Here is a 57,671-nt window from a genome sequence, read left to right as displayed (position 1 = left end):
GAAGCTCGTCTGCTGGGAGCGGATGCGGTGCTGTTGATTGCCGCTATCCTGGAACCGCGTGTATTAGGGTCCTTTTTACAGATCGCCAAGGACCTCGGGCTGGACGCATTGGTAGAGGTGCATGACAGCGAGGAGCTTAAAGCGGTGCTGGAGCTGGGGACAGCAACCTTGATTGGTGTAAATAACCGAAATCTGCGGACATTCGAGACTCGTCTCCAGACGACAGAGGAGCTGATCTCACTAATTCCTAAAGGGATTACGTTCATCAGTGAGAGCGGAATTGCGGGACCGGAAGATGTTAAGTATCTGCATTCGGTAGGTGCACACGGTATCCTGGTGGGGGAGCATCTGATGCGCAAGGAAGATGTAGGACAGGCTGTAGCCGAATTGATGGACGGGGTTAAAGCATGAACAAAACGGGCATAAAAATTTGTGGACTTCAAAGCGTTGAAGTGCTAAAATCTATGGTAAACTTACCGGTCGATTATATAGGTTTTGTGTTTGCCAACAGCAAGCGCCGGATTGACGGCGTACAGGCTGGAGTGCTGCTTCGCGTATTGGATGAATGGACCTCAGGCAGCAGACCGCGCAGCGTGGGTGTATTTGTGAACCCTGGTGATGCACTGTTAAATGATGTGATGGAGAAAGCACCCTTGGATGTCATACAGCTGCATGGGCAGGAAAGTCCGCAGCGCTGTCGGGAGATCAGGGAGCGTTTTGGTATACAGGTATTCAAGGCATGGTCTGTGGACAGTCAAGGGCAGCTAGAACGCTCGGCGGACGAATTGGATGCCTATGTCGGGACAATTGACGCTTTACTGCTGGATACATACGATCCCCTGTATGGTGGCGGCTCCGGAAAAACGTTTGCGTGGGATCGAATTCCTGCCTATCAGGCTTGGACTCATCAACATGGAATTCCTTTGTTTGTAGCCGGCGGGCTGACTGCCGATAATGCGGAAAAGCTAGTTCATGAGTATCATCCCGATGGGCTGGATGTATCCAGCGGTGTAGAGACGAACGGAGTCAAGGACATTGCAAAAATCACAGCATTCGTAGAAAGGGTGAAGCAGGCATGACACAATTACCTGATAACAACGGACGTTTTGGAACATTTGGAGGACGTTTTGTACCGGAAACGTTGATGAACGCACTGATTGAATTGGAGGAATCCTACCGTAAGTACGCGGATGATCCCGAGTTTAAAGCAGAGTTGAACGGGCTCCTAAAGGACTATTCTGGTCGGGAAACGCCACTTTATCATGCGGAGCGTCTGAGTCAGCATTTGGGCGGGGCTAAAATTTACTTGAAGCGCGAAGATTTAAATCATACCGGTGCCCACAAAATCAATAATGCATTAGCTCAGGGTTTGTTGGCGAAGCGTATGGGTAAACAGAAGGTCATTGCTGAGACAGGCGCAGGACAGCATGGTGTCGCGACAGCGACTGTGGCTGCGTTGCTCGGATTGGAATGCAAGGTGTTTATGGGCGAAGAGGATACTGTGCGCCAGCAGCTGAACGTCTTTCGGATGCAGCTTTTGGGTGCAGAGGTCATTCCGGTGACATCGGGTACACGTACACTTAAGGATGCCGGGAATGAAGCTTTGCGTTACTGGGTCAGCCATGTCCATGATACGTTCTATATTTTGGGTTCAGCTGTCGGCCCGCATCCGTATCCGATGATGGTGCGGGACTTCCAACGTGTGATTGGTGATGAAACACGTCGCCAGATCCTAGAGAAGGAAGGCAGACTTCCGGATGTCATCGTGGCAGCGATCGGTGGCGGAAGCAATGCCATCGGCATGTTTTATCCTTTTATTGAGGATCAGGGAGTCGCTTTGATTGGCGTGGAGGCCGCTGGAAAAGGTGTCGAAACGGAATTTCATGCAGCTACGATGACCAAGGGAACACAAGGGGTCTTCCAAGGCTCTATGAGTTATCTGCTTCAGGATGAGTACGGACAAGTGCAGCCTGCACATTCCATCTCGGCTGGACTGGATTATCCAGGTGTTGGACCGGAGCATTCATACCTGAAAGATATTGAGCGGGCCAAGTATGTTCCGATTACCGATCAGGAAGCGCTGGATGCGCTTCAGCTTCTCTGCCGTACCGAAGGAATACTTCCTGCATTAGAGTCGGCACATGCAGTTGCACAGGTCGTCAAGCTGGCACCTACGTTGTCGGCAGATGATATTATCGTTATTTGTTTGTCTGGACGCGGGGATAAAGATGTGGACTCCATTATCAAGTATTTGGGAGGAAATCCGTCATGAATTTAATTGATCAGGCGTTTGGTCGCCTTAAAAATGAAGGCAAAACGGCATTAATTCCTTTTCTGACGGTAGGCGACCCGGATGTGGATACTACAATAGAGATCATTCGGCAGTTAGAGTCGGCCGGAGCTGACATATTGGAACTGGGTGTACCCTATTCCGACCCGCTGGCTGACGGTCCTGTAATTCAGCGCGCGTCTGAGCGTGCACTGAAACGGCAAATTTCCATCCGCACGTGCATGGAGACAGCTTCTCTGGCTAGGGCGGCAGGTTCAAGCCTGCCTTTTATTCTGTTCACGTATTATAACCCTGTATTACAGATGGGTATGGATGCTTTCTTCGCAGGCTTGCAGGAGCACGGTATCAGTGGTCTGATTATTCCGGACCTTCCGCTTGAGGAAGCGGAGGAGCTGGGAGGACGGGCAGCAGAGGTGGGTGTGCATCTGATTCCTCTGGTGGCTCCAACTTCTGAACAGCGGATCGAGCGAATTGTCCGTCAGGCCCGAGGATTTGTATACTGTGTATCCTCGCTGGGTGTAACCGGGGAAAGAGCTTCCTTTTTTGAAGGTATAGAGGGCTTTATCGCGCAGGTCAAACGGCATACGAATATTCCGGTAGCGGTCGGCTTTGGGATCTCTACTCAAGAGCAGGTAGCCCGGTTTTCAAACATTTGCGATGGAGTTGTGGTCGGCAGTGCTATTGTACGTCAGGTGGAAGAAGCCATTCCATTGCTGAATGATTCTGCGCGCAGGCAAGAAGGTCTTTTGCAAATTCATAATTTTGTGGCACAATTAAAGCAGTAATGGCTGTCAAAATAGAAAGTAATAAATATGTTCTGATTGGATAGAGGAGGTAGGGGCATGCAACCTAAACCGCATATTGTACATTTGCCAGTATATCAGCCCGGTAAACCGATTGAAGACGTAAAACGTGAGCTGGGACTCGATGAAGTCATCAAGCTCGCCTCGAACGAGAATCCGTATGGTAGCTCTCCCAAAGTGTTGCAGGCCATTCAGCAGGAGTTTGCTAACATTAGTGTATATCCTGACGGAAGTGCCGTAGCTTTGACACAGGCACTAGCTAAACGGACGGGTTTAAAAGAGGAACAGTTTATCTATGGCTGCGGATCTGACGAAATAATTGCGTTGATTACGCGTGCTTTTCTCCTTCCCGGGGAAGAAAGCATTATGGCCGATCAGACATTTTCCGTATACAAAAGTAACGTGGAAATTGAGGGAGCGGTTGCAGTTGAGGTGCCTTTGCGTGACGGTGTACATGATCTGGATGCTATGCTGTCCCACATCAATGACCGTACGAAAATTATTTGGATCTGTAATCCAAATAACCCGACGGGCACGATTGTACCCGAAGCAGAGCTGATTGCGTTTTTGGACCAAGTACCAAAGCATATCATGGTTGTACTGGATGAAGCCTACGCCGAGTTTGTGACGGATCGCTCGTATCCCGACGGCATTCGTTTGTTGCCAGCGTCTGAAAACCTGGTTGTACTACGCACCTTCTCCAAAATCTATGGGCTTGCTTCGCTGCGCATTGGTTATGGTATGGGAGCTGAGTCAATCATTCGCTTGATAAATCAGGTTCGTGAACCGTTTAATACATCACGGGTAGCACAGGCTGCGGCCATTGCTGCCTTGGAAGATCAGGAATTTGTTCAAGAATGCCGGGATCGTAATGCAGAGGGCAGAGCTTATTTGCAAAATGAGCTGAAGCGTCTGGGACTGGAGTCTTTCCCGGCACATGGTAATTTTATTATGCTGGATGTACGTCGTCCATCCGGTGAAGTATTCCAGGAGTTGCTTCGTAAAGGTGTGATTATTCGCGCAGGTCATCACAAATATCCGACATATATTAGGGTGTCGGTTGGATCACAACCGCAAAATGAGTTGTTTATTCGTGCGCTGGAACAGGTCCTGGGGGCGGAAGCGGCGAAAGTACGCCTATAATTTCCGCAGATGGGATTTGATAATTGATGAAGATTGCCATTTTCGGCGTGGGACTGATTGGTGGGTCCCTCGCACTTTGTTTTAAAGGGAAGCCGAATATTACTGTTGTCGGCCATGCTCATCTCCCTGAACTGATGGAACCGATGTTAAGCCGTGGTGTCGTGGACACCGCGACTCTCTCGGTTGAAGAAGCGGCAGCGGATGCCGATTTTATTTTTTTATGCGTACCTGTGGGCTTACTGGAGCATTATCTCGAACTGTTAAGCAAGTTACCGCTTAAAGCGGGTTGTATTATCACTGATGTAGGCAGCACGAAATCGGCAATTGCCAAGAAAGCATCAGAAATTTCTTTGCGCAACGCTTACTTTATCGGTGGTCATCCGATGGCCGGTTCAGAGCGTTCCGGTGTAAAGGCTGCTTCCGCGTTGCTGTTTGAAAACGCATATTATGTGCTTTCCCCGGCAGAGGGTGTGCCAGAGGAAGCATACAGTTCACTGGAACGATTGTTAAAATATACTAGTGCTCATGTTGTGCGTGTCCAACCTGATATGCACGATGACATTGTCGGCGCGATTAGCCATCTTCCGCACATTATTGCAGCGGCGCTGGTGAATCAGGTGCGAAAGCACAATGATGAAAATCCGTTGTACCGTACATTGGCTGCCGGTGGGTTCCGTGATATTACACGGATAGCCTCTAGTGATCCGGTTGTGTGGCGGGACATCTTACTGAGCAATCGTGAAGTTTTACTAGGTCTGTTGGAAGAATGGAACGGACAGATTGAGCGTTTTACCCATTTACTGAGAATACAAGACGGTGAGGGAATAGCTGACGAGTTTTTGAGAGCTGGGCACTTCCGCAGTGAACTGCCAGAGCGTCGCAAAGGAGTCATCGTCTCCACGTTTGATCTGTATATTGATGTACCGGATACCCCAGGGATTATCGGGCGAATTGCTATGGAACTCGGTAATCACAGCATTAATCTGAGCAATATGCAAATCATTGAAAGCCGGGAGGATGTCCCAGGCATCATGCGGCTTTCCTTCCGTCAAGAGCAGGATTGGGAGCGTGCTAAGACTCTGCTGGATTCGATGGGCTATAAAGTGGTGGTATAGGAAGGAAAGTGAGATGTTCGTTAAGGAGGCCGCTTCGCGATTCATTTGATCTTACGATCGCTGTTGCCGCCGGATTTTTTTCGATCAGATTCTTTAATGGGAAAATCCGGCGGCAAAGGCGAACGCTCCGCTTCTCCAGATTCAAATGAACCTCTGCGCTACTGACCGCCTATAAAGCAACACACACTTTCTGGGAGTGAAGTAGTAGAAAAGATCTAGAGCGGACGAAGGTTTCTTCGTCCGCTTTTTTTAAAGCTCTTTTTTTTGAATAAAAAAAAGACCACCCGGGTAAAGCCCCGGGTGGTAGCTACTTTTAGTGAAGTAGCTGAGTAGGATAGGAGTGGAGAGAAACCATACTGTACTTTTATTATATGTATACGTTTTCATTTTGTCAATATTTTTTTAAAGCGTTTTCTTTTTGTGTATTTATCCTTATTGGTGCATTTGAATAGAACACTTTCAATCGGTTAGTCATTTAATCTTGAAAAAATTTAAAATCCATTGAAAAGCTGTATAAATGAATTAGTTGCCAGCGTTAGGGAGGCATTGATGGAAATCGTGGGGATTTTGGACTTTTTTACTGGCGGTCATTTTGTGGTACAATGGGTAAGTCCATTTTGGATGTTGAATATTGTTGGGGATAGCACCGTTAATGTTGGCACTACATAGGGTAAGAAAATAACAAATGTTCCATGATGCTGTTTCATCCATTTGCGCAGAGGGCGCAACTTTTTTTGACCTGTTCGGTATATATAGACAGAATCGAACGGGAAAACAGCACATGTATGGGCGAGGAGGGTCTCACTCGGATGATGACAGATTCCCAGATGATTCAGGAAATCAAACAAGGTAATGTTGAGGTTTATTCAGAATTAATGAGGCGGCACCAACGTAAAATTTTAGCTTTTGTTTATCATATGCTGAAAAGTTCGAACCTGGAAATGATTGCTGAGGACTTATGCTCAGAGACGTTTTATAAAGCGTATCGGAGCCTGCACTCTTTTCGCGAGGTAGACGCATCGTTCTCCACTTGGTTATATACAATTGCACGCAATACGGTGCTAAGTGAGCTTCGCAAGCACCGTAGCGGTCAGGTTCCATTGGAGGAGAGCGGTTATGTACCGGTAGCTCCATCGGATGTAATTCCGGAGCAGGCCGTCCTTCGCGGTGAGAAGGTAGAGATGGTTCGTGAAGCGATCAATAGATTGCCTGAGAAGCAGCGATCTGCGCTGATTTTGCGTGAATATGAGCAATTAGATTATCAGGAGATTGCGACTATTTTAGGACAGACGGTCAGTGCGGTGAAGTCATTGCTTTTCCGGGCAAGAACCAGTGTGAAGACGCAGTTGGAGCCTTATTTTTTTGAGCCTCTCTATGAGGAAAACGAAGGGATGAGCAGCCAATGAAATCCAGGGACACTGAGGATTTGTTCGCTACAGGCAAAAATGTATCGAAACAAGACTCGGAGCGCAGACGGGCCAAAAGCTCGTCTGCTGGGTGGGAGCATGGTTCGGAAGAAAAAGAGTGGGATTTGTCAAAAGAAAATCGATCCGCCATTCGTGATATTTCCTTTGAAATAACAGATGATAAGCTAGAGGCAATGAATCGCAGGGTCATGGATCGAATTTATGAAGAATCACCGTGGCTTGTTCCGGGCGAGCATCGACGTGCGCGTGTGAACCCAGCAGCCCGTAAGTATATGTCTGTATGGATCGCCGGCTTCTTGGCCGTATTTTTATGCAGCTTTTTGTTTTTGAACTGGAATGGAAGCTCCTCTCAGGAAAATCCCCCTCAAGCAGCTCCTGTCATGGACACTGGTATTTTACCGACAGGCCTGTTGGAAACTACAAGTACATCTCCACAATATCAATACCACATTAAAGATGTGAATAGTGGCATTATGGACCCGCTGGTTGCTAGCATTGTTCCTACTTATCCGCAATACTGGATGCTGTTGTCTGTATTGGCACTTGCGCTTGCTTTATTTTCTCTGGGCTGGATCCATCGGGCGAGAAGGGTCAGAAATTAGCAGGACAGCTGGTCCAATATGAATTCATAATAATGACTGAATAACAAAACAGCGGAGGAAACGACACGATGCTTATTGGCTTGATCAGACATGGATTGACGGATTGGAACGCGGTAGGGAAAATCCAGGGCCACAGTGATATTCCGTTGAATGAGGAAGGGCGCAGACAGGCACGCCTGCTAACAGAACGATTAAAGGAAGAGCCTTATCATTGGGACGGGCTTATTACAAGTAGTCTCTCCAGAGCGAAAGAGACTGGGGAGATTATTGCTTCTGCTCTGCATCTCCCGTTGTTAGAGCCTGATGATCGACTAAGAGAACGTGCTTATGGTCAGGTCGAGGGCATGACACAGGCCGAGCGTGAAGAGAAGTGGGGAGTCGACTGGCATCTGCTGGATCTAGGGCAGGAAAGCGATGCGGATCTTCAGCTTCGTGGGCTAGCTTTTATGGAGGCCATTTGGACGGGAAATCGGGACAAGAATCTGCTGGTCGTTTCCCACGGCGGTTTTTTGGCTAATTTGTATAAGGCTCTGTATCAGGAAAAATTCACGGAACGAATCGGCAATTTGTCACTTAGTGTACTCCAGCGTGAGGATATGGATTGGGCACCACTTTTGTATAACTGCACGAAGCATTTGCAAGAGAAAAGTGACTGTAACTCAAAAAGTTAGTAAAAGACCATGGCTTCTACTCATTGTAGGAGTCGTGGTCTTTTTTATTTTTTAATTATAGCTTTGCAAAAAAAGAGGTTTAGAGTCTGAACAATCCGTCAAAGCTGTGGGTACAACAGGTAAGAATCAATTCCGGATGACAGTCCAGTGACGAGGCGATGGAACAATGAATCTGGCGGATATGCTGACATTTGCGGATATTGTGCATTTGAACAGAATCGCGGTGTATTACGATTGTGACTGTAAACCTAATTCCAAGCATGAGTTGATCCAGGGGATTTTGACGAAGCTCGGCAGCAGTAGTTTTTTTGAGACGCAGGTCAAGGAGCTGAGGTTGTCAGAGGTAAGGTTTTTGAACGCGCTGCTGTTCGATGACCGACCGTATTTCAGCATGGAGGAATTGGTTGCAATAGCCAAACAGTCTGTTGAGGAGGACGAAAGTCCTGGTGAGCGGCCAAGGGATATTGTGACCCGTCTGCGTTCTAGTGGCTGGTTGTTCAATGGTTCGACGCACAATACGAGGTATTTGTTCCAAATTCCGTTGGATATGAAGGAGCGCTTTCGACGTGTTATGGTACATGACTTCCAAAGCGGAATGACACGGGTGAGCGAACCGTCGTCGTACCGGGATGAAGGGCATCTGCTGGCAGAGGATTTACGGCTTTTCCTTCAATACATGGGGCAGCATGAGGTTCCGCTAAATCCCGAGGGAGCTTGGTATCGTCGCAATCAGCAGCAGCTGATGGAGCATTTGCACATTGCGGAGCCGCTTTTGGGTAAGGGAGGATGGCGTTTCGGGTATGGCTCCTCTTTTAAGTTTTATCCAGACCGAATGGCACTACTGTATGATTATGCCCGTCACTCCAAGTACATTGAGGAGAAAGGGGACCAAGTTGTGCTGACGGCAAAGGGAGAAGCGCATCAGGAGCATACAATTGAGCAGGAAATGATACAGCTATTCAGGTTTTGGTTAAGATTGTATAAAGGAGCCGTTCCTAATTTGCTCTCTCTAGTCTACTGGATTGGAGAATGTGCCAGGCCTTGGACGTCCTCAGAGTCGCTTTTTGTACATATCGGCCCACTGATTCGACCGTTTTACTATGATACGCCCCGTTCGGTCTTTGATCAGAGGATTATACGAATGATGCTTCACTTGGGTATGCTTCGTCAGGGTGAACATTCGACAGGACCATCTGTACAGATGACGGCCTGGGGGCTGAAGTTGGCGGGAGAGTGCCGCATTGGGCGGAACGACTCGGGTATACGGCTCCATTGACAAGCAGCACACATGTTGATAGAATTTCACCCAAAATGAGAGGGTGAAGTTGATGCTGATTCACTATAACGGAAACATGCCACAGCTCCATTCATCTGTCTATGTGGCAGAAGGAGCAAAAATTGTCGGAAAAGTAACGATCGGTCAAGATTCCTCTGTATGGTTTAATGCCGTACTGCGCGGAGATATGGCGCCTATCATCATCGGTGAACGCTGCAATATTCAGGACGGTGTCGTGGGACATGTGAACACGGATCAGCCCCTGTTGCTGGCGGATGACATTTCGGTAGGTCATGCTGCAATAATCCACGGTTGTACGGTAGGCAAAGGCACTTTAATCGGTATGGGGGCCATTGTACTCAACGGAGCGGAGCTTGGTGAATATGCTTTAATAGGAGCAGGGTCGGTCGTTACGGAAAATACCAAAATACCACCCTATACTCTTTCTCTCGGTACACCTGCCAAAGTGGTGCGCGAATTGACAGATGCAGATTTGCAGCGGATGTCACGAACGGCACTCAGCTATGTGGCGAAAGGAAAAGAATATAGGATCTCTTAAACTCATGTTGGAGGTGCATCCTATGGATAAAATGAAGGTTACTTATGAAGTAATGTTGGGCCTGTCTGCTGAGATGGTTTTGGACGAGGCATTACGTAAACACCGGAGTGAAAAACTCTACAAGGATATTGATGAGGCGCTAGCCTCCGGAGATGAAGTAGCTTTTCGTCATCTTACGGATGAGCTGAAAGCAATGAGTTAGAACAATTTTAGGAACCCTAAGTTGGATTTCAGACAAATCGTTAGTTCGAGATTATAATCATCAAACCTGACTGTAGCGGCGGTCAGGTTTTTTTGATACGCTTGGATATGATATAGTCTTTGTAGGATGGAGCCTGTACAAGGTAACTGTCGTATGAACGGAGGATGAAGGACGTGTCGTTATCTTATTTGTGGAGCCGGTCGTTCTTGACGAGCCGGCCTTTTTTGTGGCTGCTGTTCTGGTGTAATTTTGTGGGAACAGTGTATGGGTACATATGGTATGGGGGGCAGTTGGAATATACACTAAATTATCACCCGTTGTGGCAGATTGTATTTGTGCCTGATAGTCCGACGGCGAGTCTGTTTTTTACGATCTCTATAGCATTTTTGCTCTATTCTCCGCATCTCAAGAGCTTAAAGGTCATTCGCCAGATCATGGAGGCGTTGGCTGTTGTCACGAGTGTAAAATATGGCATCTGGGCTTCGGCTATTATTTTTTGGGGAGTCGCGCAGGGGGGACACATGATATGGCAGGATTGGATGCTGGTGGCATCTCACACGGCAATGGCGGTCGAAGTGTTACTGTTCGTGCGTTTTTTCACCTGCAAATGGACTGCTTTATGCCTAGCTGCACTCTGGACATTGTTAAATGATACGATGGATTATACATTTGGCATATATCCGTATCTTCCGAAGACGCTAACGGATGATGTACCGCAAGTGCGTGCTTTTACCTATATGCTGACCCTTGTCAGTATCATAGCGACATGGCTTGCCATGTTTGGGCGCAATCGAAAGGGAGTAGAAGTGGAGAAATAGAGATGAATATTGTTATAAACCAAAAAGAATATATATTTAAAAAAGGAATCCGTGATGATCTTAAAATAAGAAAGAGCTTTAATCAATTAGCCAAACAAAGCTTTGGTTTTGATTTTGAGGCTTGGTATCAATTGGGCTTTTGGAATGATAAATATATCCCTTACGTACTTTTAGATGGGGAGGTTGTTGTGGCTAATGTATCTATAAGTCTGATGGATTTTTGTTTGTCGAGTGAAATGAGAAAGTGTATCCAAATCGGAACTGTAATGACGGATACCAACTATAGAAATCAAGGGTTGAGCCGGTTTTTAATAGAACGTGTATTAGAAGATTGGCAGGGCAACTGTGATGCTATGTATTTGTTCGCAAATGATAGTGTGAAGAATTTTTACCCTAAATTCGGGTTTGTTTCGGTACAAGAATATCAATTAAACCGGAAAGTAACCGCAAACAACGTAGACATTAAAGTTGAGAAATTGAACATGGAAGAGCAGTCGGATTTAAATTTACTCAAAAATAAAAGTGCTAGATTAAATCCGTATTCACTTTTTGCTGCGAAAAGTAGTGAATGGCTGGTCTTATTCTATGCCATCTCGTTTTTTAAAGATAAATTTTGGTATATACCTCAATACGATACGATTGTGGTTGCAGATTTTGAAGGGGATACGATGAATTGTTACGATATTTATGGAACGGGCGAAATTCCTATGGATATCATACTGTCAGCGGTAACGAAACAAGAAACGAAGAAGGTTGTTTTTGGCTTTACACCAAGAGAACAGGAAGGCTGCAATATTTCTCTGTTGAAACAGGAAGATACGACGCTATTTTATAAAACTAAAGATCAAAACACATGTAAAGAAAACCAACGAATGTTTCCTATTTTGTCCCGGGCATAACCCGGCTTCAAACGATTCGTCCTAAAGCAAGTTCTAGTCCCGGTAACCTTGCCATACAGTAAGGTGAGGAGGGATGTCCCATGTTTAGGGGTCAGGCGTTTCAAATTATGATACGTATTGTTTCGAGTGTTGTTTTATCTATGGTCCTGCTGCTGTCTGTCTGCGTCCCTCCAGGTGTGGCAGAAGCGCGTGATCAGTCAAAACCCATAGGAAATACAAAAGAAATTGAGGAACTAGATCATGCAGCTGCGATACTGTACCGGGATGTCATGGACGGGAACATTGAAAAAGCGCGCGCGGATGTAGCCGAGGTGAGTCGATGGTTTGGCACCGGACAGGTGCAGGCAGCGTTATCTGTAGAGGCCATTCATGCTTTGTCCGGCAGCATCCTTGAGGTGCAGCAAGCTACACAGTCCGTCCAAGCATCACCGGATGAGTGGGTGAAGGCTGCGGCCAATTTACGACTTGCGACCGATGCGCTTGCACATCCGCGTCAGCCTTTATGGCAGCAGTATTATAAGATTTTAAAAGAAGATGTTAGTGGCTTGAACAGCCAGTTTGCTAAAGGTAACATGAAGGGTTTCAAAGCTGGAGCCGCAGTGCTGGAGGACCACTATGAGACGATCCGTACAGCAGCATTGATTCATGGCAGAACAAGTGAAGTTGTCCGGGCTGACTCATGGATTTCCTACGTCAAAGGTTTGGGGGATCAGCAAAATGCAGATGCCTCAGCGATTAGAGGGGCGTTGGATCAGGGGAATCCGACGTTTAATGCCTTGTTTGGACGTGAAAAAGACGCCACTGCCCTGGCGCCATTTATCCCGCGTGAAAGTGAGCGCCGGGCAGAATTGGCAATCGGCATGATTGTTCTGCTGGCGCTGGTCTATGCAGGTTATCGTAAATATCGAGCTGGTCTCTCTGGATAACGATGCAAAATTCAAACATTCGCGTCGTTGGCTGCTGAGCCATCCATATAGGTTAGCCCATCGCCCGGATTTCCGGGCTATTCCTCTTTGAACCCCTCTCCATGTACATCATGCACATCCTGTATGATAATAAACGCCCGTGGATCAACCGATTTAACAATTTGGTGCAAACGTCGTATTTCCTGACGAGGCACGACACAATAGGCAACATGCTTGGCCTGCTTGGAAAATGCACCTACAGCCGGAATAATAGTAACTCCGCGATCCATGTCCCTAATAATAATATCCGCAATGTCCATCGTGTGGTCGCTGATAATCATAAAGGCTCTGGCGGAATAGGCCCCTTCTTGTATAAAATCAATAATCTTGGACGCGATGAACACGGCGACTAATGTATATAGAATTTTTTCTTTTGGTATGTAAAGTAGTGAAGCACCGATAATGACAATATCAATGACCAGCAGAATCCTTCCCATACTCCAGCCAAACTTCCGGTTTAGAATACGAGCGATAATATCCGAGCCGCCCGTGGTGCCGCCAAAGCGGAACACAATACCTAACCCGGCCCCAAGCGTAACCCCTGCATATAATGAAGAAAGTATAAAATCGTGTTCAGTCTGAAACGTTCCCATCCATCCGAAATGAATCATTTTTTCAAATAACCACAGAAAAAAAGTGAGCGACCCGATACCTACCCCTGTATATAGAATTTGCTTGCCCCCAAGCATTTTCCAACCAATTAAAAATAAAGGAATGTTCAGAAGTAATGTGGAGAGAGAGGGTGAAATCGAAAAAGCATAATTAAGCAGCAGGGTGATCCCTGTAATACCTCCTTCCATCAGTTTACTGGGTATAATAAAATAAAGCAGACCGAATGCATAAATGGCGGTCCCGAGCACAATGGATAAAATCATTTTAAGCTGTTCCATGGACTTGGATATCTTCATATAATCCCTCGCAGTAGCAGTTTAAGGAAGAACGACTTCATGCTGATTTTGCTAAATCGCAGCTCCTTATATGTAGTATACCTTTTTACGGTAGCTTTAAAAGACTGATGACTGTAAGTTGGGATCATAAGTACACAATTAAAAAAAATTTGTTTTAAAATGTGCTTTACGATAACATATGAATAAACCTGCACATGGGGGGATTGCGTGTTTCATGGAAAAATCATTAGATGAAATTCAACGTGAGGTAGACCAGTATATATCTCAATTTAAGGAAGGGTATTTTAGCCCTTTGGCGATGTTGGCCCGGATGTCTGAGGAAGTCGGGGAACTGGCGAGGGAAGTTAATCACTCCTTTGGCGAGAAACCGAAAAAAACGGATGAGGCGGACAATTCCATTGAGCTGGAGCTGGGGGACATTTTGTTCATCACAGTTTGCTTTGCGAACTCACTAGGTATAAATTTGACCGAGGCTCATGATAAGGTCATGCAAAAATTTAACACGCGTGACGCGAATCGCTGGACTAAAAAGGACACCGATTAGGCGTTTTGTACATATGCTGTACCAAACCGGTTACCCGGAGGTGCAGTGTCATGAAGGCGGAGGAATACGTTCAGAAAGCTTATCAGTGCATTTTGCAGAACGATTTTGAGCAGGCCGTGGAATGGTTTGAAAAAGCAATTTCAGCCCAGCCTGATCATGCGGAGCATTATTTCCGGTGCTCGGTTACCTATGCTCGCAGTGGTCGTTTGGAGCAGGCTCTTGCATATGCAGAGCATGCGGTTCGTCTCGCTCCACAGCAGGATGAATATATTCTCCATCTGCATGCGCAGGAAGCCAGGCAGCATACGGAGAAGGCCAGAAAAATGCTGGATGTTGACAGAGCTACGCCACAGGTGCGTCAGGATGCGATTTTACTACTGGAACGAGCAATAGCCCTCGATCCGTTATGTGGGGATGCTTTTTTGCTGCTCGCATTGATTTATGACGAATTGAATGAGTATAAGCTGGCTGTGCAGGCTGCTCGTGAGGCGGCTGCACTGTTTCCTCACAATGTGCAGCTTGCCAACCTCATGAAGAAGTTATGCCAGCAGATGAATGAACAGATCTAACACAAATGGATGCATAAGGAGTTGTAGGGATATGTCAGAACCAATAAAAGTGGCTGTTGTAGGAGCAGCAGGGCGTATGGGCCGTGAAGTTATCAAATTGGTTCTTCAGGATGAGGAACTACAGCTTGTGGCCGCAGTGAACAGAACACATGCCGGCAGTGATGCCGGCCTTCTCGTCGGACTACCGGAAGCGGGTATCGCTATTGTGGAGGATGTGGAGCAGGCTTTACTGGAGAGTCGTGCGGATGTCATGGTCGATTTTACGGGGCCGCGTTTTGCGTACGCACATACAGCGCTTGCTATCAAGCATGGAGTTCGTCCGGTTATCGGAACGACAGGGTTTACCCCCGAACAGATTGATGAACTGGACAAGCAGTGTCGTGAGCAGCAGATTGGCGGTCTGATCGCGCCAAACTTTTCGATTGGAGTCATTTTGATGATGCGGTTTGCGGCTCAGGCAGCGAAATACTTCCCACATCTGGAAATCATCGAATATCATGGTGACCAAAAATTGGACGCGCCATCGGGCACAGCCATTAAGACCGCAGAACTGATCGCCGAACAGCGTGAAGAGTTACGACAGGGTAACCCGGAAGAGGAAGAAACGTTAGAAGGATCACGGGGGGGTTACTATCAAGGGTTCCGTGTTCACAGTGTCCGTCTTCCCGGTGTGTTCGCACAGCAAGAAGTTATATTCGGAGGGTTTGGACAATCTCTGAAAATTCGTCAGGATTCTTATGAACGGGCGGGCTATATGCCTGGTGTTAAAATCGGTATTCAGAAGGTCATGGAGCAGCCAGGGCTTGTATATGGATTTGAGCATTACATCGATTAAGAATACGCGAATGATTTGACGAATGAAATTATAGAATGAGGCAGGAGGAACTTTGAATGTTAAAGATTGCATTTATAGCGCATGACCGAAAAAAGGATGAAATGGTCAATTTCATAACGGCCTATGAGCATGTTTTTACAGATCACCAATTATTTTCAACAGGTACAACAGGTCTGCGCATTATGGAGCAAACCAAGCTTCAAATTCACCGTTTCATGTCCGGGCCGCTTGGAGGAGATCAGCAGATCGGGGCTATGGTTGCGCAAAATGACATGGACTTGATTATATTCTTGCGTGATCCGCTCATGGCACAACCGCATGAGCCGGACATTAGCGCCTTGTTACGTTTGTGTGACGTGCAGGGGATCCCTTTGGCAACTAACGTTGCAACTGCTGAAATACTGGTCAAAGCACTAGACCGTGGCGATTTTGCTTGGCGTGAGCTGGTACATAAATATAAACCGGGCATTGACCAGCAGGGTGATGTAAAATGACGCTGGACATCCTGATTTTCGGAGCCCATGCCGACGATGCAGAAATAGGAATGGGTGGCACGATTGCCAAGCATACAGCCGCTGGTTTAAAGGTGGGCGTGTGCGATTTGACGCGGGCTGAAATGTCATCCAATGGTGATGTGGATACTCGTATGTCAGAAGCTGAACATGCTTCGAAAGTGCTCGGGCTTGCTGTGCGTACGAATTTGGGTCTGCCTGATCGTGGATTAAATGTCACTCCTGAACATGTAGCTGCAGTTACAGCAGAAATTCGACGCCATGCACCGAAAGTTGTATTCGCTCCTTATTGGGAGGATCGGCATCCAGACCATGTCATGTGCAGCAAGTTGGTGGAGGAAGCTGTATTTAACGCCAAGTTGCGACGTTTTATGCCAGAAAATCCTGCGGTACAGGTAGAGCAATTATATTTTTATTTTATTAATGATATTGGCAGAACGGATTTGATTGTGGATATTACCGAGCATTATGAAGCCAAGGAACAGTCGTTGTTGAGTTATGCTTCGCAATTTCAGGCAGCGCCTGGAAAGGATACGGTATCCACACCATTAAATCAGGGATATATGGAACGCGTAAAAGCTCGTGACTCGTTGTTGGGTCAGCGCAAACTGATTTCGTATGCAGAAGGCTTTGCGTCCAAAACGCCATACCTGGTTAAGCTATTCACATAAGGATTTTGCAAAAATCCAATAAGCGACTTCCAATGATAAGATATAGATCGAAATGGTTTAGTTTGTCTATATCTTGTACTTCGGAGCGATTGGAATCGAATTTTGCAAAATCCTGACATAAGAATTCTATACTTGAGCATTTTGCAGAATGTTAAAATAAATCGGTAGAAAAGTTATCACTGATGGGCGGAAGGAGGCAGCTTAGCTTGAATGACAAACTGAAAATTGGAATTACCTGTTATCCGTCGCTGGGTGGCTCCGGCGTAGTGGCTACTGAGTTGGGTAAGTTGCTGGCAGAAAAAGGGCACGAGGTCCATTTTATTGCCAATAGCATTCCGTTCAGATTAGGCGGGGCGTTCCAGAAAAATATTTTTTATCATGAGGTTGAAGTTAACGATTATTACGTGTTTAGATATCCGCCATATGATTTGTCACTGGCGACCAAAATGGCCCAAGTCGCACAAATGAAGAATTTGGACGTACTCCATGTTCATTATGCGGTACCACATGCAGTATGCGCTTACTTGGCGAAGGAAATGGTGGGTGATCATCTGAAGGTGGTAACCACCTTGCACGGTACGGACATTACCGTGTTGGCACAGGATGAGTCGTTGAAGGACCTGATTCGGCTGGCTATTAACAAAAGTGACGCTGTGACAGCGGTTTCCAAGGATTTGATTCGGGAGACGATAGATGCGTTGGAAATTACACGGCCTATTGATTTAACCTACAATTTTGTAGATAAACGGGTATATTATCCACGAGATGCCGCTGCGCTTAGAAGTGATTTTGCCCAACCGCATGAAAAAATAATGATGCATATTTCCAATTTCCGTCCTGTCAAAAGGGTGGGAGATGTGTTGGATATATTTGAAAGAGTGCAACGTAAAGTACCTGCGAAGCTTCTGTTGGTGGGGGAAGGACCGGATCTTCCAAAAATCCGTTGCAAAATCGAGACTTTAGGTCTGCAAGACAAGGTCTTCTTTTTAGGTAAGCAGGATCAGATCGCAGAAGTGATTTCTATGGCAGATGTACTGCTGCTTCCCTCGGAAAAAGAAAGTTTTGGTCTGGTTGCGCTGGAAGCAATGGCCTGTGGAGTGCCGACTATCGGTTCTCAGGCAGGGGGAGTACCTGAACTCGTTGTGCATGGAACTACAGGGTATCTTGCTGAAATCGGTAATACGGAGGCAATGGCTGATTATGCAGTAGAGCTGTTGTCCGATGAAGCGATGGCGGAACGTTTCCGTGAAGCGTGTCTGACACGCGCCCGTACAGTTTTCTGTGATAAGCTGATTACCCGTCAATATGAAGAGATATATTACCGTGTGTTGGGACGCGAGGTGCCGGATCTTAAACCGATCAGCGTTTAAGGGGGCGGACTCGCGTCCGTTTTTTATATTGAATACTTGCAAAGGGGGAAACCCTGTGAATACAAATACTTGGCAATATGCTGACCAAGAGATGGCTCTTCATGGTAGAGAGGTCATACATACACTAACAGCAGCAGGACACGAAGCTTACTGGGTCGGTGGTTGTGTGCGGGATGAGCTATTAGGACGAGCTATTCATGATATGGATTTGACCACTTCGGCTGAGCCTGAACAGGTCATAGCGCTATTCCCTCACGTCATTCCGACAGGGATTCAGCATGGGACGGTTACGGTCATGCAGGGTGGTCATGCGTTCGAGGTGACCACTTTTCGTACGGAAAGCGGTTATGCCGATCACCGCCGTCCAACGGAAGTTGCCTTCGTGAAGGATATCCGTGAGGATCTGATGCGACGGGATTTTACTATGAATGCGATTGCGATGGCAGAACACGGAGAGCGGGTGGACCCGTTTGGGGGAGAAGCCGATTTACGATCTGCTCTCGTTCGTTGTGTAGGCCGAGCCGAGGAACGCTTTGAGGAGGACGGGTTGCGGATGCTGCGTTGCATCCGTTTTGCCTCTGTATTTCGGTTCCGCGTTGCATTCAATACCTGGAAAGGTATGATTCGGCGCAGAGAGGGACTTCGTTACATAGCCATGGAACGTGTGCGGGTCGAGCTGGAAAAGATGCTGGCGGGCCCTGACCCTTTACGTGGGTTGGAGATGCTGGGGCGTAGCGGATTGCTCGGCTGTACAAAGGTTCCGGTTCCCTGGGAGCAATGTGAAGCACAAGCGCTCAAGGGGATCGTTCAACTGCAAGAAGAACTGCGGTGGGGCCTGCTCTTAATGTCTTGTAGACTTACCTCAGAGGTAGCGGACGAGCTACTAAGAGCTTGGACCTTCTCCAATGCGGTACGGCTTCGGCTGGTTCATTTGCTGGAATGGGAGACCGAATTAATCTACAGTACTGGTGTCATAGCTGGCGACTCCGTTACGGAGGAGTCTGACATCATCAACGATGAGGCACTGCGTCGTAGCTGGATTCGACTGCTAATTAGACTGGGAAAGAATACAGCTTCAGACTGGCTTGATCTTTACAAGACACTGCCTGCTTCATTCCGCGGATTACCGCCATGGGTAGAAAAGCATGTGGCGAAAACAGCCAAACTGGCAAGCTTGTGGACAAAGCAGGCTGTAGTCGTTCGTATCAAAGATTTAAATATTACAGGAAATGAACTGGTTCAGGCGATGAATCGACCAGGCGGACCTTGGCTGGGTCAGATGATGGAACAGCTTTTACAAGCTGTTGCCTGTGGAGATATTCCGAATGAAACAGAAACATTGCTTCAGGAAGCGAAACGGGTGATGAGTAGTGAATAATCATGAAAGATTGTTAGGCATACTGGAGGAAGGTACATCCGATTACGTATCAGGGGAGGAAATCAGCCGACGGCTCTCGGTTAGCCGAACAGCAGTATGGAAGCAGATCAACAAACTGCGTGAGTTGGGCTACAATATTGATGCCTCCTCGCGTCGGGGCTATCGGTTGATATCCCGACCGGATCGGCTAGAAGTCTCCAAATTGGCCGATATATTAAATACCCAATCGTTTGGCCAGCGTATCGTTGTACTGGATTCGACGGTATCCACTCAGCAGGATGCCATGCGTTTGGCAGAAGAGGGCGCGCCAGAGGGGACAGTAGTGCTTGCAGAGGAACAAACGGCAGGTCGGGGACGTCTGGGGCGGAAGTGGTATTCACCTCGTGGCAAAGGAGTCTGGTTGAGCATTGTGTTGCGCCCTACCCAGCCTTTGGCTTTTACCCCCCAGCTAACGCTACTTACAGGTGTAGCAGTGTGTAGAGCCATTCGTCGGCTGACGGGTGTGGAGGCTGGTATCAAATGGCCAAACGATCTGCTGATTCATGGTCGCAAAGTATCCGGTATTCTGATGGAATCTGCAACAGAGGATCAACGGGTTCGCTATTGTATTGCAGGGATCGGCATTGACGTAAATTTGAATAAAGAAGATTACCCGGAAGAGTTATCGCAGGTGGGAACGTCATTGAAAATAGAAGCAGGGCGTGAAATTGACCGTACTGTGCTGATTGCCTCAGTGCTGGAAGAGATGGAACAGCTAAGTAAGTTGTATGCCGAGCAGGGGTTCCAGCCTATAGCCATGCTGTGGGAGGCTTTGTCCGTGACTATGAACCGTAGTGTACGGGCACATACCGGACAAGGGATAACTGTAGAAGGTACAGCTGTTGGCTTGGACCCTTCCGGGGCACTCGTGATAGAAACGGATCAGGGAGAGCGAATTCAGGTCATTTCAGGGGATATACAATTATAGAAGCGACCTTAGCTATGAAAACGACCGAAATCGTTCTATTCTCTGTGCAAAACTTCACGTGAAAAAGCTGATGTTTTTTGTTATACTGTGCAGGAGGCGGCATCGGACGGTCCGAGCTGCACTCCAGGGGCACATGCTCTACTTTAGCAAGTTTGTAAGACCATCATAACTTCATTTGAAGGTTACGTTGGATTCTGCTCTGAGCCGAACAGGACCGAGACAGAAGGGACGATCTCAAAATGAGTGTCTTTTTTGGCTGTTCGGACCTTTTGATGACGCAGATGTACAGGCGTTCATAAAAGGTTATTTTTTGTGCCAAAAAAAGATGGAAGGGAGCCATTCGCAATGGCAGGAAAACAAGCACTGAATATTGTGAAAATGAAAAAAATGAAGCAAGAGGGCATTCCGCTCAGTATGCTGACCGCCTATGATTATCCATCAGCTAAAATAGCCGAGGAGGCGGGAATTGACATGATTCTCGTAGGTGACTCGCTGGGTAACGTAGTTCTTGGTTACGATTCAACCATCCCTGTAACCTTGGATGATATCGTGTACCATTCCCGGGCAGTCGCAAGAGGCGCGGAACATACATTTATCGTAGCGGACATGCCTTTTATGACATATCACAGCAGCGTATCAGAAAGTCTTCAGGGCATCCGCCGTCTGATGCAGGAAGGACATGTGCATGCTGTTAAATTGGAGGGCGGAGCTGAAATTGCCGATGTCGTAAAAGCAACTGTTCAGGCAGGTGTGCCTGTATTGGGACATATCGGGCTTACTCCGCAATCGGTTAATCAAATTGGCGGCTATCGCATTCAAGGCAAGGACGAAGCGGACGCACGCCGGTTGATGGCTGACGCCAAGGCGCTGGAGCAGGCGGGTGCTTTTGGCGTTGTACTGGAATTGGTAACTGAGGAAGTGGCAACAGCGATTTCTAAAGAGCTTTCCATTCCAACCATTGGAATTGGTGCTGGACGTGGATGTGACGGTCAGGTACTTGTTTATCACGATCTGATTCAGTACGCATCGCCTTATTTCAGCAAACGCTTTGTTAAAACCTATGCCGATGTAGGCGGCTTGATCCGCAGCAGCATTGAGCAGTATGTGAGTGATGTGAAAGGGCGGGCATTTCCGGCCGCAGAGCATGTGTTCAGCGCGGATGACCGCGTTGTGGAATCCCTATACGGTAAGGCAAAAGGAACGACACAGGAACAAGCTAAGGAAAAGGTGGAATCTCGGTCATGATCATCGTAAGAGAAGTGGCTCAGCTGCGCAAGATTATTGCTGAACGTCGGCAGCTTGGGACAAACGGAGCAAAAACAATAAACGATTCTGCTTCTTTACAGCAACATAAAGTCGGCTTTGTACCAACAATGGGATACCTGCATGAAGGACATGCGAGCTTGATGCACAAGGCGCGTGAAATGGCAGATACGGTGGTGCTTAGCATTTTCGTAAATCCGATTCAATTTGGACCGAATGAAGATCTGGAAAGCTACCCCCGCGATGAAGCTCGTGATTTGGAGGTAGCACGGCGCGAGGGCGTGGATATTGTATTTTTGCCAACTGTAGCAGAAATGTATCCACAACCAACCCAAACCAAAATTCGTGTATCCGCTTTGACAGATCGCTTGTGCGGTGCCTCCCGTCCCGGCCATTTTGATGGTGTGACTACGGTGGTAGCCAAGCTTTTTAACATGATAGGTCCTGATTTGGCCTTTTTTGGAATGAAGGACGCGCAGCAGGTTGCTGTGCTCCAGCAGATGGTGACTGATCTCAATATGAACGTGACTATCGTACCTTGTCCCATCGTCAGAGAGGCGGATGGTTTGGCCCTCAGCTCCCGTAATGTGTATTTAAGTGCAGAACAGCGCGAGCAGGCGTTGGTGCTGTCCCAGTCACTGCGTAAGGTGCAAGAAGTGAGCGAAGATATTGTAACAAACACAATTACGATTCGTCAGCTACATCAAATGGTGGAGTCCACCATTACTTCCTCTCCTTTAGCAGACATTGATTACATTGAAATATTAACTTTTCCCGGTCTGGAGCCCCTTCTTCCCGAGCAACGGCTATGTGATGTTCAGGAAGACGTCATCGTAGCGCTGGCTGTGAAATTTGGCAATACCCGACTGATTGACAATATAAGAATACAGAAGGCGGAGGTGCTTTCCCATGTTTAGAACCATGATGAAATCCAAAATTCACCGCGCTACCGTTACGGAAGCTAACCTGAACTATGTGGGGAGTATCACTATAGATGAAGATCTCATGGAGACATCGGATCTGTTGGAGAATGAAAAGGTTCAAATTGTAAACAATAACAATGGAGCTCGACTGGAAACCTATGTTATCCCCGGACCGCGTGGGAGCGGAGTGATCTGTCTCAACGGTGCGGCAGCCCGTTTGGTGCAGCCTGGTGATACAGTCATTATTATTTCCTATGCTTCCATGTCGAATGAAGAGGCCAAAACATACAAACCAACAGTGGTATTTGTTGATGAACATAATAAACCAGCCCAAACGATGAACAAAGAAGTACACGCGACGATCATGTAATGAATGGGAGTGCGGATGAAACCCGTCTTTTAAGCGAAAAATGTGAGTGTATTAATCCATCTTTCATAAGGGCGGGATGCACATGTTCCAGCATGTATTCGCAGAAATGAACAGCATGTTAGATGATATCGTGAAGCATTACCCATCAGCCCAGGGCTCCCGCAGGCAGGAGCTGCTACAGCACTGGAGTCTGCTGCGGAGAATGAGTGACGGAATTATGGATGAGTGGCTGGCCTTTGAGGAAAAAATGGTTTGCTTGCGTGCGGCCGGATTTTCCGCAGAGACCGATATGTCTGACACTGAGCTGCCTGAAAAAGAGCTGCCAGCTTTTAATCGGGGGCAAGGGTATTATCGATTACTTATGTACCCTGAGGCGATCCAACAATTTGAGCAGGTACTACAGCATTTTCCGAACAGCTGGCAGAGTCGCATGTATATGGGAATGGCCTATTTTCAACTGGATGATCCAGCAGAGGCTGTATTCCATTTTCAGAAGGTGCTGGACCTGACTGAGCAGGCAGGACTAAAGGCGGTCATCTATAATGCGCTAGGCTGTCTGTTGGCAAAGCAGGCTGACGTAGAGGAGGCGCAAAAATGTTTTGCTCTCGCACATCAGTTCGATCCTGCGTTACCCGAGCCGCTGCACAATATGGAAGCCTGTTTGTCCGGTACCGAAATGCTTCGATACGACAGCTCCATGATGACCTGGATGTAGTTGTCAGACACCGAGTAAGACGATGCATGCCCACCTCCTCAGGCGGCGTGTGCATCGTCTTTTTTGGCTGTCTTAATTTCCAAACAGGCGATCTTCTGCTATGCTAATATATAGAGTTATTATTTTTGTAAGTGTCATAAGAAAGGATTAAGCCCGAATGAAATTTGCGGTATTGGATTTTGAAACGACAGGCACCCAGTCCGCGGATGACATCATTCAAGTCGGACTTGCAATTATAGATCATGATAACAGCATTTCCCGTGTTTACGGCTCTTATGTGAACCCTGGCAGATCTATTCCACCTTTTATCACTGGATTGACCGGAATTACAGACGATGACGTCAAGGATGCTCCTGCACTTGAAGAAATGATGATGGAGCTCGTGCCTATGCTGGACGATGTTGTGCTGGTCGGTCATAATGTGGCGTTTGATTTTAATTTTTTGCAAAACGCTCTGGATCGGTGCGGATATTTACCGTTTAGCGGAAGAATCTTGGATACAATGGATTTTCTGAAAATTATGTTTCCATCGCTATCTTCGTATCAGTTGGGTTTTGTGTCTTCTGAGTTCGGGCTGGCGCATGATCGCCCTCACCAAGCAGACAGCGACGCGTTGGCTACCGCTGAGGTGTTTTTAAAGTGTCTGGGTGAGCTTCAAGCATTACCTCTGATAACGATACAGCGGCTTAGTGATTTGTTTGCAGAGGAAGACAGTGACCTTGGATGGTTTCTTGATGGGGTGCGTGAAGAGAAAGAGCTTGATCCTATTCAGGATTTGGAGGGACATCAGTTTTTTCGTCAGCTTGCGCTAAAAGTGGAAGATTGGACGGAGCTAGCTGCACCGCGTAGAGAAGATGACCCGAATCCACTTTCAGGTGTTTCCTTTGAGGAGTACATGGATGATGTGCGGGACAATTTGCGTTCATCCTTGAGCCAATATGAGGAGCGCGAGGCGCAGATACAGATGATTGAGGGTGTAAATCAGGCACTGAGTGAAGACAAGCATCTGCTGATCGAAGCAGGTACAGGAACAGGAAAGTCTCTCGGTTATTTGCTCCCATCGCTGTATCACAGTGTAAAAAAAGGACAGCGCGTTATGGTAAGTACACATACGATCAACCTGCAGGAGCAATTACGCGAGCGCGACATTCCTATGCTGACCAAGGTGATTCCGTTTCCGTTCCGGGCTGCTATTTTCAAGGGTCGGGGACATTATTTGTGTCTGCGTAAGTTTGAACATAAAATAAACAGAAGAGACTTCGCGACACCGAAGGAAGACTTAATTACAGCGGCTCAGATGATCGTCTGGTTGACGCTAACAGAAACCGGTGATGATGAAGAACTGAATCTGAGCAACCGTGGAGGGGATTTCTGGGAAACGGTGGCGAGTGATTCAGAGTCCTGTCTTGGTCGTTCTTGTCCATGGTTCCGCAAATGTTATTATCATCGTGCACGCCATGAAGCAGGGATAGCGGATGTCGTTATTACGAATCACTCTAAGTTGTTCACAGACGTCAAAGCCAGTCACCAGTTGTTGCCGAGCTATGAACATCTGGTGATTGATGAAGCCCATCACCTGGAGGAAGTAGCTGGTAAGCACCTAGGTATGCATATGAAATATTTCACACTCGTGCATACACTGACGCGACTGTTCAAAGACAGCAAGAATGGACAACTGCCTTCACTTCGTCAACAGTTGGCAAAATCGGGGCACGAGAAGTCGGCGGATTGGGCTTCAACCATCGACCAGATGTATCCGCTCGTGTTAGAGGTTAAGGAAACTTGGGACCTGCTAAGCGACAAGCTGTTTGGCATGTTGCCAGAGCGAAGCGATGCGACACCGGGTGAAACAGGACAGTTTTCTTCCCGTCTCAAACCTTCGGCCAAGCCTGCAAAGTGGGATCAGGCGGGTGCTTTGGAAAATCAGCTATATGTAACGATGAGCGAAATTTTGCGCAAGGGCGACAAGCTGATGCTGGACGTCAAGGAAGAACATGACGATTATGCGGCAGATAGCCTTATTACAGATATCACGGGTCTGCTCAAGGATTTGGCGGGAATCCGAGAAAATTTGCGCTTTTTTATCCGACTCGATGATGAAACAACCGTATACTGGCTCGAAGCGAGTGGGCAATTCCGTAGTAAATCATTGCAATTTTATGCGGTGCCCGTCGATGTGAGCCGCCAGTTGAAAGAAATGTTTTTTGACAAAAAAAGAAGCATTATTCTGACGTCTGCTACCTTATCGGTAGATAAGTCGTTTCAGTACATGATCGATCAGCTCGGCTTGCAGGAGGCCGCAGATCAAGAGCGGCTGATGACTTCGCAGCTCCCGTCACCCTTTAATTACAGGGATCAGGTGTTGCTGGTCATTCCACGGGATTTCCCAAGCGTGAAGGGCAGTGTAGGAGATGCACACTTTGTAGATATGCTCGTTAGCTCTCTAGGAGCGACTGCTCAGGCGACGCGGGGGAGAATGCTCGTTCTGTTTACTTCCTATCGGATGCTCCGGCAAGTGTATGAGCCGCTCAAAGAGGCCTTAGCATCCAGCGAAATTACTGTGCTGGGACAAGGTGTGGACAGTGGGAGTCGCAGCAAGCTAACCCGCCGTTTTCAGGAAGCCAAAGCTTCTGTATTGCTGGGAACCAGCAGCTTCTGGGAAGGCGTCGATATTCCAGGAAAGGCTCTGACTTGTCTGGCCATTGTTCGCTTGCCGTTTCAACCGCCGAATCACCCGTTGCTGGAGGCAAAAAGCGAGCTGCTTCAGCAGCAGAAGAAGAATCCATTTATGAAGCTGTCTGTACCACAAGCGGTCATTCGCTTCAAACAGGGATTTGGTCGGTTAGTACGTACAGCGAGCGACCACGGGGTCGTTATCGTTTACGATACGCGTGTGATCGAATCCTATTACGGAAAGCACTTTTTGTACTCGTTACCGGGACCAAAAATGGAGCATATGCCATCGGAGCAAATGGTGCCCCGCATCGCCGAATGGCTCCAATCCGCCCCGGAGACAGAGGCATAACGGACGGACACTAAGTATGTTCGTTACAATTAGGGGGAGCAAGTATGAAATCAGATAAAATTTCAGAGGCTGTCGTACGGAGGTTACCCGTATATTTACGTTATCTGAATGCACTTCACAAACGGGAGGTGGCTACGGTCTCTTCTCAAGAGTTGGGACAGAGGCTAGATTTGAACCCGGCCCAAATCCGTAAAGATCTCGCCTATTTTGGAGATTTTGGTCGGAAGGGTATCGGTTATGATGTTTCTTATCTAATTGAGAAAATACGCCATATCCTGAAAATCGACCAGCAAATTAATGTCGTATTGGTCGGTGCGGGTAATCTGGGGCAAGCCCTTTCGAATTATAACGCTTATTTAAAAGACAATATGAAGATTGTCGCAGTATTTGATGCGTTTCCGGATAAGGTAGGGACCAAGATCAATACATTGGTCGTTCAACCGATGGATGAACTGGAAGCGACTGTGAAAGAAAAAAACATTCGAATCGGGATTATTACCGTACCTGATTTTGAAGCACAGCACGTGGCTGACAGGCTTATTGAGAGCGGAATTGGAGCGATCCTGAACTTTGCACCGACTACTCTCAAGGCACCGGCCAACATTCGGATTCATGCCACAGACTTTACAACTGATTTGCTTAGCCTCGCTTATTATTTGGAGGACGGAAAGGAAGAAACACAATATGACAGTGAATAAATGGATGATTAAAAACGGCTCTTTTGCCGTAAATGGATCAGAAGCTGGGGTAGTCCATGGTTTTATGATTGTGGAGGATAGCCGTATTACTTATATTGGCGAAACTTTGCCTGCGGGTGAGGAAGAGACGGAAGCGATCGATGGTAAGGGGCTATTGTTTTTACCTGGTCTGATTAATACTCATGGTCATGCGGCGATGTCTCTGCTGCGTGGGCATGGAGATGACTTGGCACTTCAAGTATGGCTTCAGGAGAAAATGTGGCCTATGGAAGCCAAGTTTACATCTACGGACGTGTACTGGGGTACGTCCTTGTCTGTGCTGGAAATGCTGAAAGGTGGAACAACGACCTTCCTGGACATGTACGATCATATGGATGAGGTGGCTCGTGTAGCTGAAGAGTCAGGTATTCGTGCAAGTCTGATGCGTGGAGCAATTGGACTATGCTCGGAAGAAGAACAGCGAATCAAGCTGGCTGAGGCCGTGACTTTTGCGCGTAACTGGCATGGTAAAGCAGACGGGCGTATTACAACGATGATGTCTCCGCACGCGCCATACACATGTCCACCTGCGTTTATTGAAAAATTCGTACAAGCAGCGCATGATCTGGACTTGCCACTGCATACGCACATGTCTGAGACGATCGCCGAAGTGGAGCAAAACGTACGCGACTACGGTTTGCGTCCAGTTGCACATTTGGATAAGCTTGGCTTTTTCTCCCGTCCTTCGCTTATTGCCCATGGCGTTCATTTGAACGACGAAGAAATAGCTTTACTGGCTGAACGTGGTGTAGCGGTTTCGCACAATCCGGGTAGCAACTTGAAGCTGGCAAGTGGTGTGGCAAGAGTGCCTGAATTGCTGCGTGCAGGGGTTACTGTTTCTCTCGGAACGGATGGTCCTGCCAGCAATAATAACCTGGATATGTTCGAGGAAATGCGTCTGGCGGCACTTATTCACAAGGGTGTATCCGGTGACCCTACGGCAGTTCCTGCAAGTGAAGCGCTGCGTCTGGCAACAGAATACGGTGCAAAGTCGATTGGTTTAAAAGAAGTAGGAGCGTTGGCAGCGGGCAACAAGGCTGACTTTATCGCGTTGGATCTGAATCAGGCACATTTCTTGCCGCGTACAGATCTTATTTCCCATGCGGTATACTCTGCAAGCGCCAAGGACGTGGCTCATGTGTGGGTAGACGGTCGCCAGGTTGTGAAAAACGGCGAATGCCTGACTATGGACGAGGAACGTATCAAACATGAGGCACAAGCCGCCTTTGAAGGGCTGCTGTCGCGCTAATTTAGGTGTCACATCCCCTTAGAGAGGAAGCACAGGTTTGAAAAATAAGAAAAAATGGATAGCGGTCGCCATTTTGGCCGTGATACTGATCCTGGTCAGCATTTTCTGGTATTATTCCTATGTTACTCAAGACCAGGTGGCTGAGAAAAATGCCGCTATCATTAAGGCCAAGCAATCAGCTGGTCTGGTTAGCACGACTCAAACATGGAAGTCTGTGTGGGATCAGGTATATTGGGTGGTTCAGGGGAAAAATGCACAGAATGAAAATATAATGGTGTGGGTTCCTTTTCAAAAAGTGGAAGGACAACCTAACGTACCTGCCGCAGATAATAGCGGTGTTCACACCGAGTTGCTGAAGAACGGAGTCGATGAGCAAAAAATGACGGCAATAATTCAGCAGCAGCTTCCAGGTGCAAAAATTGTAAGGCTTCAGCCGAGTGTGTTCAATGGCGAATATGTGTGGCAGTTGTTTTACGATGATGGAAGTCATCATTACTACACCTTTTATCGTTTCTCAGATGGGGTAGCGACGGGTGTGAAATATACTTTGCCCAATAACTGAGCTGGTGTGAGGATTGGCAAATGTGGAATGAATGACTAGTAAATGATTAAAAGCTCAAGAAAAAGACGTAAATACGACAAAATTCGTATTTACGTCTTTTAGTTTTGCTATGCCGTAAAGCTGGCTGAAAGCCAGTGAAGCATCTTTACCTATCCATCTTCTCTCCTAGGTCAAATTCATCTTTGTGGCGGGCAATAGCGGAGTGGAGGATTTGAATCTGGAGAAGCGGAGCGTTCGCCTTTGCCGCCGGATTTTCCCCATAAGAATCTAATCGAAAAAATCCGGTGGCAACAGCGATCGTAAGATCAAATCCTACACGCAGCGTCTCGCCTCCACCATAACCAAAGATTTTGCCTCATCACAACTCCTCCACACATTGCCTTCGATATTAGATATACGTTATGATATACTATATTTTATAAGTGATAGACAAAAATGATAGAAAAAAGAATTGCTGATCACTATAAGATCATGCAATTTGGTTGTTTGTTGACATTCGTCCCGTTTCTTCTGGGTTTTACATTTTGAGAGGAGGATGTTGTTTGAAATTGCGTGCAGTTCCTATCGTTGTGGCGGCAGTTTTGGCAGCTTTGCTGCTATTTGGGGGATGGTTCATTTACCGTCAGGTTACAATGCAAAGTCCTCTGGAAAAACTGGTATCTCAATATCCAGGCGTGACAAGCGCTCAAATAGATATTAAACAGGATCAGGTTGTATTGAAACTAGATCTCAAACCGCAGGCGGATGTGGCCAGATTGGTCGATGTGGTTAAGCAAAAAGGACAATCCATCATTGGCAGCCGCACCATTAAGTTGGATATCGCAGATCGTTCCAATTCAGCACTGAATCAATGGTGGTCTGAGGCTATGTTTCCTGTGGCCGAAGCGATGGAAAATAAAAAGTATACTCAAATTTCATCTACAGTTGAGCAGATGAAAAAGAAAAAGACGGGTATCAAAGCTGATACCGACATGGATTCGAACAATGTCTATATCCGACTCAGCGAAGGTAAAGCGACCAAGTTTATCGTTTTGCCACGTCAATCTCAGCAAATGGGGGTATGGCCTAATGCCTAGATGGATTAAGGAAATATTAATCGGCATTGTGCCGGTAACCATTATATTTCTCGTTTTTATTGGGGTAAATATTATCCCTCTTCTGGTTGCTGGCGTGATGCTCAGCGGCTTGTTAATGCTTATGCATGCGCGTGGCGGTTTGGCCGTAGGTGCTGGGCAAGAGCGTAAACGTAAAAAAAATGGTCCGGACAAGCTGACTTTTGAGGAAATCGGTGGGCAAGAAAGCGCTAAGCAGGAACTGCGCGAGGCCCTGGATTTTTTGAATCGACATGATGAAATTTCCAAGTTTGGTATCCGTCCATTAAAAGGCGTTTTGCTCACTGGTCCTCCGGGAACAGGAAAAACGCTGATGGCGAAGGCAGCGGCACACTACACTAATTCTGTATTTGTTGCAGCCTCAGGTAGTGAATTTGTTGAAATGTACGTTGGTGTTGGAGCGGGTCGTGTCCGTGAGTTGTTTCGGGAGGCGCGTACTCGTGCAGCCAAGGAAAAGAAGGAAAATGCAATTATTTTTATTGACGAAATCGATGTAATTGGTGGTAAACGTGAGGGTGGACAGCAACGAGAATATGATCAGACTTTGAATCAGTTACTGACAGAAATGGATGGTATTTATTCCGCAGATACACCGCGGATTTTGATCATTGCGGCAACAAACCGTAAAGAAATGCTGGACAGCGCCTTAACGCGTCCAGGGCGTTTTGATCGTCATATTCAAGTGGATCTGCCTGACAAGAAGGGCCGTCTTCATATTCTAAAAATTCATGCCAAAAACAAACCGATTCAGGAAGATGCAAATCTGGACAAAATTGCTGAGGAATCTTACGGGTTTTCCGGCGCACAGCTGGAGAGCGTGATGAATGAAGCGGCAATCTATGCGATGAGACAGGATCAGAAAATGATTGCGCAGAAGCATCTGTCGATGGCGATTGACAAAGTGATGATGGGTGAAAAGACAGACCGAGAATCGACCTTGGAAGAGAAAAAACGTGTAGCGATTCATGAACTAGGACATGCTATTATGGCCGAAATTGTTCGTCCCGGTAGCGTAAGCCAGGTAGCACTTAGCCCTCGTGGGAAAGCGCTTGGCTATGTGCGCCACAATCCACAGCAAGAGCATTATTTATACACCAAGCAGTTCCTGGAGGAGCAAATTATGATCTCGCTCGCAGGGGCTACGGCGGAAGAAATGTACTATGGCGGTCGCAGTACCGGCTCAAGTAATGATTTTGAGCAGGCGCTGAACATCGTCCATACGATGATGACTTCCGGTTTGACTTCACTTGGCATTATTAACATGGAAATGGTAACCAAAGAAGAACTCATGCGGGAAAATGGCGAGATAATGGCTGACCTGCATACCCGAACTTCGGAGCTGCTGGAAAAGCATCGTCCTGTGTTCGACAACTCACTTGACATCCTGATGAAGGAAGAAACTCTGTCTGGAGACCAATTTAGATGTCAATTTAGTGAAAATGCTTTATTACCAGCATAATTTTTTATGCTGGTTATTTTTTTTTACTTTTAGTCCGTGCTAAGATATTATTATCTATTGGGACATAAACATGTATTTTTCGACAAAGAAGGATACAATATATGAGAGTGACCAGGAAAGGGTGGAGTAAAGAATCATGCAATTTAAAAAAATCGGCGTCATCGGCGGCGGCACCATGGGACAGGGGATTTCTGAAATGCTCGCGTCCAAAGGAATCGATGTGCTGCTGGTAGAGCAGACACCAGAGAAACTAGACTACGCCTACAATATGATTGAAACGAGTCTGGACAAACAACTGGAAAAGTGGGCAATTACTCAAGCTGAGAAAAAATTGATCTTATCCCGTATTCAAAAAGTAATTCATTTGGCGGAGCTCGGCAGCTGTGATATGGTCATTGAGACTATTACAGAGAATCTGGACGAGAAGAAAGCAGTGTTCCAAGAGCTAGACCATGTGTGTCCAAGCAATATTATTCTTGCAAGTAATACATCCACGCTGAGCCTGACCGAGCTTGCTAGCTCGACCAAGTATCCTGAGCGTGTTATTGGTATGCACTTTATTTATCCAGTATCCCGTATTGATCTTGTAGAAATTATTCGTGGTTTGAAAACTTCGGACGATACATTTGAAAACACTAAAATGTTCGTGGAAGAGATAGTGGAGAAAAAAGGAGTCATGATTTATGAATCTCCTGGATTCGTAACAAGCCGGATTATCTGTCTGCTGATTAACGAAGCGGCCCATGTACTTCAAGAAGGCGTGGCTTCCGCTGATGATATCGATGACGCTATGCGAATCGGATATAACTTCCAAAGCGGCCCTTTGGAAATGGCTGACCGCTTTGGTCTGGATTCCGTTTTGGCTGCTCTGGAGCGTATGTTCCGTGAATTCGGCGAATTGAAATATCGTCCGTCCATCGTACTGAAGAAAATGGTGCGTGCAGGTAATCTGGGCGTGAAATCGGGCGAAGGCTTCTTTAAGTACGACAAGGATGGTGACCGGATATGAAAATTCTCGTAATCAATGCAGGGAGTTCTTCCCTGAAATACCAATTGTATGATATGACGGACGAGTCCGTTCTGGCAAAAGGATTGGTAGAGCGCATCGGTATGGATTCCTCCATTCTGACGCATAAGCCAACCAATAAAGAAGAATACACTGAAGTTAGCGAGATTTTGGAACATACTACAGCCATCCGTAAAGTGCTGAACGTACTCACAGATGCTGAACATGGTGTAATCTCCAGTACTAGTGAAATTCAGGCTGTGGGCCATCGTGTGGTTCATGGAGGCGAAATCTTCAAACAGTCAGCAGTTGTAACGCCTGAAGCGAAGAGTGAAATCCGTCGCTTGTTTGACCTGGCGCCACTGCATAACCCTGCTTCCATGATGGGGATTAAAGCGGCTGAATTGAATATGCCAGATGTACCACAGGTTGTGGTATTTGATACCTCGTTCCATCAAACTATGCCTGAAAAAGCTTATATGTACGCCATTCCAAGAGTGTTGTACAATAAGTATAAGGTTCGTCGTTACGGTGCCCACGGCACTTCCCATGATTTTGTAAGTAAGGAAGCCGCCAAATTCCTTGGTCGTCCTTTGGAAGACCTGAAGATTATCACTTGTCATATCGGTAATGGTGGTAGTGTAACAGCAGTTCAAGGCGGTTTGTCTGTTGATACTTCCATGGGTATGACTCCATTGGAAGGTCTTATGATGGGTACTCGTAGTGGTGATTTGGACCCAGCAATCGTACCTTATGTCATGAACAAAGAAGAATTGACTGTCAATGAAGTCAATTCCATGTTGAACAAGCATAGTGGACTTTTAGCTATCTCTGGTATCAGCAGTGACATGCGGGAAATCACAGAAGGTATGGAAAAAGGCGAAGCTAATTCTACATTGGCATTCGAAATGTATGAATACCGTCTGCGCAAATACATTGGATCGTATGCTGCCGCAATGAACGGGGTAGACGTAATTGCATTTACAGCAGGTGTAGGCGAGAACTCCATCGTTCTGCGTAAGAGAGTGTTGGAGCAATTGACATTCCTCGGTATCGAGCTGGATGAATCGTTGAATGCTATTCGTTCTGGCGAGCCTCGTCGGATTACAACTGCAAATTCAAAGGTAGAAGTACTGATCATTCCAACGAACGAAGAACTGGTTATTGCCCGCGACACGTTCCGTTTGGTTCAGTAGTTCGGTTCGAAAGTGTAAACTTTATGCATGCGGACTATTGTTTGAGTTCCGCATGCACCAAACAGCGAGAGCAAACAGCCTGACCCAGGGGGAAGGGCTGTTTGATTTTCGGTTAAGAGGAGAGAGACGGTCATGACGAATAAAAGTACGATTGCCCAAGTGGGCCGCCATGTAGGGGAAACGGTTACAATCGGCGCTTGGGTAAACAATAAACGATCTAGTGGTAAAATTCAGTTCCTGCAACTGCGCGATGGTAGCGGGTATATTCAAGGGGTTATCGTGAAAAGCGAAGTGTCCGAGGATATTTGGAATGACGCCAAATCCTTGACTCAAGAGAGCTCCCTTTACGTTACTGGAGTGGTGCGTGAAGAACCGCGTAGCCAATCGGGCTTTGAATTAACGGTTACAGGCATTGAAATTATTCATTTGACCGAAAACTACCCGATTACACCCAAAGAGCATGGTGTAGATTTCCTGATGGATCATCGTCACTTGTGGCTGCGTTCCGCCAAGCAACGTGCTGTTCTGATCGTACGGGCGGAAATTATCCGTGCTGTACAGGAATTCTTTAACGGCAACGGCTTTACGAAGGTGGACCCACCTATTTTGACTCCTTCCTCTGCAGAAGGTACAACAGAGTTGTTCCACATTAAATATTTTGATGAAGATGCGTATTTGACACAAAGCGGACAGTTGTATATGGAAGCCGCGGCAATGGCGCTGGGCAAAGTGTATTCCTTTGGTCCAACTTTCCGTGCGGAAAAGTCCAAAACACGTCGTCACCTGATTGAGTTCTGGATGATCGAGCCTGAGATGGCTTTTGTGGATCATGAAGAATCCTTGCGCGTTCAGGAGCAGTTTGTAAGCCATATCGTGCAATCTGTCCTGAAAAACTGTGCGAAGGAGCTTGAAACAATCGGACGCGATGTTTCGAAGCTGGAGCAAATTCAAGGCGAATTTCCACGTATTACGTATGATGAGGCGATTGCCTTCCTTCAAGGTGAAGGTTTCGATATCCCATGGGGCGAAGACTTTGGTGCTCCTCATGAAACGGCGATTGCTGAAAGATATAACAAACCTGTGTTCATTACACATTGGCCAACTCACATTAAGGCATTCTATATGAAACCAGACCCAACCCGTCCAGAGGTTGTTCTGTGTGCCGATATGATCGCTCCTGAAGGCTATGGCGAAATTATCGGGGGTTCCCAACGGATTGATGATCCAGCATTGATGGAAGAACGTTTTAACGAGCATAACTTGGCTCGTGAAGCCTACCAATGGTATATGGATCTACGCACCTATGGTACCGTTCCGCATTCCGGCTTTGGACTGGGCCTGGAGCGTACAGTAGCATGGATTTGTGGACTCGATCATGTACGTGAAACGATTCCGTTCCCACGTATGCTGTATCGTTTGTATCCGTAACCGATGACCGGATCATTCGACAAGACATCAGCGACAGAATGGGCGGAGGGAGTAGCCTTTGCTATGGAAGCCGGAATGGTCCAGATTCCCTATGCCCTGCTCAAGCATTATCGGACACTTCGGCTGACAGATGCTGAAATGCTGCTACTGATGCAGTTGCTTGCCTTTAAACAAGCGGAACGTAATGAATTTCCGACATGGGAACAATTGCAGACCCGCATCGGATGTACTGCGAACGAAATCGCACTCTATTTCAGTAAGCTCATGAAAGAAGGATTTTTGAGAATCGATTCCGTAGAAGACCGCAGCTCATCCGTACAATTCGAACGTTACAATTTGACGGGGCTGTATCGTAAGTTGGCAGAATGTATGATCGCTGAGCGTAACGAGCAGCACGATGAAGATGACATTTTGTTTGCTGGAAAGCCGGATTTACTGAATGGAATAGCAGAATCCCCGCTTACAGAAGAACGGAATTTGTTTACGATTTTTGAGAAAGAATTCGGGCGACCATTGTCACCGATGGAATACGAGACGATCACCAGCTGGGTGGATCAGGATCGGTATCCCGAGGAGCTGATTTTGCTGGCTTTGAAGGAAGCGGTATTTGCAGGGAAGGTACATTTCCGGTATATAGACCGTATTTTGCTGGAGTGGAGCCGAAACCGTGTTCGTAATGCACAGGATGCCAAAGAATACGCCCAGCGATTCCGTGGTGGCGGACGCAATTGATATATCGGTCTAAGCCTTTTAGGCTAAGCAGTAGACTTATGTATCGAGGTTGTCACTGCAAATTGGCTAATGTGCAATGAGAACAATCTGGAATATCGCCTGTGCGCGTGAACTAAGCCGAAATGAAAGCGAGTAAATAGGCTTTAATGATAGAGGACACACCATTCCGTCAGGAGGGTGTGTCCTTTTTAAATATTTTTTTGAAATATGCAGGGGAAGGAAATTTCCTGGCGTCTATAGTATTGGGAAGGGGGAGAGCGTCATTGATATAGAGAGAATCATTGAACGAATACGGTCCGGTGACCGGCAGGCGTTCCGTGAGATCGTAGAGCTGTACAGCAAGCATGTATTTCATGTCGCCTATTCGGTACTGCATGACAGCAAGGAAGCAGAAGATGCCGCGCAGGAGGCATTCGTTCAGGTGTACAAGTCTCTCCCCCAGTACCGGAACGAAGGATTTAAAACGTGGTTGAGCCGAATTGCGCTCCACAAAGCGCTGGATATTAAGCGCAAACAGGACAGACGACCCGCAGAGCTTATAGACGTCGCACAATCCCTTGTACAGCTCCCTTCCCGGGATGAGGATGTGCTGGCTCGTCTCATTCGCGAGGAGCAAATTGAAGAACTATCGCAAAAAATCGCCCAGTTGCCCCAGCAACATCGGGATATTATTCAAGCCTATTATATGCAGGGCAAAACCTACGACCAAATTGCAGAAGAGACGCAGGTAGCTTTAAAAACAGTAGAGTCGAGGCTCTATCGGGCGCGGCTATGGATTCGAAACCACTGGAAGGAGGAGGAATGGCAATGACTGACCAACAGGATAAACCGTGGATTGAAGGGAAATCGAATGACTGGCATGCTTACATTGCAGGAACTTGCACGATAGAGGAGTCTGCCCGGCTGGAAAAGCTCCTGCTGGAAGACGAACAGGCGCTGATGCTATATCTTGTCGCACTGGAGCAACTGGAGTCAACTATGAAAGATTATTCTGCCTGGATGGATACGGAGCGCTTCACAGATCAGGTAATGGCCGTTCTTCCCGAGATAGAAGCTGAACCGAATCAAGTTCTGTTTAAAAAACGCCGCTGGTTTGAAAAACCTGTGTTTCACTACGTTGTCGCCGCAAGCCTAACGTTGATCTTGTTGTCCAGTGGAGCCTTTGACAAAATGATGCCGCAAACAGATGGAAAGCCGATTCCTCCAAAAGAACGCGTTTCTTACAGTGAAGAGGTCATGCGAGCTACAACAACCTGGCTCGATAAATTAAAGCCCTAAATCATCGGATAAAGGCTGAGATGAAAAAACTCAAACAACAACCTTCAAATGGGGACTTTATTAAATCCCATAAATAGAAAGGAAGTGTAGCGATGCCTTATGCGGAAAGAAGCAAGCTCTTGGCATTTCTATTGAACATCATTCCCGGTGTGGGACACTACTACTGGACCAGAAAAGCCAATGCGTTTGTATACACCATTTTGTTTTTCGGATGTCTGGCGGGAGGATTATTTTTTTCAGTGGTTTCAAGAGACGAATTACCTTTATTGGCCAGTATGTTTGTTGCCGCTCTTTTTTGGGGGCTGAGTATGCTGCATATCATTATTAGTTTATTACGTTATGATCCTCGTGCAGCTGCTGTTCCATATCCCCCACATGCAGGACCCAATCCATATGGTTATTACTCGCAAAGTGGGCCTTATGGACATGCTGGTTCAACGGGAGAGGTACCGGAGGGGGCAACAGACGCGGATGTGGATGCACCGGGAGCAGGAATGGGATATGGCCCGGGCTATAACCATTATCAACAAGGACACTATGGTATGGCAGGATCACCTGCTTTTCAAAAAGGATCGGAGAATGAACGCTTTTTTACGATTTTGCTGTCGTTCATTCCTGGATTGGGACACCTTCATTTGGGGCTGATGCAGCGTGGTTTGTCTTTTCTGCTATCTTTCTTTGGCTTTGGAGCGATCCTCGTTTTTATTACCAGCATTACAAACGAATCCGGATTTTTGGCGTTTGCGGGCGTGCTGCCGATCATTTGGCTGTATTGCATGTTTGATGCGGTGCAGCATGTACATCGCAAACAAGCGGGAGAAATGCTTCAGGACCGGACTTTGTTTGAGGAACTGGAGCATGGAAGAGTCGAGGGACGGCGGAGTAAAATGCTGGCTACCATTTTATCGGTATTTCCCGGTGCTGGACATATGTATATCGGTTTGCAAAAGCGTGGACTCCAGCTTATGCTTCTGTTTTTAGGAGGCATCTATGTACTGGACGTGCTATATCTTTCACTCTTTTTGTTCCTGATTCCGGTGGTTTGGTTTTACAGCTTTTTTGATGCGTTGCAGCAAGTAAGCCGTTATGGACGGGAGCCGCTGATCGACAAGCCTGTGATCGGTATGTTTGCACAATATCACCGCTGGGTAGGCTTGGGGTTGCTATTGCTGGGCGCCTATTACATCTTAATCAACGTACTAGTTCCTACTCTGGATCGTCTGTTTCCGAATGGAGAGATTTATAATTTGGTTGACATGTATCTACGGACGATTATCGTATCCTTATTGTTGATTGGCGGTGGTATTTGGATGATGATTGGGAATTCCAAATCTAAACGAGTAAAGGAGAAGCAATAGAATGGATACTGAGTTTTCAAAGAGTGAGGCTCCCTTTAAGGGAGCCCATCATCCTCATAGCGATGGAGGAGGCTCCACAGGTATATTTGGTACATCGTCTAACAAAAATAGTTCCTCTAAAGCGTCAAACGCTCCGGCAGGGGTGTGGAAAGTCGGAAGGCTGTCAATGGGACTTTTCCTCGTCCTGCTGGGGGGCATAACGTTTGCCTCCAAGTTTTGGGGAGCGGGCATACTGGACCAGGCTTTGACCTGGTGGCCTGTCGTTTTTGTTTTGCTGGGGTTGGAAATTTTAATGTATACTGCTTGGAAAGGGACGCGTGAGCGCATTCGTTATGATTTATTCAGTATGTTTATTACGGCGGTATTGGTTTTTTGCTGTATCGGATTTGCCTTGGTCAGTTCATTGGGGATCACTCCGCAAGTCAGAGAAATAATGAGTTCGGTTCAGGAAACAAGGCTTCTCCCAGACTGGCATGAAAAACTGCCTGCCGGAGTGACCAAGGTGATTGTACAGGGAGAAGATCCTTATGCGGTCAAAATTGATGCAACCACCTCACCGGAGGTGCATGTGTTCGGGAGTTATGTATACACAGGCAAAGAGGACGAAATAAAGGGGCAAGATTTATATCAGACCAAGCAAATCGGCGATACCTTGTATGTATTACTGGGTCAAATTCCGACACGGTTTATGCAGACTCAGCAGCAGCTTGATGTTACGATTGCTGTACCTGAGGGAATTACGGTTACTGTGCGCGATAGCCGAGGAAATATAATTGAAAAATAGGGAGATCTTCCGGCTCCAACTTTACATTTCGTATCATTCACGCGATACTGAAAGGGAAGCCTGAGATGTCATCCATGTCGCTAACTAATGGTGCATTTGCTTATCAGGCGAAACTTGATGATGTGCAGTCGAATAGCGATTGTAATCGGAAATGAGGGAGAAAAATGATTTCGTTGAATCCTGACACGCTTACAGGGCGTGAAAATTATAAGCTGTTGACCGGAAGTATCATCCCAAGGCCGGTAGCCTTTGTAACGACTTTGAGCAGCGAAGGGGTGCTGAATGGTGCGCCGTTCAGTTATTTTTCCATCGTAGCTTCTGAACCGCCACTGCTGTCTGTATCCGTACAACGTGTTGATGGAGTACCCAAAGATACAGCACGTAATGCGATGGAGCATAAGGCTTTTGTCGTACATATCACAGACGAGGACAATGTGGGAGCGGTGAATGTGACGGCTTCCCGTCTGTTGCCGCAGGAGAGTGAGGTTACACTGGCAGGCCTTACCCCGGTCAAAAGTACAAAAATCGAAGTTCCCGGTGTGGCAGAAGCGAAAATACGTATGGAATGTATTCTGGAACAGGTTATACCGTTGGGAGGTCAGGAGGACACACCTGCCTGTGATCTGTTAATCGGACGCGTAGTGCAGTATCATTTGTCCGAGGAAGCGTATCAAAATACGTATGTGATTGCTAAGGAGTTGCGTCCAGTAAGTCGTTTGGCTGGGAACAACTATGCGAAGCTAGGAGAGCAATTCACGCTGGAGCGTCCCCAATAGGGGGCGTTTTTTTACAGCATATCCAAAATTATATCAGGAGGATTCTTATTCATCATATTTCCTTTTATGTCGCTAGTAGAATAGAAATACCCTTATTATAAAAAAAGAGAACGTTCCTGTGCTATCGCTTAGGCTCCGTTCTCGATATTCAATGACCACTTTTACAAATAAGGATACGCATCTTTGATATTTATGAGTTTATTTACTTCAAAGTTTTCAGCAGCAGGGAGCGATAGGTCGTTTCAAACAAAAATTCAAACGCCTCCAAATGCTTTTTAGCCTCAAATACATCACGGCCCCACGCATAAATGCCGTGGTTACGCAATAAAATTCCAGGCACCTGATCATTCAGCACACCAGGTACGAGCTTGGCAATCGAGGCAATATCCGCGTAATTAGGCAGCACAGGAATATCAATGGCAGCATTTTCTTTCCAAATGTTAAAAGCCTTGATCAGCTCAATACCTTGGATAGGTACAGCGCCTTGCTCACCGTAATATTCGGAAATCAGATTGTTAAACACGGTATGCACATGAAAAACGGCTCCGCAGCCTGTTAGGCGGTAAATTTCACAATGTATAAGCGTCTCTGCGCTTGGCTTGAGGTTTGTCGCTTCTGCCGCTTTTCCGTACTGGTCTACGAATAGAAAATCTTCCGGAGTACGCTTGGTTTTATCCTTGCCGCTGGCGGTGACTGCAAAATAAAATTGTTCGGGATGAAAGTCACCAATTCGGATCGACAAATTGCCGCTCGTGCCTGGGAACCAGTTGCGAGATGCGAATAGTTCTTTGACATCAGCGAGTTCTTCCAGTGCGCGGCGTTTTTCTTCCAATGAAATGTCTGCCAAGTTAAAACTCATTTACAGCACCCCTTGCTCCTGTTTTTGCTTTAAATCCTCGATAATGTCATCAAATGTTTCAAAGGGTACATGTGGTACGCCAAGCTCTTGACACTTTAAAGTCAGATGTGAACGGGAGTACACAAGATCGGCAATTTTAGCTCCTTCAAAATCGGTCAGGCTGTCGCCGATCAAAATCCGTTCGTATTGTTCGGAAGGGTATTGACGAATCACAGTCGTTTTACACATGCCACAATCATTTGTACACGGTTCCTCACATGGATGCGGCCAAGTAATCTGGATGCGATCCCCGGAAAAATCCGCTCCGTTGCAATAGACGTGGTCGTGTGGAATATCGAAGGGTTTTAGCAATGGATCAATAAAAAAATCAATGCCGCCACTGGTGACGAAAAATTGAATCTGCTGCTCTCGTACATAGTCCAAAAAGCGTGCAAAGCCCTCGCGTATACCAGCTTGTCCAAGTACATATGAGATAATTTCGTCCTTTTGCTCCGAAGGCATGAGGGCAAACATCGCACCTACGCCTTCACGAATGGATGTATGCCCATTTACGATCTGATGCATGATGGGCTCACAGCCTGTAGGTTGAAAATGCTTCATAATGGCGACAATATTGTCGCTGTTCGTAATTGTCCCGTCAAAATCGCAAAAAATGACGGGCTTCTTCGCTGTGCTCATCGTTCACCTCCCCATGTGTCGAGCGCAGATTGCAGCTCGGGGTGAGTACGGGCGTATTCTGCCAGAGGGACATTTTGCTGTACCGCTTCAATCGCCTGCACAAAGGCGCGCCCACCAGCTTCTGTACCCAGCGGATGACCGTGAATCCCGCCCCCAGCGTTGACAACAACGTCAGTACCAAAGTCACGTACAATTAACGGCACGAGGCCCGGGTGAATCCCTGCGGAAGGGACCGGCATACTGGCCTTCAGCGGTAGATCAGGGGTGATCAGCTCATCGCGGATCGCCATGTTTTCCTCACGCGGCATCGTCACTGAGCCGTAGGGAGAAGGGAAGAGGACGAGGTCAGCGCCAGCCAGCCGCATAAGCTGACCGAGTAGGACGGACGCCGAAATACCATAATGCGGCGATGGATAAGCAGCTCCCGCCAACGAAGGATGGGCTGCAATCGGCACCGAGACGGCAGGATCGCTACTAAGTTCATGTAGCACATCGTAACCGTAGGCCAACACGTTAAACAGTAACGCGTTGGCACCCGCATCAATGGCCTTGAGAGCTTGCGTCTTAAGCTGCGAGGTCGGCCCCGTTAAATTAGCGGCATACAGCAGCTTTTTACCGGTTTCACGCTCAGCCGCTTCGGCGGCTTTGATGCAGGCTTCGACACGTTTTTCAATCGGCGTCAGCGCGTTTTCAAACAAGATCTCGTCGTCCTTGATCAGATCAACGCCACCGAGAGCCTGCCGGGTAAACTGTTCACGAAGTTCGTCCAAATTGAGGCCAATTACAGATTTGAAAATGCTCATGAGCAGGGGACGATCATACACGCCAAGCTGTTCGCGCAAGCCGCTGATACCGAATTTCGGTCCTGGAAAAGCAGAGCGGAATGCTTCCGAGAAACCCAGCTTCGTTAGCTTAATTCGGCCGTCCATCGAAATTTTGCCGAAGACTGTGACCAGCAGAGCAGGAATGTCTCGGCTGAAGTTGACATCCGGGTAAGCGATGGTCAGGTCCGCGTACCGTTCACCGGGACCTCCATCGTAAATATCCACAGAATGAACCGAGCCAAGATGCTTTTGCATCGCGTCCCGTTTGGCTTGCGGGAGCTCAGTCCAGCTGCCCACCGTCATGCCGATGGCAATAGATTGGGCCTTTTGGTTAAAATCGGCTTTGTCATCGTATACCCGGTAGGTCGCCAAGCAATAGCTCATTCAATTCCCTCCTTGAGTACAGCTCCCATCTCGCGGGATCGTTCAGCGCACCGCTGCACCGCCGCAATCACCGTTTCGTAGAAGTCACCTTTGTCCAGCATTTCCAATGCAGCTACCGTAGAGCCATTAGGAGACATGATTTTGTGGCGAAGGGCAGAAGGCTCCTCTCCGGTTTGCTGCACCATGCGTGCCGCTCCAAGCGCGGTTTGCACCGTTAGTTCGTGCGCTTGCTCAGGGGTCAAGCCACCACGGATTCCCCCGGCAATCATGGCTTCCATCAGGTAGTAGACATAAGCAGGGCCGCTTCCAGATATCCCGGTCAAAACATCCATTTTCTCTTCTTCTATAACCGTTACCGTACCTACAGATTCGAACATCGTAAGCACGTTTTTACGCTGGTTTTCGCTGATTTCCTTGGAAAAGCTAATGCCTGTGGCTCCCAGCCCAATTGAGCTGGATGTATTGGGCATCGTCCGTGCGATCGGCTGCTTGCGACCCAGCAACGTTTGCATCGTACGAATGGACAATCCTGCGATTACCGAAATAATCAGCTGCTCATCAGACAGAAGTGGGCCGAGTTGCCCAAGTGCTTGTGCAGCATCCTTGGGCTTCATGGCAAGCACAATGACCGGAGAACGACGCAGAAGCTCGGTTTTGGCGGCATCCTCGGTTTGGAACAAGACTCCATATTGCTTTTGAAGTTCCTCAAGGCGAGCCTGATTACTGCGGTTGATGACGGTAATACCACTACGTTTGACGACAGAACGAGCCGTCATTCCGCGAATAATAGCCTCTGCCATTGATCCTGCCCCGAAAAATGTAATTTGCTCATTAATTAAAACCTTTGTTTGTGATTCACACATAGATTCATAACCTCCAAGGATACAGATTGATTTATGTTATTATTCCCTGATTTGTCCAGTACCGTACACGCGATATTTGGTTGAAGTCAAGGCAGGCAATCCCATTGGGCCGCGGGCATGTAATTTTTGTGTGCTGATTCCGATCTCGGCACCAAACCCAAACTCGAAGCCATCCGTGAAGCGAGTGGATGCATTGTGATACACGGCTGCCGCGTCCACTTCTTGCAGAAAACGCTCGACATGGGCTTTGTCCTCGGTGACAATACACTCAGAATGCATCGTACCGTAACGGGCAATATGCTCTAGTACTTCGTCCAAATTGTTTACGACCTTGATGTTCATAATGTAATCATTATACTCGGTGCCGTAATCCTCTTCTGTAACAGGAATAGCCCAAGGGGCCAATTCTCGTGTGCGTGCACAGCCGCGTAGCTCAACCCCCGCATCACGAAAGCGTTCTGCCAATCCTGTTAAGTGTGCTTTTGCATAATCCGAGTGTACGAGCAATGTTTCCATCGAGTTACACACGGACGGTCTTTGCACCTTGGCATTCAGTGTAATCGCTTCGGCCATTGCTGCATCCGCTGTAGCGTCCAAAAAGGTATGGCATACACCAGCTCCGGTTTCGATGACAGGTACGGTAGCGTTCTGAACAACATTTTGAATGAGTGAACGCCCGCCGCGTGGAATAATTACATCCAGCAAGCCGTTCAAGGTGAGCATTTCGTTGACCGAGGCACGGTCTGAATCTTCAATAAGTTGAAGCGCCTCGCGTGGCACAGCTGTTGCGTCTAGTGCCTGCTGGAGTACTTCGATAATCTTGCGGTTGGAGAAGAGGGCGGCCGAACCACCGCGTAGCACAACCGGATTGCCTGTTTTCAAGCACAGGCCCGCGGCATCCACGGTTACATTTGGACGCGCTTCATATATAATGCCGATGACACCCAGCGGCACACGTATCTTCTCAATTCTCAGACCGTTTGGACGTTCAATTTGCTCAAGGGTGTCGCCGACCGGGTCAGGCAGTGCCACAATTTGGCGTAATCCTTCGGCAATAGCTCCGATTCGGTCCTCGGTCAGCTTGAGGCGGTCGAGCAGCGACTCGGATGTTCCCTGTTCCCGTCCATGTTTCAGGTCATTATGGTTTGCTGCAATCAGCTCTTCAGTATGATTTACTAGAGCTTCAGCCATAGCAAGCAATGCTTCGTTTTTCTGTGCTGTAGTCAGGCGGTTCATGACCCCGGCACTTTTTTTGGCAAGATTGGCTTTGGTTCGTACTTCGCTAAACTGATTCTCCTCGGTTGTAGCTGTGTTAGTCGTTAAATCACTCATGTTACGGCCTCCCTACATACATAATGTAATCCATTCATCCCTGTGGATCACCTCAAGCCGGTGAATGGGACCGATTTTGCCCACAACCTCGCCGCTGGATAATCCTTGTACAATTCGGAGCTGTGCATCGTCATAATTGACGATGCCGCGTCCTAAAACTTTATTTTCCGGTCCGAGCACCTCAACGACATCTCCGGCATGAAAGCTGCCTTCGACACGTCGTACGCCAACCGGAAGTAGACTGTGTCCTCCGTGAACCAACGCTTCCTCGGCCCCTTCGTCTACATGCACCGCGCCCAGAGGGGTGGACATAAATCCAAGCCACTGTTTTTTCATCGGAAGTGAAGAGAGGTGAGTGTCAAAATAAGTTCCCGGTCCGTGTCCTTCGACGGCTGCGTTTAGATCGCCATTCGCGCTTACACGTCCCACATATACAGGCACACCGCCGCGTGTAGCGACTTTGGCAGCTTCGATCTTGGATCGCATGCCGCCAGTACCTACAGATGATCCAGAACCTCCAGCTAATGCATAAATCTCCTCTGTAATTTCCTCGATACGTTCAAAACGTACGGCATTCGGATGCTTGCGCGGATCTGCCGTATATACGCCATCGGTGTCCGTAATGATAATTAGATGCTGCGCTTTGACCAGATTGGCAACCAGCGCGGACAGCATATCATTATCGCCGAATTTCAATTCGTCAATCGATACAGTATCATTTTCGTTGAAGATCGGGATAACCTGCTGGCGCAGCAATTCTTCTACGGTCATTCCGGCATTATTCATCCGTTTGCGGCTCAAAAAGTCACTACGGGTCAGTAGAACCTGCGCGATCACTAGGTCAAAATCTTTAAAAGCCTGCTCATAGGCCTGCATGAGAAGGGCTTGGCCAACAGCCGCTGCCGCTTGCTTTTCATGTAGTAGCTTAGGGCGAAACGGGTACCCAATCTCTCTGAATCCGGCGGCTACTGCACCTGATGTAACCAGCAGCACTTCATGACCTTTTGCACGTAGCAAGCTGATTTCCCGGGCAAAATAAGCGATGGCTTCCCGATTCAAGCCACCTTCCACTCCAGTTAGAGAGCTGCTTCCGATTTTAATGACGATTCGTGTTGACAAGACGTCCACTTCCTTAATTTTACTCTTTTTAATGCAAAAAAACTTCCATCCTTTGTATGCAAAGGACGAAAGTTTGTGCTTCCGCGGTACCACCTTCATTGATGATTCATGATCATCCCACTTGAAACCTGTTAACGGCAGGGACCGCCTGATTGCGCAGGGCGCTCGGGGATAGGAGTTGGGAGAGAGTCCAGGTAAATTCTTGCAGCCTATCGGAATTTACTCTCTGAACAGGACCGAGTCTCTCTTAATAGTCCCTTCAACGCGCTAAATGATATTGGATACAGAATACCACGAAAAGACCAGGTTTGGCAAAGAAGTTGTAGCTGGAAAATACGGCTTAACCAAACAGGTTTAGCTTGCCAATTCGATCAGCTGCCTCGGTCAGTCGAGCTTCTGAGCTCAGCAGTCCCGCTCGCACATATCCTTCGCCGCCACTCCCGAAGCCAATCCCTGGAGCGACAGCCACCTTGGCTTCCCGCAACAACAGATCGGCAAAAGAAGTGGAAGTATAGCCCTGCGGCACAGGCAACCAACTGAAAAAGGAGCCGCTTGGGCGGGTCGCCTTCCAGCCTATTTGCCCAAGTGCATCATAAAAAGCGTTACGGCGTGATTCATAGCGGGCTACCAGCTCGCCTACGCAGTTCTGCGAGGCCGTCAAGGCTGTCGCCGCCGCTGCCTGAATGCCGCCAAACAAGCTTACATAAATATGATCCTGTAGGAGATTAATCATCGAGATGATTTCGGCATTACCGAGCGCGAAACCAACACGCCAGCCCGCCATATTGTACGTTTTGGACAAGGTATAGAACTCAATCCCCACCTCTTTAGCACCCTCAGCCTGTAGGAAGCTTACCGGACGTTCGCCATCAAATCCAATAGCGCCATAGGCGAAATCACTGGCAACTACAATACCGTTACGTTGCGCGAATTCAACTGTATCCTCGTAAAAGGAAAGTGGAGCCGTTGCCGAGGTTGGATTATTCGGATAGTTAAGGAACATTAACTTGGCGCGGCGGCGGTCTTCCTCGGAAATGGCTTCATAATCGGGCAGAAAACGGTTCTCTTCTTTTAATGGGAGAAAAGACATTTCCGCTTTAGCCAAGGCTACACCAGACCAGTAGTCCGGGTAGCCGGGATCAGGGACGAGACACACATCCCCGGGATTGAGTAAGACTTGCGGCAGCTGAACCAAACCCGTTTTTCCGCCAAACAGGATGGCGACCTCGGTTTCAGGGTTGAGCGTCACACCGTAATCCTCCTGATAGCGCTGGGCAACGGCTTCCTTGAGAAAGCTGTAACCACGAAATGGCGAATATTTATGATACAGCGGATTATCCGCTGATTCCTGCAAAGCTTTTACAATATGAGAAGGAGTGGGAGTGTCGGGGTTCCCCTGTCCAAGATTAATGACATCATGCCCCGCCGCGATTTCACGGTTTACATTTTGTACAAGTGTGGCAAAAAATTGAGTGGGTAACTGTTTCATGACGTCAGCGGAGGGAATAGAAAAATGAGTCATCAATTCACACGACCTTTTGGAATAGTTTAAGAAATAATCTATCACGATTTTACCGAGTTGTATAGGAGGAATTAAGCTTGCATGGTTGCGTAATCCAGACTGATCGGGCTATGATGGGAGAAAATACCGGACAATGGGTCGCGGGAAGCTCTGGCTCACAAGGAGGATGAAGGATTTTGACGTATCAGGAAGCTCAGCCGTTCAGTGTTGCACTCATACAAGCTCACATAGAGATAGGAAATCCCCCGGAAAACCGCAGTCATATCCGAGCTTTAATGGAACAAGCGATGAAAGTCGAACTGAAGCCGGATCTGATTGTCCTGCCGGAAATGTGGAACACAGGCTATGCCTTAGATCGCATTCATGAGCTGGCGGACAAGGAAGGGACGGAGACTCGGGCATGGATAGCAGCATTCGCTGCCACCCATGAAGTGAACGTAGTAGCTGGGTCGATCGCAGAGAAAAAAAGCGACGGTCATGTGTATAATACGATGCTCGTTTTTGACCGAACAGGCAGAGAGGTTGCTTCGTATTCCAAGATTCATCTATTCCGACTTATGGATGAAGAAAAATATTTGCAGCCTGGCGAAGAAAAGGTTTTATTCGCACTGGATGGCGGGATTCGGGCAGGTGCGTCGATCTGCTATGATATTCGTTTTCCTGAACTAGCCCGTAGTTTGGCCCTGTCGGGCGCAAATTTGCTGATCGTACCCGCAGAATGGCCTCATCCCCGGCTTCATCACTGGCGTACCTTGCTAACCGCACGTGCTATAGAAAATCAAATGTATGTCATTGCTTGTAACCGGGTAGGTCGCAGCGGAGATACTGATTTCTTCGGGCATTCGCTTATTATTGATCCATGGGGAGAAATCATTGCTGAGGGCGGAGAGCAGGAGGGGATCATCACAGGAACGATTGAGTCTGCCTTAGTGCAGGACGTACGTGGTCGTATTCCGGTGTTTGAAGATCGGCGTCCCTCACTGTATGACCGATAATCAGTGTAGAAAGGAATACTCCATGCTTAAGGAACGCATTGAATTTTTGTGTAAAAAGAAAAATCTGTCCCGTAAAGAGCTGGTAGACGGGCTGGTGACACCAGCACATTTTGCAAATATACTGGCTGACCGTTACCCGTTGGCAGAGGATTTGGCCGAGCAAATTGCTGGGCGTTTAGGTGTAAACCCATCCTACCTCTTGCGTGCAGCGGCAGAGGATGAGGAGACGCTGGCTACAGCGGATAAGATTTTCACAGAGCTGTCCAAGCTGGCTAATCCTGCCACGGAAAGCTATGTGGATCTACTGGAGGATCGCAACGATTCGCTTGTGGTGGAAATGACGACTTATTTGATGAAGGCCGTTTATTATCAGCAATTAAATGACCCAACGGCCTATGAATATTTACATCAAACCTATTTGAATTTTTATTTGGAGAAGTTTGGTCGTTCGGATGAGGTGGAGCTGCCCGCACCGCTAAAAAAAGCAATTTTATTTTATAAAATCCAGTATTTTCGCTCGAAAAATCATTATTATGATGTGCTGAATAACGTTACGCAGCTAAGCCGTCTAGTGGAAGAGGGGACGGAAAACTGGCTGAATGCGCAAAACATTATGATGGAGGCCTGTATTCAGGTCAAGCAATTTGATCAGGCGAAGCAGGTATTCGAGCAGACGATGCGCAGGGTGTATGATGATCGGCTTTTTCACCGTTTGACGGGTCTGTATGTGGCTTACAGCGGATATTGTTTTGCCATGGGTTCTGTGCAGGAAGCACTGTTAACGCTCTCTATGGCTGAGGCCAATTTGGTCTATTTAGAAAATGCGGCAGATATGCTCACGACCATTCTGAACAACCGGATTATTATGCTGACATCGATTGGCGAGCTGGATAAGGCTTTGGAGGAAGTAGCGCGTTTTGAAGCGCTGGTGAGCCGGGAGCGGGAGGAAATGCAGCAGATGATGCTGCCCGTTACGCTAATTTATCGCTGTGAGATTGCGTTTGCGCGAAAAAATTGGGGGCTTCTCTCACAGCATTTGGATCAACTGCGTAAAAAAAATCTGACAACAGATCAGCAAATGGGGCTTGATTTTTATGAGAGCCAACTGGCGCTTGCCCAAGGGAATCAGGACGCCTTTTGGATGCATGCCTTGCAATGCTTGCCTTATTTTGAAGCTCTCCAGCATCCAGCGCGGCTTGAACAGTTATATGAAACGCTGGCAGTTGTGTCCGAGGACAGTCGTCGTTATAAAGAATCATCGGCGTATTATCGCAAATTGGTCTATCTTATGCGTAAAAAATAGCCTGAATTCACTCGTTTTTTACAAAACTATCGGATGATCGTGCGAAAGATTACTCCAAAGTGCGCAAAATTTTGTGTAAACCGTCCCAGAGTTCAAAATAAACCGGAAAAGTACAGGTTAAAGCTCCTGTTTTTTCGGTTTTTTTGTATGCGCCAAAACGTATTGTGATGCCATATAACCTCTTTTATACTGAATTCATAAGGAACGACAATACAAAATACGAGGTGCAACCACATGATGAACTTATTCGGGAAAAAGAAAAAACAGCAGGATGCGATAGAACAAGCAGATCAACTGATGAATAAAGGCCTGTCAGGATTATTTATGAAAGGTTTGGTACCCAAAGAGCATCGGGAACAGATTAACCAAAGCCTAAACTCGGCAAGACAAGCTCAAACGGCGGCTAACGGTGGTTTGGCGATGGCAGCGACTGCGGTTGTTATTTCGGTAACAGATACCGGGAAGCTCGTGAATTTTGATCCGATTGTGGTGCTAATGCTAGATGTGACAGAAGTAAACGGTAATCGATATCCAAAAACGTTGGAAACGCTCGTATCCAAGCTGCAAATTCCGCGACCTGGAGATACGGTGGGTCTGGGGAGCAATCCGGTAAATCCATCAGAGCTGATTTATATGGGTCTGGTGACAGTGTAAATGAGCAGGTCGTTTCACCTTTCTTGCTGACATATAATTTGAACAGATGATTGAAAAAGGGGTTTTGGAGGATGAAAGGATTTTTGAGTATGATCGGGGTACTTATGGTGTTTGGTGTAGGCTTCTCACCATTTTTGGCTAACTATTTATGGGATGATCCATTTGTGATTATGGATGCCCCGTGGTATAGGCCGTTAATTTATATAGGCTTTGCGCTTATTTTTCTACCTGGAATTTTAGGTGTGTTTTTTGAAGGCGGTAAGGTTAAGAAGGGTGTTCCTGGGGTTGGGATTATTACAAGTGTTCAGCTAACAGGGACTTATGTAAACAATCAGCCGCAGGTAAAGCTCGGGTTGACCGTAACCAAACATGGAGAAGACAAATATGATACTGCTTTGACGACGATTATTCCTTTGACTTCCATGGCTCAATTTCAGCCAGGCTCGATCATTCCGTTGGTCGTATCGGAGAAAGATAAACTGAAAGTAGGACTTGACCTGAAAGGGCAGGTGTCGCAGACGGATTTACAAGCGTTAATGAATGAGCAAATGGTCAAGCAGGGCGTATCGCCTGAGCTGATGGAAATTGCCAAAACCGGTGAGCAGGCATATGCGAAAGTGCTGGATGTCACACCCATGGGGGAAGCAGGACCTAATAAAATTAAGCTTCAATTTACGCTGAGTGTTACGAAAAACAACGGCGATACATTTAATGTAACCACGCAAAAGGTTGTTTTTTCTTCCCAACTATCCAAGCTGCAGCAGGGAAGTATTATAGAGGTCATTTATTCACCTCAAGATCCTTCGAAATTGGTCTTTAAAACACAAGTGAGTGAAGCCGAGGTACAGCAAGCATTTGGTTCTTCTCGATAATAAAAAAGTTTTCTGATACCTGTTTCAGATACAGCACATAGGTGTATTATAATAGTATCCCGACACCAGGAGGTTGATAACGATGGATAACCAAAGTAGATCCGAACTGGCGAATAGGGATGGCCTGTCACGGCCGAGAGGCTTAAATAGACAGGTTGTCGGAAACAATTATGAAATGGGCTATGATCAGGATAAAAGTCCACCAGATTTAGGGAGACCCTGATCACAAAAAGGCGAGGACAGGCACTTTGGGATCACACAGCACATTGGAACTGAGGTAGGACATTCTTGGGAGACCAAGGCTAGAGACCTTAAGGAAAGAAGTGATGCGGGATGGATAAAGTGGAGTTTCCGAGCAAGCGTAAAGTAATCAGGCGAGGCTGACATGAAATTCAAATGAACATGAAATGTGGTTCGTTAAAGACAGATGGAAGCAACATCGCAACAGTGTAATCGAACCCGTAAAGTAAATGAAGTATTGAAAGCATAGGGGCGAAGCCCCGGGACCGTCTTCTTCTCTGGCTTTGGCTGAGGAGGAAGACGGTCCTTTTCACATTTGAAGCTACTTTTGAGAAAGTTGCTCGACCGTTTCTCGGAAGGTATCAATAAAGGCTTCGGCAGCTTTAGACAAATAACGTCCGTTTCGGTAGGCAATGGCTAGGGTACGGCTAGGGGTAGGTTCGGCGAGTGGCAATAATGCTGGAACAAACTCGCTGCTGGCGGCCCGGGCGATAAAACGGGGGACGAGTGTCACTCCCATACCTGTCGCTACAAGCGATTGGAGCGTCTCCATATTAGTGCTCTCAAACACCACATTGGGTTCAAAGCCAGCTTGATGACACAAATCCATCGTCAGCTTGCGAAAGCCTTGCCCTTTTTTCAGAACGACAAAAGGCTCATCTTTCAGTTCTTCCATATGCACAGGCTTCGGATGGTCTCCGTTTTTACGCAGGGCTAGGGGGTGACCTGGAGGAACGGCAAGATCAATCCACTCTTCACCGATCGGCACATAGGAAAGTGTAGGTTCTACTAATGGAAGAGATAGCAGGCTGAGATCTGTATCCCCACTGGCAGTTTTTTTCTCCAAATTCATGGATGAATCCTCGACCAACACGATTTCAATGTCCGGATGAGCTTTCTTGAATACAGGCAGCACATGCGGCAGCAAATGAGAACCTGTGATGGGCATACTGCCAACCACAACCTTCCCTTTTCGCAGTTGAGAAATGTCGTCCATTTCCTGCCGGAGCTGCTCAACTGCATCGACTATTTTTTTTGCCTTTTCCACAAAGCTTGCTCCTGCATGTGTTAATTCCACCGTGCTGGTGTTGCGTTGAAATAGAAGTACCCCAAGTTCTTTTTCCAGTTTGGACAATTGTTGGCTCAAAGAGGGCTGAGCAATATGCAGTTTTTCTGCTGCGCGTGAGAAGTTTTTTTCCGCTGCAATTTGCAGGGTGTATTGAAGTTGTCTGAATTCCATCGAGTTTTAAACCCCTTTTATATACGCTTTTATAATGGTTGTCGTCTTATAAGCTTTACCTATTACTTCATAGACTTATTATACAATAATATAATGAAATTCCCAATCCCATATGAACTCCATGTGTTCACAAGCTGGAAAATCCCTATGTTTACTTTTATCTTTGATTTTATAAATTATGGTATTTAATTCTGTTTGACATGGCAAATGGGTTCATCCATAATATTATTCATATTAAAACAATATGTTTTATTGGAGAAAAGGGGAAAATGAGATGTCCAAACTTATTGTATCTTTTAGGAAACCGTTTTTGGTTGGATCTTTAGCATTTCTTTTATTGGTTCTCGTGGCAGGATGCTCCGGCTCCAAAAATGATGCAGATAAAAATACAAACGCAACTAACCCAAGCACAACCGCTGATCAACCCGCGGAAGGGGGAACCTTTACATATGGCCGCCCGGCTTCCGTAACCTCGTTTGATTTGCATAATCAGATTACATCAAATAATGCTTTTGCTATCGACAAAGTATTTGAGCCGCTGGTTGCCTTTAACGGTGATGGAAAAATTGTGGATTGGCTTGCGGCGTCGCACAATATTAGCGCGAATGGATTAACCTATACTTTTGTTTTACGCGATGGCTTGAAATTTTCAGACGGCAAAGGAGTTACTGCCGAGGACGCGGTTTTTTCAATTCAGCGTCATTTGAATGTAGGAGGTCCTCTTGCAATAGCGGCACAGGTGGCTTCGCTTTCGGCTCAAGATGAAAAAACACTTGTAATTAAGCTTAAAGCGCCGTATACGCCGTTTATTTCTGAACTCTCAAATTTCTCCAATGGCATCCTTCCAAAGGATTTTGGCGGTGTCTCGGAAAAAGAATTCTTTAAGAATCCGGTCGGTACCGGTCCCTTCGTCGTTAAGAAATGGGATTCTGCCGGTGATCTTACTTTCAGCAAAAATAAATACTATTGGCAGAAAGGCAAGCCATATATCGATGAACTTGTCTACAAGCTCATTGAAGATGACAGCCAAGCGATTAACCAGCTGAAGGCTGGCGCGATAGACGCTATTGAGTCTGTAGCTCTTGAAAATGTAAATGAATTAAAACAAGGAACTGATACCAAAGTGGCGACCAATGGAAGCTGGGTGACAGAGCAATTGTTCTTCAATACCCTGGACGAGCATTTTTCGGATGTGCACGTTCGCCGTGCGTTGGCGTTGGCACTTGACCGTAATGGATTGACCAATGCGGTTACCTTTGGTTTCGCAAAGCCAGCCAATTCGCTTTTGCCGCCAGCCATTCCCTACAACACGAACGATACGATTAAAGCGCTCAGCTTTGATACGAACGCTGCCAAAGCAGAGCTTGCAAAATCAAAGTTCCCTAATGGGTTTTCTACAAAATTGCTCATTGCCTCTGGTAACAACTCAAGAACTCAGGAGGCACAGATTATTCAGGCGGCCGCCAAAACGATCGGCATAGACATTCAAATCGAATCTGTTGAGTTGGCCTCATTTCGCGAGCGTTTCTTTGCCTATGACTTTTCGGCAATGATCAACAGCGGACAGGCGGATTCTCCAGAAGCCAACTCGATCCTCGCTTTCCAGACAGATCCGGAAGGCTTTAGCAAGTCGTACTGGACTCATTACACGAACAATGAAGTTACCAAGCTCCTGCACGAGGGGCAAAAAACACCTGATGGGGAAAAACGTGCGGGAATTTACGCCAAGCTTCAACAAATCCTTGCAGACGAGGTACCTTACATCCCGCTTTATTATCCGGATATTCTGAAAGGTGTTCGTTCTTCCATTGATGGCCTGGTCGTGCTTCCCAATAACAGCGCTCGTTTTGAAGATGTACGTGTGAAAGGTAATTAGATCCTTGACGGCCCACAATTTATTTAAAAAGTCTTCCGGATTGTCTGCAAATCTAACTTCCCCACACAAATGGCTTGTGCGCGCTATGATAAGAGCGGCATCAGTAGTCATCTGTGTGGTGGTGGCAGTCTTCTTCATCATAAGGCTGGTGCCGGGAGACCCCGCCAAAATGATTCTGGGGGAATACGCCACAGCTGAGGCTATTGAGAGTATGCGCCATAGGTTGGGGCTGGATCGTTCTCTTTGGGAGCAGTTTATAGGCTTTGTGCACAATTTCTTTACACACGGTGATACCGGCGTTTCGATTGTTTTTGAGACTTCTTCAAGAGAGTTGATTGCAGAGCGGGCCCCTGTGACGCTGCTGCTCATTGCAATGACCTGTCTTTTTTCCATCATTGTTTCGCTGGTGCTGGCCACCCTTGCGGCAACACATAAAGACGGACTGCTTGACCACATTATACGCATCTTGCCTGCTGTAACGCTCGGTATGCCGATTTTTTGGGTTGGACTGCTACTGATTCTGGTATTTAGCGTTCGGCTTCGCTGGTTCCCCGTTGGGGGAGTCGGCGAGGGCTGGCTTGGAATCTTGTACAGTCTCGCCCTTCCTGCGATCACTGTCGGATTGTCGCAAATTCCCTCGCTTGTTCGTTCTTTAAGAGCGCAGATGCTGGAAGTGCTGGAATCTGATTTTGTTGTAACCTTGAAGGCAGCGGGAATCCCCGGCCGGGTTATATTGGTAAAGCATGTCCTGCGCAATTCCGCTCTTCCCGCTCTTATGCTGCTTGGCGTAAACATTGCCTACCTGATGGGCGGCACGTTGGTAATTGAACAGGTTTTTGGCCTCAAGGGTATCGGAAGCCTGTTATTTTCAGCCATTTCAAACCGGGATTTTCCTGTTATACAGGGGATTGCTCTTTATTGTGCGATATCTGTGGTCATCATCGGCTTCGTGATTGAGGTTGCTTCTGGGTATCTTGATCCCAGGACGAAAGGAGAACAATGAAACGCACGCAATTAGATCTTCAGATTCAGAAGGCGGGTCATAGCAACCGCTCTTGGGGAAAAATACTAAATACTCCATCTCTTTTATGGGGCAGTATTATGTTTGCGTTACTCATAGGTATTGCAGTGTTCGCACCGGTTATTAGCCCCTACCAGCCTTCTGATCAAAATATTTCGGCAACTTTACAACCCCCGTCCTTCGAACACTGGCTGGGAACCGATCAACTGGGGCGTGATTTGTTTACACGGCTGATCTATGCCGCACGGACTGATTTGAAGATTATGGTGCTGGCGGAGATCATCCCTTTTTGTATGGGGGTGTTTCTGGGAATGCTTGCCGGGTATTATGGTAAATGGGTAGATACGGTTATCACGCTTTTGACCGATACGTTTATTGCGTTCCCTTTTTATTTGATTGTAATTATAGTGGCGTTTGCAAGCGGTACGGGTGAACAGGGGATATACATTACATTTGTCCTGGTTGGCTGGATTGTATACGCGCGCGTGGTCAAGGGTCTTAGCGCATCGTTTCGCAAGCAGGAATGGATAGCCGCTGCAAAAACTCTGGGAATCCCGGATATTAAAATCATACTGCGCCATCTTCTGCCGAATGTGTTACCGCAAGCGGTGGTAGTGCTTATGACGGACATGGCTGTTCTGCTTGTAGCCATTGTTACGCTAGGCTATCTAGGTATCGGCATTGCGCCGCCAACTCCGGATTGGGGAACTATGATTTCTGATGGGCAGCCCTTTATATCTACTAAGTGGTGGCTTTCAGCAATCCCAGGCTTTGCGGTAGTATATACAGGGATAGCCTTATCCCTTGTGGGCGATGGGCTAGCAGATATATGGAGAAGAAAATGAATGCTATGAATCCAATTTTAGAAGTGGAAAATTTGTCGCTCGCGACGCAATCGAATCATAAATTGGTCACTAATGTGAGTCTCAAAGTTGAAGCGGGCGAAAGTATAGGACTTGTGGGGGAATCCGGATCTGGAAAATCGCTCACGCTTCGCTCCATCATAGGGTTGCTTCCCTCCGGTATTGAACAAGTTGGCGGGCATATTAGGAGCAATGGCAGATGCGCAATGATTTTTCAAGACCCGATAAGGGCACTTGACCCTCTCTGCCCGGTGGCCCGGCAGCTTGCCGAGGTTGTGTACTACAGGCAGAAGGTGAGTCGGAAGGTCGCGCGCACAATAGCTTTGGAACTGCTTGAAATGCTCGGTCTTCCCGATTCCTTAAAGCATACTGACCGTTACCCCCGCCAGCTTTCAGGCGGCCAGTGTCAACGTATTGTTATTGCGATGGCTTTGGCGTGCAAGCCGGGCATCCTTCTTTGTGATGAGCCAACAACTGCGCTTGACGTAACGGTTCAACGGCAAATACTTGACGTTATTTCACGTCTTCA

The 57,671-nt window shown here is 47.2% G+C and carries 60 protein-coding genes (2 of these 60 cut by a window edge); 51 read left to right on the top strand and 9 right to left on the bottom strand.

The features are described 5' to 3' along the window. The 15 genes from trpC to MKX30_RS03145 all read left to right on the top strand — a co-directional run. Positions 1-411 carry the 3' portion of an indole-3-glycerol phosphate synthase TrpC gene (trpC, locus tag MKX30_RS03215; protein ID WP_069079970.1) on the top strand. Its footprint begins 384 nt before the window's first position, so 411 of the gene's 795 nt are visible here — the last part of the coding sequence; its start codon lies off the left edge, out of view; it ends in the stop codon at positions 409-411. Further along, positions 408-1,079 carry a phosphoribosylanthranilate isomerase gene (locus MKX30_RS03210; RefSeq protein ID WP_279832743.1) on the top strand — a complete coding sequence of 224 codons (672 nt, stop codon included), beginning with the start codon at positions 408-410 and terminating at the stop codon, positions 1,077-1,079. Before trpC ends, MKX30_RS03210 begins: the two co-directional genes overlap by 4 nt. Continuing rightward, positions 1,076-2,272: a tryptophan synthase subunit beta gene (trpB, locus tag MKX30_RS03205; RefSeq protein WP_279832745.1), complete on the top strand. Its 1,197-nt coding sequence runs from the start codon at positions 1,076-1,078 to the stop codon at positions 2,270-2,272. The genes MKX30_RS03210 and trpB overlap by 4 nt, the downstream gene beginning before the upstream one ends. Next, complete coding sequence (gene trpA, locus MKX30_RS03200; protein ID WP_279832746.1) at positions 2,269-3,075, top strand: tryptophan synthase subunit alpha; 807 nt, start codon at positions 2,269-2,271, stop codon at positions 3,073-3,075. Before trpB ends, trpA begins: the two co-directional genes overlap by 4 nt. A 57-nt stretch (positions 3,076-3,132) precedes the next feature. After that, positions 3,133-4,236: a histidinol-phosphate transaminase gene (gene hisC, locus MKX30_RS03195; protein ID WP_279832748.1), complete on the top strand. Its 1,104-nt coding sequence runs from the start codon at positions 3,133-3,135 to the stop codon at positions 4,234-4,236. Positions 4,237-4,262: 26 nt separating this feature from the next. Beyond that, positions 4,263-5,351, top strand: a complete 1,089-nt coding sequence (locus MKX30_RS03190; RefSeq protein ID WP_279832750.1) for a prephenate dehydrogenase — start codon at positions 4,263-4,265, stop codon at positions 5,349-5,351. A gap of 809 nt (positions 5,352-6,160) precedes the next feature. Continuing rightward, on the top strand, positions 6,161-6,757 hold the full coding sequence (locus MKX30_RS03185; protein WP_013310707.1) for an RNA polymerase sigma factor: 597 nt from the start codon (positions 6,161-6,163) through the stop codon (positions 6,755-6,757). After that, a complete protein-coding gene (locus tag MKX30_RS03180) occupies positions 6,754-7,380 on the top strand; it encodes a hypothetical protein (RefSeq protein WP_025723085.1) in 627 nt (208 codons plus the stop codon). Before MKX30_RS03185 ends, MKX30_RS03180 begins: the two co-directional genes overlap by 4 nt. Before the next feature lie 68 nt (positions 7,381-7,448). Next, positions 7,449-8,051: a histidine phosphatase family protein gene (locus MKX30_RS03175; protein ID WP_341062440.1), complete on the top strand. Its 603-nt coding sequence runs from the start codon at positions 7,449-7,451 to the stop codon at positions 8,049-8,051. 166 nt (positions 8,052-8,217) lie between these two features. Beyond that, the gene (locus MKX30_RS03170) at positions 8,218-9,327 is read left to right on the top strand and encodes a hypothetical protein (protein ID WP_053325667.1); all 1,110 of its coding nucleotides are present in this window, start codon (positions 8,218-8,220) and stop codon (positions 9,325-9,327) included. A gap of 52 nt (positions 9,328-9,379) precedes the next feature. Beyond that, entirely contained in the window at positions 9,380-9,886 is a 507-nt protein-coding gene (locus MKX30_RS03165; protein ID WP_025723088.1) for a gamma carbonic anhydrase family protein, read from the top strand. Between the two features lie 22 nt (positions 9,887-9,908). Then, positions 9,909-10,088: an IDEAL domain-containing protein gene (locus tag MKX30_RS03160; RefSeq protein ID WP_013371655.1), complete on the top strand. Its 180-nt coding sequence runs from the start codon at positions 9,909-9,911 to the stop codon at positions 10,086-10,088. A 173-nt stretch (positions 10,089-10,261) separates the two neighbouring features. Continuing rightward, positions 10,262-10,906 carry a DUF1405 domain-containing protein gene (locus MKX30_RS03155; protein ID WP_264453640.1) on the top strand — a complete coding sequence of 215 codons (645 nt, stop codon included), beginning with the start codon at positions 10,262-10,264 and terminating at the stop codon, positions 10,904-10,906. Between the two features lie 2 nt (positions 10,907-10,908). Next, a complete protein-coding gene (locus tag MKX30_RS03150) occupies positions 10,909-11,805 on the top strand; it encodes a GNAT family N-acetyltransferase (protein ID WP_264453641.1) in 897 nt (298 codons plus the stop codon). Positions 11,806-11,885: 80 nt separating this feature from the next. Beyond that, entirely contained in the window at positions 11,886-12,731 is an 846-nt protein-coding gene (locus MKX30_RS03145) for a sporulation protein YpjB (RefSeq protein WP_023989150.1), read from the top strand. A gap of 77 nt (positions 12,732-12,808) precedes the next feature. Here MKX30_RS03145 and MKX30_RS03140 read toward each other — a convergent pair whose 3' ends face one another. After that, positions 12,809-13,678: a YitT family protein gene (locus tag MKX30_RS03140; RefSeq protein WP_023989149.1), complete on the bottom strand. Its 870-nt coding sequence runs from the start codon at positions 13,676-13,678 to the stop codon at positions 12,809-12,811. A 214-nt stretch (positions 13,679-13,892) separates the two neighbouring features. On the opposite strand from MKX30_RS03140, the gene MKX30_RS03135 reads away from it, so the two are divergent. From MKX30_RS03135 to MKX30_RS03005, 27 genes are all read left to right on the top strand, one after another. Continuing rightward, positions 13,893-14,222, top strand: a complete 330-nt coding sequence (locus tag MKX30_RS03135; protein WP_023989148.1) for a nucleotide pyrophosphohydrolase — start codon at positions 13,893-13,895, stop codon at positions 14,220-14,222. 50 nt (positions 14,223-14,272) lie between these two features. Continuing rightward, a complete protein-coding gene (locus MKX30_RS03130; protein WP_023989147.1) occupies positions 14,273-14,791 on the top strand; it encodes a tetratricopeptide repeat protein in 519 nt (172 codons plus the stop codon). 31 nt (positions 14,792-14,822) lie between these two features. Further along, the gene (dapB, locus tag MKX30_RS03125; RefSeq protein WP_023989146.1) at positions 14,823-15,626 is read left to right on the top strand and encodes a 4-hydroxy-tetrahydrodipicolinate reductase; all 804 of its coding nucleotides are present in this window, start codon (positions 14,823-14,825) and stop codon (positions 15,624-15,626) included. A 56-nt stretch (positions 15,627-15,682) separates the two neighbouring features. Then, positions 15,683-16,120 (top strand): methylglyoxal synthase, encoded by a 438-nt coding sequence (gene mgsA / locus MKX30_RS03120; RefSeq protein ID WP_023989145.1) that lies wholly within the window; start codon positions 15,683-15,685, stop codon positions 16,118-16,120. After that, complete coding sequence (gene bshB1, locus MKX30_RS03115; RefSeq protein ID WP_341062439.1) at positions 16,117-16,809, top strand: bacillithiol biosynthesis deacetylase BshB1; 693 nt, start codon at positions 16,117-16,119, stop codon at positions 16,807-16,809. Before mgsA ends, bshB1 begins: the two co-directional genes overlap by 4 nt. Before the next feature lie 206 nt (positions 16,810-17,015). After that, entirely contained in the window at positions 17,016-18,179 is a 1,164-nt protein-coding gene (gene bshA / locus MKX30_RS03110; protein ID WP_023989143.1) for an N-acetyl-alpha-D-glucosaminyl L-malate synthase BshA, read from the top strand. Between the two features lie 55 nt (positions 18,180-18,234). Further along, positions 18,235-19,557, top strand: a complete 1,323-nt coding sequence (locus tag MKX30_RS03105) for a CCA tRNA nucleotidyltransferase (protein ID WP_341062438.1) — start codon at positions 18,235-18,237, stop codon at positions 19,555-19,557. After that, complete coding sequence (locus MKX30_RS03100; protein WP_341062437.1) at positions 19,550-20,524, top strand: biotin--[acetyl-CoA-carboxylase] ligase; 975 nt, start codon at positions 19,550-19,552, stop codon at positions 20,522-20,524. Before MKX30_RS03105 ends, MKX30_RS03100 begins: the two co-directional genes overlap by 8 nt. Before the next feature lie 345 nt (positions 20,525-20,869). Continuing rightward, positions 20,870-21,769, top strand: coding sequence for a 3-methyl-2-oxobutanoate hydroxymethyltransferase (panB, locus tag MKX30_RS03095; protein ID WP_341062436.1), 900 nt, complete (start codon positions 20,870-20,872; stop codon positions 21,767-21,769). Beyond that, entirely contained in the window at positions 21,766-22,704 is a 939-nt protein-coding gene (gene panC, locus MKX30_RS03090; RefSeq protein ID WP_023989138.1) for a pantoate--beta-alanine ligase, read from the top strand. The genes panB and panC overlap by 4 nt, the downstream gene beginning before the upstream one ends. Continuing rightward, positions 22,697-23,080 carry an aspartate 1-decarboxylase gene (gene panD, locus MKX30_RS03085; RefSeq protein WP_013371641.1) on the top strand — a complete coding sequence of 128 codons (384 nt, stop codon included), beginning with the start codon at positions 22,697-22,699 and terminating at the stop codon, positions 23,078-23,080. The genes panC and panD overlap by 8 nt, the downstream gene beginning before the upstream one ends. An 82-nt stretch (positions 23,081-23,162) precedes the next feature. Continuing rightward, positions 23,163-23,795 (top strand): tetratricopeptide repeat protein, encoded by a 633-nt coding sequence (locus tag MKX30_RS03080; protein WP_316243895.1) that lies wholly within the window; start codon positions 23,163-23,165, stop codon positions 23,793-23,795. A 157-nt stretch (positions 23,796-23,952) separates the two neighbouring features. Then, positions 23,953-26,820 (top strand): ATP-dependent DNA helicase DinG, encoded by a 2,868-nt coding sequence (gene dinG / locus MKX30_RS03075; protein ID WP_053325663.1) that lies wholly within the window; start codon positions 23,953-23,955, stop codon positions 26,818-26,820. 44 nt (positions 26,821-26,864) lie between these two features. After that, complete coding sequence (locus MKX30_RS03070; protein ID WP_013310684.1) at positions 26,865-27,518, top strand: redox-sensing transcriptional repressor Rex; 654 nt, start codon at positions 26,865-26,867, stop codon at positions 27,516-27,518. After that, positions 27,505-28,806, top strand: coding sequence for an amidohydrolase (locus MKX30_RS03065; RefSeq protein ID WP_053325662.1), 1,302 nt, complete (start codon positions 27,505-27,507; stop codon positions 28,804-28,806). Before MKX30_RS03070 ends, MKX30_RS03065 begins: the two co-directional genes overlap by 14 nt. A 37-nt stretch (positions 28,807-28,843) precedes the next feature. Beyond that, a complete protein-coding gene (locus MKX30_RS03060; RefSeq protein ID WP_076159301.1) occupies positions 28,844-29,368 on the top strand; it encodes a cell wall elongation regulator TseB-like domain-containing protein in 525 nt (174 codons plus the stop codon). A 542-nt stretch (positions 29,369-29,910) separates the two neighbouring features. Further along, on the top strand, positions 29,911-30,444 hold the full coding sequence (locus MKX30_RS03055) for a hypothetical protein (RefSeq protein ID WP_023989132.1): 534 nt from the start codon (positions 29,911-29,913) through the stop codon (positions 30,442-30,444). Next, complete coding sequence (locus MKX30_RS03050) at positions 30,437-31,939, top strand: AAA family ATPase (protein ID WP_023989131.1); 1,503 nt, start codon at positions 30,437-30,439, stop codon at positions 31,937-31,939. The genes MKX30_RS03055 and MKX30_RS03050 overlap by 8 nt, the downstream gene beginning before the upstream one ends. Before the next feature lie 136 nt (positions 31,940-32,075). Then, positions 32,076-32,948 (top strand): 3-hydroxyacyl-CoA dehydrogenase family protein, encoded by an 873-nt coding sequence (locus tag MKX30_RS03045; protein ID WP_023989130.1) that lies wholly within the window; start codon positions 32,076-32,078, stop codon positions 32,946-32,948. Continuing rightward, positions 32,945-34,141, top strand: a complete 1,197-nt coding sequence (locus tag MKX30_RS03040) for an acetate/propionate family kinase (protein ID WP_023989129.1) — start codon at positions 32,945-32,947, stop codon at positions 34,139-34,141. Before MKX30_RS03045 ends, MKX30_RS03040 begins: the two co-directional genes overlap by 4 nt. A gap of 132 nt (positions 34,142-34,273) precedes the next feature. Continuing rightward, the gene (asnS, locus tag MKX30_RS03035) at positions 34,274-35,569 is read left to right on the top strand and encodes an asparagine--tRNA ligase (RefSeq protein ID WP_013310674.1); all 1,296 of its coding nucleotides are present in this window, start codon (positions 34,274-34,276) and stop codon (positions 35,567-35,569) included. A 3-nt stretch (positions 35,570-35,572) separates the two neighbouring features. Beyond that, a complete protein-coding gene (locus MKX30_RS03030; RefSeq protein ID WP_076159297.1) occupies positions 35,573-36,301 on the top strand; it encodes a DnaD domain-containing protein in 729 nt (242 codons plus the stop codon). 136 nt (positions 36,302-36,437) lie between these two features. Next, positions 36,438-37,112 carry an RNA polymerase sigma factor gene (locus MKX30_RS03025; RefSeq protein ID WP_305954142.1) on the top strand — a complete coding sequence of 225 codons (675 nt, stop codon included), beginning with the start codon at positions 36,438-36,440 and terminating at the stop codon, positions 37,110-37,112. Next, positions 37,109-37,579, top strand: a complete 471-nt coding sequence (locus MKX30_RS03020) for a hypothetical protein (protein ID WP_023989126.1) — start codon at positions 37,109-37,111, stop codon at positions 37,577-37,579. Before MKX30_RS03025 ends, MKX30_RS03020 begins: the two co-directional genes overlap by 4 nt. 92 nt (positions 37,580-37,671) lie before the next feature. Then, positions 37,672-38,937, top strand: coding sequence for a multi-tm2 domain protein (locus tag MKX30_RS03015; RefSeq protein ID WP_254347444.1), 1,266 nt, complete (start codon positions 37,672-37,674; stop codon positions 38,935-38,937). A 1-nt stretch (position 38,938) separates the two neighbouring features. Then, positions 38,939-39,721 carry a hypothetical protein gene (locus MKX30_RS03010; RefSeq protein WP_069079756.1) on the top strand — a complete coding sequence of 261 codons (783 nt, stop codon included), beginning with the start codon at positions 38,939-38,941 and terminating at the stop codon, positions 39,719-39,721. Positions 39,722-39,885: 164 nt separating this feature from the next. Further along, positions 39,886-40,497 (top strand): flavin reductase family protein, encoded by a 612-nt coding sequence (locus MKX30_RS03005; RefSeq protein WP_028540656.1) that lies wholly within the window; start codon positions 39,886-39,888, stop codon positions 40,495-40,497. A 202-nt stretch (positions 40,498-40,699) separates the two neighbouring features. Here MKX30_RS03005 and MKX30_RS03000 read toward each other — a convergent pair whose 3' ends face one another. The 7 genes from MKX30_RS03000 to MKX30_RS02970 form a co-directional block, all read right to left on the bottom strand. Next, positions 40,700-41,356, bottom strand: a complete 657-nt coding sequence (locus MKX30_RS03000; protein WP_023989122.1) for a methylthioribulose 1-phosphate dehydratase — start codon at positions 41,354-41,356, stop codon at positions 40,700-40,702. After that, a complete protein-coding gene (locus MKX30_RS02995) occupies positions 41,357-42,034 on the bottom strand; it encodes a 2-hydroxy-3-keto-5-methylthiopentenyl-1-phosphate phosphatase (RefSeq protein ID WP_023989121.1) in 678 nt (225 codons plus the stop codon). Further along, the gene (locus MKX30_RS02990; RefSeq protein WP_023989120.1) at positions 42,031-43,242 is read right to left on the bottom strand and encodes a 2,3-diketo-5-methylthiopentyl-1-phosphate enolase; all 1,212 of its coding nucleotides are present in this window, start codon (positions 43,240-43,242) and stop codon (positions 42,031-42,033) included. The genes MKX30_RS02995 and MKX30_RS02990 overlap by 4 nt, the downstream gene beginning before the upstream one ends. After that, entirely contained in the window at positions 43,239-44,105 is an 867-nt protein-coding gene (proC, locus tag MKX30_RS02985) for a pyrroline-5-carboxylate reductase (RefSeq protein ID WP_023989119.1), read from the bottom strand. Before proC ends, MKX30_RS02990 begins: the two co-directional genes overlap by 4 nt. Positions 44,106-44,144: 39 nt before the next feature. Next, the gene (locus MKX30_RS02980; protein ID WP_028540661.1) at positions 44,145-45,437 is read right to left on the bottom strand and encodes a glutamate-5-semialdehyde dehydrogenase; all 1,293 of its coding nucleotides are present in this window, start codon (positions 45,435-45,437) and stop codon (positions 44,145-44,147) included. A 12-nt stretch (positions 45,438-45,449) separates the two neighbouring features. Next, positions 45,450-46,655, bottom strand: coding sequence for a glutamate 5-kinase (proB, locus tag MKX30_RS02975; protein ID WP_068941620.1), 1,206 nt, complete (start codon positions 46,653-46,655; stop codon positions 45,450-45,452). A gap of 241 nt (positions 46,656-46,896) precedes the next feature. Then, complete coding sequence (locus MKX30_RS02970; RefSeq protein WP_068941622.1) at positions 46,897-48,078, bottom strand: pyridoxal phosphate-dependent aminotransferase; 1,182 nt, start codon at positions 48,076-48,078, stop codon at positions 46,897-46,899. 176 nt (positions 48,079-48,254) lie between these two features. Between MKX30_RS02970 and MKX30_RS02965 the strand changes: the two genes are divergently transcribed. From MKX30_RS02965 to MKX30_RS02945, 5 genes are all read left to right on the top strand, one after another. Beyond that, positions 48,255-49,073, top strand: coding sequence for a carbon-nitrogen family hydrolase (locus MKX30_RS02965; protein WP_053325654.1), 819 nt, complete (start codon positions 48,255-48,257; stop codon positions 49,071-49,073). Between the two features lie 22 nt (positions 49,074-49,095). Next, on the top strand, positions 49,096-50,376 hold the full coding sequence (locus MKX30_RS02960) for a helix-turn-helix domain-containing protein (RefSeq protein ID WP_075154382.1): 1,281 nt from the start codon (positions 49,096-49,098) through the stop codon (positions 50,374-50,376). A 234-nt stretch (positions 50,377-50,610) separates the two neighbouring features. Beyond that, the gene (locus MKX30_RS02955) at positions 50,611-51,030 is read left to right on the top strand and encodes a hypothetical protein (protein WP_053325652.1); all 420 of its coding nucleotides are present in this window, start codon (positions 50,611-50,613) and stop codon (positions 51,028-51,030) included. A gap of 71 nt (positions 51,031-51,101) precedes the next feature. Next, positions 51,102-51,902 carry a hypothetical protein gene (locus tag MKX30_RS02950; protein ID WP_053325651.1) on the top strand — a complete coding sequence of 267 codons (801 nt, stop codon included), beginning with the start codon at positions 51,102-51,104 and terminating at the stop codon, positions 51,900-51,902. A gap of 82 nt (positions 51,903-51,984) precedes the next feature. Next, entirely contained in the window at positions 51,985-52,125 is a 141-nt protein-coding gene (locus tag MKX30_RS02945) for a hypothetical protein (protein ID WP_023989112.1), read from the top strand. A 339-nt stretch (positions 52,126-52,464) separates the two neighbouring features. Here MKX30_RS02945 and MKX30_RS02940 read toward each other — a convergent pair whose 3' ends face one another. Then, a complete protein-coding gene (locus MKX30_RS02940; protein ID WP_023989111.1) occupies positions 52,465-53,382 on the bottom strand; it encodes a LysR family transcriptional regulator in 918 nt (305 codons plus the stop codon). 274 nt (positions 53,383-53,656) lie between these two features. Between MKX30_RS02940 and MKX30_RS02935 the strand changes: the two genes are divergently transcribed. The 4 genes in view from MKX30_RS02935 to MKX30_RS02920 are tightly spaced (at most 40 nt apart) and all read left to right on the top strand, a layout consistent with a single transcriptional unit that may run on beyond the window. Next, a complete protein-coding gene (locus MKX30_RS02935) occupies positions 53,657-55,258 on the top strand; it encodes an ABC transporter substrate-binding protein (protein ID WP_310166194.1) in 1,602 nt (533 codons plus the stop codon). 40 nt (positions 55,259-55,298) lie between these two features. Next, complete coding sequence (locus tag MKX30_RS02930) at positions 55,299-56,261, top strand: ABC transporter permease (RefSeq protein ID WP_268988437.1); 963 nt, start codon at positions 55,299-55,301, stop codon at positions 56,259-56,261. Further along, complete coding sequence (locus tag MKX30_RS02925) at positions 56,258-57,124, top strand: ABC transporter permease (protein WP_023989108.1); 867 nt, start codon at positions 56,258-56,260, stop codon at positions 57,122-57,124. Before MKX30_RS02930 ends, MKX30_RS02925 begins: the two co-directional genes overlap by 4 nt. Continuing rightward, a protein-coding gene (locus MKX30_RS02920; protein ID WP_048481509.1) for an ABC transporter ATP-binding protein crosses the window boundary here: on the top strand, positions 57,109-57,671 show its 5' portion. 211 nt of this gene lie beyond the right edge of the window; 563 of the gene's 774 nt are visible here — the first part of the coding sequence; it begins with the start codon at positions 57,109-57,111; the stop codon falls past the right edge of the window. Before MKX30_RS02925 ends, MKX30_RS02920 begins: the two co-directional genes overlap by 16 nt.

This window comes from Paenibacillus sp. FSL P2-0173 (genome assembly GCF_038008045.1).
GTDB lineage: Bacteria > Bacillota > Bacilli > Paenibacillales > Paenibacillaceae > Paenibacillus > Paenibacillus polymyxa_B.
This window is presented reverse-complemented; position numbering and strand designations above follow the sequence as displayed.

Excerpts from the sequence above, each read along its gene's own strand:
- MKX30_RS03210 (WP_279832743.1), top strand. The coding sequence starts at position 408 with ATGAACAAAACGGGCATAAAAATTTGTGGACTTCAAAGCGTTGAAGTG.
- trpB (WP_279832745.1), top strand. The coding sequence starts at position 1,076 with ATGACACAATTACCTGATAACAACGGACGTTTTGGAACATTTGGAGGA.
- trpA (WP_279832746.1), top strand. The coding sequence starts at position 2,269 with ATGAATTTAATTGATCAGGCGTTTGGTCGCCTTAAAAATGAAGGCAAA.
- hisC (WP_279832748.1), top strand. The coding sequence starts at position 3,133 with ATGCAACCTAAACCGCATATTGTACATTTGCCAGTATATCAGCCCGGT.
- MKX30_RS03190 (WP_279832750.1), top strand. The coding sequence starts at position 4,263 with ATGAAGATTGCCATTTTCGGCGTGGGACTGATTGGTGGGTCCCTCGCA.
- MKX30_RS03185 (WP_013310707.1), top strand. The coding sequence starts at position 6,161 with ATGATGACAGATTCCCAGATGATTCAGGAAATCAAACAAGGTAATGTT.
- MKX30_RS03180 (WP_025723085.1), top strand. The coding sequence starts at position 6,754 with ATGAAATCCAGGGACACTGAGGATTTGTTCGCTACAGGCAAAAATGTA.
- MKX30_RS03175 (WP_341062440.1), top strand. The coding sequence starts at position 7,449 with ATGCTTATTGGCTTGATCAGACATGGATTGACGGATTGGAACGCGGTA.
- MKX30_RS03170 (WP_053325667.1), top strand. The coding sequence starts at position 8,218 with ATGAATCTGGCGGATATGCTGACATTTGCGGATATTGTGCATTTGAAC.
- MKX30_RS03165 (WP_025723088.1), top strand. The coding sequence starts at position 9,380 with ATGCTGATTCACTATAACGGAAACATGCCACAGCTCCATTCATCTGTC.
- MKX30_RS03160 (WP_013371655.1), top strand. The coding sequence starts at position 9,909 with ATGGATAAAATGAAGGTTACTTATGAAGTAATGTTGGGCCTGTCTGCT.
- MKX30_RS03150 (WP_264453641.1), top strand. The coding sequence starts at position 10,909 with ATGAATATTGTTATAAACCAAAAAGAATATATATTTAAAAAAGGAATC.
- MKX30_RS03145 (WP_023989150.1), top strand. The coding sequence starts at position 11,886 with ATGTTTAGGGGTCAGGCGTTTCAAATTATGATACGTATTGTTTCGAGT.
- MKX30_RS03140 (WP_023989149.1), bottom strand. The coding sequence starts at position 13,678 with ATGAAGATATCCAAGTCCATGGAACAGCTTAAAATGATTTTATCCATT.
- MKX30_RS03135 (WP_023989148.1), top strand. The coding sequence starts at position 13,893 with ATGGAAAAATCATTAGATGAAATTCAACGTGAGGTAGACCAGTATATA.
- MKX30_RS03130 (WP_023989147.1), top strand. The coding sequence starts at position 14,273 with ATGAAGGCGGAGGAATACGTTCAGAAAGCTTATCAGTGCATTTTGCAG.
- dapB (WP_023989146.1), top strand. The coding sequence starts at position 14,823 with ATGTCAGAACCAATAAAAGTGGCTGTTGTAGGAGCAGCAGGGCGTATG.
- mgsA (WP_023989145.1), top strand. The coding sequence starts at position 15,683 with ATGTTAAAGATTGCATTTATAGCGCATGACCGAAAAAAGGATGAAATG.
- bshB1 (WP_341062439.1), top strand. The coding sequence starts at position 16,117 with ATGACGCTGGACATCCTGATTTTCGGAGCCCATGCCGACGATGCAGAA.
- panB (WP_341062436.1), top strand. The coding sequence starts at position 20,870 with ATGGCAGGAAAACAAGCACTGAATATTGTGAAAATGAAAAAAATGAAG.
- panC (WP_023989138.1), top strand. The coding sequence starts at position 21,766 with ATGATCATCGTAAGAGAAGTGGCTCAGCTGCGCAAGATTATTGCTGAA.
- panD (WP_013371641.1), top strand. The coding sequence starts at position 22,697 with ATGTTTAGAACCATGATGAAATCCAAAATTCACCGCGCTACCGTTACG.
- MKX30_RS03080 (WP_316243895.1), top strand. The coding sequence starts at position 23,163 with ATGTTCCAGCATGTATTCGCAGAAATGAACAGCATGTTAGATGATATC.
- dinG (WP_053325663.1), top strand. The coding sequence starts at position 23,953 with ATGAAATTTGCGGTATTGGATTTTGAAACGACAGGCACCCAGTCCGCG.
- MKX30_RS03070 (WP_013310684.1), top strand. The coding sequence starts at position 26,865 with ATGAAATCAGATAAAATTTCAGAGGCTGTCGTACGGAGGTTACCCGTA.
- MKX30_RS03065 (WP_053325662.1), top strand. The coding sequence starts at position 27,505 with ATGACAGTGAATAAATGGATGATTAAAAACGGCTCTTTTGCCGTAAAT.
- MKX30_RS03050 (WP_023989131.1), top strand. The coding sequence starts at position 30,437 with ATGCCTAGATGGATTAAGGAAATATTAATCGGCATTGTGCCGGTAACC.
- MKX30_RS03045 (WP_023989130.1), top strand. The coding sequence starts at position 32,076 with ATGCAATTTAAAAAAATCGGCGTCATCGGCGGCGGCACCATGGGACAG.
- MKX30_RS03040 (WP_023989129.1), top strand. The coding sequence starts at position 32,945 with ATGAAAATTCTCGTAATCAATGCAGGGAGTTCTTCCCTGAAATACCAA.
- asnS (WP_013310674.1), top strand. The coding sequence starts at position 34,274 with ATGACGAATAAAAGTACGATTGCCCAAGTGGGCCGCCATGTAGGGGAA.
- MKX30_RS03030 (WP_076159297.1), top strand. The coding sequence starts at position 35,573 with ATGACCGGATCATTCGACAAGACATCAGCGACAGAATGGGCGGAGGGA.
- MKX30_RS03020 (WP_023989126.1), top strand. The coding sequence starts at position 37,109 with ATGACTGACCAACAGGATAAACCGTGGATTGAAGGGAAATCGAATGAC.
- MKX30_RS03015 (WP_254347444.1), top strand. The coding sequence starts at position 37,672 with ATGCCTTATGCGGAAAGAAGCAAGCTCTTGGCATTTCTATTGAACATC.
- MKX30_RS03010 (WP_069079756.1), top strand. The coding sequence starts at position 38,939 with ATGGATACTGAGTTTTCAAAGAGTGAGGCTCCCTTTAAGGGAGCCCAT.
- MKX30_RS03005 (WP_028540656.1), top strand. The coding sequence starts at position 39,886 with ATGATTTCGTTGAATCCTGACACGCTTACAGGGCGTGAAAATTATAAG.
- MKX30_RS03000 (WP_023989122.1), bottom strand. The coding sequence starts at position 41,356 with ATGAGTTTTAACTTGGCAGACATTTCATTGGAAGAAAAACGCCGCGCA.
- MKX30_RS02995 (WP_023989121.1), bottom strand. The coding sequence starts at position 42,034 with ATGAGCACAGCGAAGAAGCCCGTCATTTTTTGCGATTTTGACGGGACA.
- MKX30_RS02990 (WP_023989120.1), bottom strand. The coding sequence starts at position 43,242 with ATGAGCTATTGCTTGGCGACCTACCGGGTATACGATGACAAAGCCGAT.
- proC (WP_023989119.1), bottom strand. The coding sequence starts at position 44,105 with ATGTGTGAATCACAAACAAAGGTTTTAATTAATGAGCAAATTACATTT.
- MKX30_RS02980 (WP_028540661.1), bottom strand. The coding sequence starts at position 45,437 with ATGAGTGATTTAACGACTAACACAGCTACAACCGAGGAGAATCAGTTT.
- proB (WP_068941620.1), bottom strand. The coding sequence starts at position 46,655 with ATGAAGGTGGTACCGCGGAAGCACAAACTTTCGTCCTTTGCATACAAA.
- MKX30_RS02970 (WP_068941622.1), bottom strand. The coding sequence starts at position 48,078 with ATGACTCATTTTTCTATTCCCTCCGCTGACGTCATGAAACAGTTACCC.
- MKX30_RS02960 (WP_075154382.1), top strand. The coding sequence starts at position 49,096 with ATGCTTAAGGAACGCATTGAATTTTTGTGTAAAAAGAAAAATCTGTCC.
- MKX30_RS02955 (WP_053325652.1), top strand. The coding sequence starts at position 50,611 with ATGATGAACTTATTCGGGAAAAAGAAAAAACAGCAGGATGCGATAGAA.
- MKX30_RS02950 (WP_053325651.1), top strand. The coding sequence starts at position 51,102 with ATGAAAGGATTTTTGAGTATGATCGGGGTACTTATGGTGTTTGGTGTA.
- MKX30_RS02945 (WP_023989112.1), top strand. The coding sequence starts at position 51,985 with ATGGATAACCAAAGTAGATCCGAACTGGCGAATAGGGATGGCCTGTCA.
- MKX30_RS02940 (WP_023989111.1), bottom strand. The coding sequence starts at position 53,382 with ATGGAATTCAGACAACTTCAATACACCCTGCAAATTGCAGCGGAAAAA.
- MKX30_RS02935 (WP_310166194.1), top strand. The coding sequence starts at position 53,657 with ATGTCCAAACTTATTGTATCTTTTAGGAAACCGTTTTTGGTTGGATCT.
- MKX30_RS02925 (WP_023989108.1), top strand. The coding sequence starts at position 56,258 with ATGAAACGCACGCAATTAGATCTTCAGATTCAGAAGGCGGGTCATAGC.